The sequence below is a fragment of the Pantoea sp. EEL5 genome, assembly GCF_049892805.1.
Taxonomy (GTDB): Bacteria; Pseudomonadota; Gammaproteobacteria; order Enterobacterales; family Enterobacteriaceae; genus Pantoea; species Pantoea ananatis.
The window spans coordinates 168,518-225,013 of record NZ_JBNDNJ010000001.1 but is presented as its reverse complement, the minus strand read 5'-3'; the positions used below and the strand labels follow the sequence as shown (position 1 = coordinate 225,013).

Below are 56,496 nucleotides of genomic sequence, written 5' to 3'. Positions count from 1 at the left end.
AATCTGTTTGGCGCGTTTATTTACAACGTTATCGGTATTCCGCTGGCGGCAGGCGTGCTCTTTCCTTTTACCGGCCTGTTGCTTAGCCCGGTTTTTGCCGGTGCCGCCATGGCGCTGTCGTCAATAACCGTGGTGAGCAATGCTAACCGCCTGTTGCGCTATAAGCCGCGCGTTTAGCAATAACTGCCCTGCTCTGTCTTTCGCAACGGGATCCCGCTAGCATGGTGGCTTTCAAACAGTGAAGGACAGGGAATGACAGCGCGCCTTTTGCAACGTTTACGTAACTGGATTAATCCGCTTTTTCCAGCCAGCTATCGTTGGCCCGCCGTGGATATTCAGTCGGGCGAATGCCGGTTTCATCTGGTGGGTAGCATTCATATGGGCACCCGTGACATGCAGCCCCTGCCGGTCCGGCTGCTACAGCAGTTGCAAAAAGCCGATGCGCTGGTGGTTGAAGCGGATATTACCCAGGGAGGATCGCCATTTGAAAACACGGAAGAGCGTCCGCCACTGATCGCCAGAATGGATGATGAGGCGCTGGCGAAGCTTGAAACACTGTGCAACGAAACCAGTCTGTCCCTGAGCCGGTTTGATACGTTACCGGCCTGGCAGATTGCGCTGATGCTACAGGCCCAGCAGGCCCAGCGGCTGGGGTTACGTCCTGATTTCGGTATTGATTATCAGCTGCTACAGGCCGCGCGGGCGATGGATAAACCCGTGATTGAACTGGAAGGTGCGCAGGCGCAAATCACCCTGCTGAAATCCTTGCCCGACGATGGCATGGCGCTGCTGGCGGATACGCTGACCCACTGGCACACCAACGCACGCATGTTGCAAACGATGGTGAGCTGGTGGCTGGAAAGCCCGCCGCGCGATCCCCAGATTGCGTTGCCAGCGACATTCAGTCAGACCCTGAACGACACGCTGATTAGCCAGCGTAACAGCCAGTGGTGTGATCATTTACGTCGCCTGCCTTCGGGTCGATACATCGTCGCGGTCGGCGCTCTGCATTTATATGGCGAGAATAACCTGCCGGGAATGATGCGCGTCAGATAACTCACGGCAAAAAAAAGAGAGCCGACAGTCATATCAGCTCTTCAAAGAGGAATGTGTTAATGATTTTAGTTGTCGCCAACAACAGGATTGCTGGCGCGTGGCAATTCTCGCCTAAAGCACATTATTTCGCCACATTTATTGTTCATTAATACGTAATAAGATTTTTCTGAATATGAGGCAACAATGACGCCCGCGGTAAAACTACTGGAAAAACAAAAGGTCAGCTTCACACTGCATCCTTATGAGCATGACAGTAACGAAACCAGTTTTGGCGACGAAGCGGTTCGTAAGCTCAACCTGGACGCCCGGCAGGTGTATAAAACCCTGCTGGTGGCGTTGAACGGCGAGGCGAAACACCTTGCCGTGGCCGTTACGCCCGTCGCCACTCAGCTCGACCTCAAGAAAGTGGCAAAAGCGTTCAATGCCAAAAAAGCCGAGATGGCCGATCCCATGCTGGCCCAGCGCATCACCGGTTATCTGGTGGGCGGTATCAGCCCGCTGGGCCAAAAAAAGCGCCTGCCTACGGTGATCGACAGCTCGGCAAACGCCTTTGCGACGCTGTTTATTTCCGGCGGTAAGCGCGGGCTGGATATCGAGTTAAGCCCACAGGATCTGTCACGGCTGCTGGAGGCACCCTTAGCGGATATTGCCCGACGCGACTAAGCCGGTTGCAGTGCGCAGAGTTCATCAATCATCCAGCGCCCGGCAGGGCCGGGCGGATTGCGGCGCGACCAGACGACGTCAACCGCGATGCGCTGCGGCCATCCTGGTAAGGGCAACTCCTTTAAAACACCATGTCCAAACTGTTTCACCAGCCAACGGGGTAAAATACTCCAGCCAAAGCCCTGTTCCGCCATCTCCAGCAGCACATAATAGGTTTGAGCAGACCAGGCTCTCCCCTGGAAAGTCGGTGCACGACGATCGGTCCAGGTATTGAGGCGCAGGTGACGAAGAGGTTCGAGCTGACTTTCGCTGATCGTGGTTTCCCGCGCCAGGGGATGATCACGATGCAGATAAACCCCTAATTCAGCATCAACCTGCAGGCGCGCGATCGCAATGTCAGCCGGCAGCGTTGGCTGTGCACGAATCACCCCAATATGCGCACGCCCGGTTTGCAACAGCTCAACGACATCATCATCTTCCGCCGCAATGCCTTCCAGCTCGACATCAGGATAATGCTGATCAAATTGCTTAAGCAGTCGCTGATGGTAATGCGTTTGCCAAAAATCTGAGACTGCGACGCTGAGCCGCGGCTCTGTTCCCTCGGACAAGCGCGTCGCCAGCGCATCCAGCCGCTCGCTGGCGGCGAGGATCTGCTGCACCTGAGGCAGCACGCGTCGCCCCTGCTCGGTGAGCTGTGGCTGGCGGCCGCACCGGTCAAACAGGGCGAAACCGAGATCGGCTTCCAGATTAACCACAGCCACGCTGACGGTAGACTGGCTTTTTTTTAACGCCCGCGCGGCGGCTGAGAACGAGCCGCTGGCAACGGTCTGGACAAAGGCTTCCAGAGATTCCGGTGAGTAACGCATGAGAACCATCGCTTTTATCGATAGATGATCATTTTATCTTAGCATTTTGTCGTGGGAGAATGCGCAGCCTGAATAAAGGAGATTGAAATGCAAACCCGTTCGCTCACAGAACGCATCGTCCATGCCACCCTGTTTGAAGGCCTGGCCATCGTGACGATTGCTCCGCTGGCAGCATGGTTTATGAATAAACCCCTGTTTCAGATGGGAGCGCTGGCGATCATGCTGTCTACGGTGGCAATGCTATGGAATATGATTTACAACAGCGTGTTTGATCGGTTTTATCCGCCAGGGCAGAAACGTCGCGCCCTGCTTCGAGCGCTGCACGCATTGGGTTTTGAGGGCGGTTTTATCCTGATAGGCCTGCCGCTGGCGGCCTGGATGCTGGAGATTTCACTGTGGCAGGCATTTTTAATTGAAGTCGCGTTTTTTCTATTCTTTCTGCCCTACACCTTCGTCTACAACCTGGTGTGGGACAAACTGCGTCCACACTGGTTCGGCCGCAAATCCTGCCGCGCCTGAAAAAAAGCAGGGAGGCGTTCTCCCTGCCTGGACTTAATGCAGCGTTGCACTCTCTCCATTCCAGTGCCGGATCCACGTCAGTAACATTTTGGGATAGCGCCGCAACGGCGTCGCGTCTTTCGCCTCATCCTTTGGTGGTGCTGCCTGCTCAGCCTGATAAATAACCGCTTCACGTGGCTGGTAATCGCTGGCGTTCACCGGAGAATGGGCGCTTAGCCAGTCCCGCAGGACCTGCGCATCCACCTTGCCGCTGTTCACATAACCCGGGTGCGTGTCGATGCGCGGATAGCCATCCCCGCCTGCGGCATTAAAACTGTTTGTCGCCATACGATAGGTTTTTTCATCTGCCAGCGGCTGTCCATTGATCCTGACCTGGCTGACGCTGCTGCCGTTGGCGATCAGACTGACGTTGGCCAACTGGGCAAAACCGCCTGAATCAGGTTTGATGTTTGCCACAACCGCCAGATAGCGTTTGATTTCTGCGCCGGTCAGCGTGACGGAAACGACCTGATTACCGAAGGGTTGTACCTGTAACAGATCGCGCCAGGCAACCGGGCCGGATGTCAGCGAGGTACGGATCCCGCCCCCGCTCATCACGGCGAAGTCAGCCTGCGTTGCGGCCATCTGCGCACGCAGTATTAACTGCCCAATGGCGCTTTGTTTAAACCGCACGGTTTCTTTTTCGCCGGGAAAATCCCCTTTAATGCTTCCCACGTTGACCCGTAGCTTCGCGTCTGCGCGCTTTTGAAAAGGCGTCAGTAGTTTCATCATTGCGGTGTTAGCCGGGATGGCTTCCTGCCAGGTCAGTGAGGATTCACTGCCATCAAGATTTTTGATTTTGTGTTTGAGGTTGACCGGTATCAGCTGGTAGGCCTCCAGCGTCACCTCTCCATTGCGGTAGGTAAAATCGCCGCGCCCTACGTATTTACCCCATTTTTCCGCCTGCATGATCCAGACGCCGTTCTGCCGATCGGGCTCACAGGGTTGGCCTGGCTGATAGTCTTTACGGCTGACATTCTCTTTTTCTATACATACCGCATCGTGAGAATGCCCCCCGACGATCATATTGAGGGTTCCCTTTGGCAGACTGCGGGCCAGCGTCACGTCATCAACACCGTTACTGCCGTGTTGACCGTCGTCATAATGGCCAAGATGGGTTAACGCGACGATAACGTCGGGCTTCTCGGTAGCACGCAGCTCGGCGACGGCCTTTTCGGCCTCGGCAATGGGATCGCGGAATTCGATATCGCTTAACTGCGCAGGATTTGTCAGCCGGGCGGTATCGGGGGTAATCAATCCGAGCACGGCGATTTTTAACCCCATGCGCTGAAATACAGCCCAGGGCTTAAACAGGCGCTTACCACTGCTTTTTTGATAGACGTTGGCGGCCAGGAACGGAAATTTGGCCCATTTTTCCTGCTTACGCAGGACGGCGAGCGGTTTATCGAACTCGTGATTGCCCAGCATCATGGCGTCGTAGCCAATCAGGTTCATGCCGCGAATGTCGGGTTCCGCGTCCAGCTCATCCGACTCAGGCACGCCGCTGTTAACATCGCCAGCAGACAAGATTAACGCCCCACCGCCTTTGGCCTGAATATCGTAACGCTGCGTATCCATTAGCGTTTTTTGCGCCGCCAGCCCGTATTCACCCTGATCATTAGTCCAAAAATGCCCATGTTGATCGTTGGTATGCAGAATGCTGAAACGGTAACTGCGGTCAGGCACTGCAGCATGGGTAAACAGCGACGATAACATCACGAGCAGTGCCAGACCTGCTCCTGCCCCTCGAAATATCAACACAGCCCTTCTCCTTTGATTGTTATCCGTTTCACCCGCCGGCCATCGGCGCCCTTCTGTGTCGCACAGAAACGGCCGTAACTCAAGATGAATACGGCTCCGTCTGGCCATTATGGCAGGCCAGGCGACCTGGCAGGAAACGCCAACCGTCTGATTTCTCCGCTCTCTTCTCTCTGACGCGCTGTTAAAAGGCTAAATGTTGACGGGATATGAAGGTGTTGTTCATTAAACCTGCAACATTGTTAACCGCTGCGACATCAACTCGACAAAGTGGGTCTTTGCGCTTTTTCCGGCATGACTGCTGTTTTCAGCTCAACCTGACAGCCAGACTTTTTTCATGAGTGCTGTCAGCTTTGCGCTGTAGCTTCGGCACAATAGTCTGTTTTCACGATGTTTTTACCCGACATCCAGCAAAGCGATGGCACCGCTGCTTCAATCTGAAAAAACCGTTATTACGCTTGTGAGGCTGACTGGCCTCAGCAAATCTCACACTGGTTCCGGTTGGTGACGGTTTATAGCGCATTCGCGCATCATTGGCGTCACGTCTGTGTCATTTAACGAGCGTAAACTTATTCCGTTCTGTTCCTGATGAAGCGCTAAACCAGCCGATGATAGGGATAAGTGATAAAAACAGCCTTCCGATTGCATTTCTCTCGTATTTGCATAATTTTTTCTGTTAATCCCACAAATTATTCAGCGATCCTTTCCGATATGCATTAGACTCATTTGTTACAAGCGGACACATTTATACCCATGGAGACTGGCATGCATCACACCACACCGTTGATTACGACTATCGTCGGGGCTCTGGTCCTGGCTTTTCTCCTTGGAATGCTGGCAAATCGGTTACGCATTTCGCCGCTAGTGGGTTATTTAGTCGCGGGCGTACTGGCTGGCCCTTTTACGCCGGGGTTTGTGGCTGATACCAATCTGGCACCGGAACTCGCAGAGCTGGGCGTTATCCTGCTGATGTTCGGCGTCGGCCTGCACTTCTCACTGAAGGATCTGATGTCGGTAAAGCGGATAGCCATTCCCGGCGCTATCGCACAGATCGCTGTGGCGACCTTACTGGGAATGCTGATGTCGTGGGCGATGGGCTGGTCCTGGATGACGGGCTTAGTGTTCGGTTTGTGTCTTTCTACCGCCAGTACCGTGGTGTTGCTGCGCGCATTAGAAGAGCGTCAGCTTATTGAAAGCCAGCGCGGCCAGATTGCTATTGGCTGGTTGATTGTTGAAGATTTGGTCATGGTGCTTACGCTGGTCCTGCTGCCCGCGATTGCCGGCATGATGGAACAGGGTAACGCCAGCGCCAGCCTGGTGATATGGGACCTGCTCTGGACCATCGGTAAAGTCGCCGCCTTTATGGTGTTAATGATGGTCGTCGGTCGCCGTGCCGTGCCCTGGATCCTCGCGAAAAGTGCCGCAACGGGTTCACGTGAGCTGTTTACGCTGGCCGTATTAGCCCTGGCGCTGGGCATTGCGTTTGGCGCCGTCGAGTTCTTTGACGTCTCTTTTGCCCTCGGGGCCTTCTTTGCCGGTATGGTGCTGAACGAGTCCGAGTTAAGCCAGCGCGCCGCCCGCGACACGCTGCCGCTGCGTGATGCCTTTGCGGTGCTGTTCTTTGTGTCTGTCGGGATGCTGTTCGACCCGATGATCCTGGTGAAAGAACCGCTGGCGGTGCTGGGGGCGCTGGTGATCGTCGTGATAGGAAAATCTGCCGCGGCGTGGCTTCTGGTCTCGCTGCTGGGTCATTCACGCCGCACCGCGATGACTATTTCGGTCAGCCTGGCGCAAATCGGCGAGTTTGCCTTTATTCTTGCCGGGCTGGGGATCTCCCTGGGGCTGCTGGATGAAGAGGGCCGTAATCTGGTGCTGGCTGCCGCCATTCTTTCTATCATGCTCAACCCGGTGCTGTTTACCCTGCTGGGGCGCTATCTGTCTAAGAACGAAACGATGGAGCAGCAGACGCTCGAAGAGGCGCTGGAAGAAGAAGAACAACAGATTCCGGTGGATATCTGCCATCACGCGGTAATCGTTGGCTATGGTCGCGTCGGCAACCTGCTGTGTGAGCAACTGATGGCGCTCAATATTCCGGTGGTGGTGGTCGAGAGTTCGATTCCTCGCGTCAAAGCACTACGCGATCAGGGCATTCGGGCCGTGCTGGCCAATGCTGCCCGCGCAAACACGCTGGAGTTAGCCCGTGTGGACTGTGCAGCCTGGCTGCTCATCACCATTCCCAACGGATATGAGGTGGGGGAAATCGTTACCGCCGCCCGCCAGAAAAAAGCGGACATCAACATCATTGTGCATGCCCATTATGATGATGAGGTGGAGTACATTCTGGAACGTGGCGCAAACCATGTCGTGATGGGCGAACGCGAGATTGCCGCCAGCATCATTCAGAAACTGCAGGAAAACCTTGAGCAGGAGCACACCAGGCTCGCCTGTGAAGGCAACAGCTAATGACCTGCCCTTCAGCAGCGGCAGCGTTGCTGAGGGGCAGTTTGTCTTTCCGGCTTAACGATCCCAGTAGGACTCTTCCAGGCTGTCTTCCCGCTCGGGCAGGCCGCGCGTCAGTCGGGGAGAATGCTGGTTCAGCACCTGATAGCTTACCCGGTTCGCATATTTGCAAACCTGCGCCAGGGACGAATAGGTGAGATAAGCGCGCGCATGCTTACTGGAATTAGGCACGTTGCGGCGATGATAATTGTTTGCCGTAATATCGTGCAGCAATGCGGCCAGTGCGCCGTCCCCTGCCCCGTTGGTATTCATGATCTTTTCCGGGCCGCCCATATAAGGGGCGATGTGAGAAAAAATGCGTAGCGGCTGCTGGCAGTCCTGTTTACGCATCGCCCGGCTAAATTCGTACAGGTTGAACTCCGCAATCGCGCCAGGCAGTAGCGGATGATTCGTTTTGCGCTTGAACGCCTCTTCCGTATAACCCGCCATATACAATCCGGTCGGCCCTGCGGTACACAACACCAGGTCAACCCATTCCAGCGCCCTATCCGATGCCAGCAGAGGATCGGCTTCGCCGGTCAGCGCCAGGGCTTCTTCTTCGTTCATGGCCACAATTGAAACGTGATCGCGCAGAAAATCGCGCCAGAACTGCGGGTTGTCGCCGATGACGTGTTTGGTGCCCAGCGTCAGGACCACGGGCACGTTGTGGCGTTTGGCGTATTCAATGGCCTTTAACGTTGCCTCAGGCATGGGCTCGCCCGCCTCGCAGCGGATTAGATAGGAGGTCAGCACCAGCGCAGAGGCGCCCGCAATAACGTCTTCAGGGACGTTTTCCGCCCTGAGCTGATTCATTTGCCCCGGGCTGATAGCAAAGGTGCGGTCGCCCTGATCGCCAATCAGCGTAAAGCAGCGGCCAATCGCACCGTCAACGCCCTGCAGATAGTTCAGGTCCATTCGGCTGGAGGTATTACACAGATAGCGGTAGGCATAACCGCCAATCTGGATATTGTTGCACATCACCCCCAGCAGTACGGAACGATCGTCCGCCAGCACCGAGAAATTATGCAGCGTATTACCAATTGTGCCGCCCGCAAACTGGTGGGTCACCAGTTCGTCACGCATCAGTTCCGCATACAGCGCTTCCGCCACGGCATCGTCGATAACCAGCGAATGGCCAGCGCTCAGGCCGTAGCGAACAAGAAAGGCGTCATCGACTTTGGCTTCGATATCGACCAGCGTCTGATCGATGCCGACCACCCAACTGCCGTCTTCACTATCAAATTGGGAGGACTGTAACAGCGGATCGCGGGCGCTAACGGGGAAGTAATGTTTGGATTTACGTTTGCCGGGAAATTTCATGGTAACTGCCGTGAGGAAAAACAGGCAGAGAAGCATATCACATTCTGTATCGTGACTTTACTGTCGCAAGTAGACCCACTGCATATTCATCTCAGTATGTTCTGCCATTGTATTTAGCACCAGGCGAACCTCGGCCTTCTGTCCAGCAGCATGCAGTAAGAGGAGAGAAACAGACACAGGGGAAATCAACGCGTTGAGGGCAAAAGGGGCCAGCCTGGCCAGCCCCAATCCGCTTAGCCGAGAATCTTAGCCAGCTCTGCGCTCACGTCGGACACGTTGCGCGTACCGTCGATCTTGTGATACGCGGTGTGCCCCGCTTCCGCTTCTTTGCTGTAGTAAGCAATCAGCGGCGCAGTCAGCTGATGGTATTCCACCAGACGTTTGCGCACCGTTTCTTCCTGATCGTCTTTGCGCGTGGTCAGCTCTTCACCGGTCACGTCATCCTTGCCTTCCACTTTCGGTGGATTGAATTTGACGTGGTAGACGCGGCCTGATGGCGCGTGAACACGGCGGCCTACGATACGCTCAACAATCAGCTCGTCCGGTACGGCGAACTCCAGCACGTAGTCCACTTTAATACCGGCTTCTTTCATTGCGTCAGCCTGAGGAATGGTGCGTGGGAAACCATCAAGCAGGAAACCGTTTTTGCAATCTTCCTGGGTGATGCGCTCTTTAACCAGCGCAATGACCAGCTCATCAGTAACCAACTTACCGGCATCCATAATGGCTTTCGCCTGGTTGCCAAGTTCGGTGCCAGCTTTAACCGCTGCACGCAGCATGTCGCCAGTGGAGATCTGCGGAATACCGTATTTCTCCATGATGAATTGGGCTTGAGTCCCCTTACCTGCGCCCGGAGCTCCGAGCAGAATAATACGCATTGCGTAAATCCCCTTGCGAATCGCATTGATGAATCTGAGAAGCGGAAGAACATACCATTATGACCCGCCCACCACAAGGAAGCGGCGGGTCAGGAAAGTTTAGTGTACTGGCTTTAGCGCGTGATAGCAGTGTGTCAGGTCAGCGAAAGGGCATTTTCGGACTGGCGGCTTAGGCTGAATGCATTTCATGGCGTTTGCGCAACAAAACGGCTCGCTGAAATCAGGCGATGCACTTAAGCAAAAAAAAACCGGTGGACCTTGCCACCGGTTTTGATTGGCTTACGCCGTCAGTAACTGATTCATACGGCGGATAAACTGGTTAGGATCGTCCAGCGTGCCGCGCTCGGCCAGCAGCGCCTGATCCAGTAACAGCTCTATCCACTCACCGAAGCGGGTTTCATCCTGGGTATCCGCCACGCGTTTCACCAGTTGGTGATCGGGGTTGATTTCAAAGATGTATTTCACTTCCGGCACGTCCTGACCTGCCGCAGCAAACAGTTTGGCCATTTGCGTGGTCATCTCGTTCGCATCCGTGGTCACAATCGCCGGCGTATCGGTCAGGCGGTGCGTCAGACGCACTTCTTTCACGCGCTCACCCAGCAGCGTTTTCACGCGTTCAACAAACGGCTCCAGCGCTTTTTCAGCTTCTTTCTGCTCTTCCGTCTCTTCGTCGGCCAGCTTATCCAGTGCGTCATCGGCTTTGCTGACAGACTGGAAGACTTTACCGTCGAACTCGGTCAGGTAGCTCATCATCCATTCGTCGATGCGATCGGACAACAGCAGCACTTCGATGCCTTTCTTACGGAACAGCTCCAGATGCGGGCTGCTGTTGGCGGCGGCATAGCTGTCGGCCGTGATGTAGTAGATCTTCTCCTGACCTTCTACCATGCGGCTGACGTACTCTTCCAGCGAAACGGTTTGCGCCGCGCCTTCGCTTTGGGTACTGGCAAAGCGCAACAGTTTAGCAATCGCTTCTTTATTCGCGTGATCTTCCGCCGGGCCTTCTTTCAGTACCAGACCGAACTCTTTCCAGAAGGTCTGGTATTTTTCGCTGTCGTCTTTTGCCAATTTCTCCAGCATCTGCAGCACACGCTTGGTCAGCGCGCCACGCAGGCTCTGGGTTACCCGGCTGTCCTGCAGGATTTCACGCGATACGTTAAGCGGCAGATCGTTTGAGTCAATCAGACCGCGCACGAAGCGCAGGTAATTCGGCATGAACTGCTCGGCATCATCCATGATAAACACGCGCTGTACGTACAGTTTCAGGCCATGTTTATGATCGCGGTTCCACATGTCGAACGGCGCACGCGCCGGGATATAAAGCAGGCTGGTGTACTCCTGTTTACCTTCAACACGGTTGTGGCTCCAGATTGCCGGATCGCTGAAATCGTGGGCGATGTGTTTGTAAAACTCGTTGTACTCTTCATCGCTGATGTCAGCTTTGTTGCGCGTCCACAGCGCCTGGGCCTTGTTGATTTTCTCCCAGGTGGTGGTGCCGGTCTCTTCGTCTTTGCTTTCGATTTCTACCGGCAGGGCAATGTGATCGGAGTACTTACTGATAATGTTGCGTACGCGCCAGCTATCAAGGAACTCATCTTCGCCCTCGCGCAGGTGCAGGGTAATTTCGGTACCGCGTTCGGCTTTGCTGATATCCGCGATGGTGTAATCCCCTTCACCCGCGGATTCCCAGAAGACAGCTTCGTCTTCTGCCGCGCCCGCTGCACGGGTGCGCACAGAGACCTTGTCGGCCACGATAAACGCCGAATAGAAGCCTACGCCAAACTGACCGATCAGCTGGCTGTCTTTCGCCTGGTCTGAGCCCAGAGACGCCAGGAAGGATTTGGTGCCTGATTTAGCAATGGTGCCCAGGTTTTCAATCACTTCATCACGACGCATGCCGATACCGTTATCGCTCAGCGTAATGGTACGGTTGTCCTTATCCACAGAGAGACGCACGCGCAGGTCGCCATCGCCTTCATACAGGCTGGCATCAGACAGCGCGCGGAAGCGCAGTTTATCTGCCGCATCCGAAGCATTGGAAATCAGCTCACGCAGGAAAATCTCTTTGTTTGAATAGAGAGAATGGATCATCAGGTGCAGAAGTTGTTTTACCTCTGACTGAAAGCCACGAGTCTCTTGTCCTTTCATGGTCATTGCTACCTCAACAGAATCAGATTTAACGAACGTTGAGGAGGATGTGGGGATAAATGAGAGGTTTTCAAGCCGGTGTCTTTCACAACACCGGCAAGCGTTTAAAATTTAATCTTTTGACGACCGGCCAGGGAGTGGGACAGCGTGGTGCCATCGACCATTTCCAGTTCACCGCCCATCGGAACCCCATGCGCAATACGGCTCGCGTCGACGCCATACTGTCCGCACAATTCAGCGATGTAGTTCGCGGTAGCTTCACCTTCAACCGTGGGATTGGTCGCCAGAATCACTTCGTGAAGCGTTTCTTTTTCCAGCCGTTGTTCCAGTCGGTCAAGACCAATATCGGCTGGACCAATGCCGTCCAGCGGCGAAAGATGCCCCATCAACACGAAATAGCGGCCGGCAAATTGCCCGGTTTGCTCAATAGCATGGATGTCTGCCGGGCTTTCAACCACGCAGATTTGACCATTTTGCTGTCGCCGGGGATTGGCGCAAATGGTGCAAATTTCCTGCTCGGTGAAGGTGCGGCAATCGGCACAGTGGCCGATTTCCGACATCGCCCGGGTCAGAGCCTGCGCCAGCCGCATTCCGCCACTCCGATCGCGCTGTAGCAGTTGAAACGCCATACGCTGGGCCGATTTAGGCCCAACGCCCGGCAAACAGCGCAGCGACTCCATTAAAGACTCTAGCAGGGGGCTGGTTTGCATCAGAACGGCATCTTGAAGCCTGGTGGCAGCTGCATGCCTGAAGAGACAGAGGCCATTTTCTCTTTCTGCACTTCGTCAATGCGACGAGCGGCATCGTTGAATGCGGCGGCAATCAGATCTTCCAGCATGTCTTTGTCGTCCTCAAGCAGGCTCGGATCGACTTCTACCCGGCGGCAGTTGTGAGCACCGTTGATCGTGACTTTGACCATGCCAGCACCTGATTCACCCGTGACTTCCAGGGCGGCAATTTCTTCCTGAACCTGGGCCATTTTGTCTTGCATCTGCTGGGCCTGCTTCATCAGGTTGCCCAATCCGCCTTTACCAAACATAGTTTTCTCTCTCTGCTGAGGCTACAACGCGGTTTATTCAGACCGTTGCAGCGTGTTCAAACGGGTCGAATGCTTTCCTCATCCAAATCGGCATCAAAAAAGCGACGAAGGGTTTGAATGTGGGTGTCACTCAAGATTGACTGACGCGCCTGCGCCAGCTTCTCTTCATAAATGGCCTGACGCCACTCCAGTGGCGTCAATACCGAAGAATTATCGTCTTCAATAACCGACAGTTCAACCTGATGGCCTGCTGCCTGACTTAACGCGGCGCTCAGGGCCTGCTGCGCCGACGCGGAATTCAGGTGGCGATGACTGGAACGTAAATGCAGGCAAATGCCGTTATCCGTGGTTTCTTTCCATGCATTCAGGGCCAGTTGCTGAACCAGTTTAGGCAGCGGTAAGCCCGCGACCTCTGCCGCCCATGCATCGCGCTGCTGGGCTTCTTCCGCCAGTCGCGCGGCCAGCTCAGGATTTTTCTCATGCTCCAGCGCAGAACGCAAGGCTTTTGGCGTCGCGACCGGCTCAGCGACCTCTGTCACTGGCGTCTGTGCTTTCCAGCGGTAAGCCTCTTTTTTTACCGGTGCCGCAGGCGCGCTGTCTCGGACTCGCTGCTGGCTGCGTTCGGTAACAGAGGCCAGTCGTTCCAGCGCAGAGTTGGCCGGCCGCGCACCTGGCGCTGCCGGCTCACTCTTTTTTGCTTTGTTTGCTCCCTGGCGCAGCAACTGGGTGCGCGCCTGCAGGAGCTGGCTGGTGGAGCTGGACAGTGACGGATCGGGCGAAGCCGGCGGCACGGCCTGCTGACTGACAGCCGGTTCCGGCGCGGCCATTTGCGGCTGCGCCGCGGGCGCCTTTTGAGCGGGCTGGGCAGCGACATTCTGCACCGGTGCCGGTGCCGACTGCGCCGTCAGCGTTGGCCGCGCGATCGGTTCGGCGATGGCTGCCTTGGGATGGAACGCCAGGGCGCGCAGCAATGTCATTTCAATCCCCATGCGGCGATCGGGCGCAAGCGGTAAATCTTTACGCCCCATGAGCAGGGTTTGGTAGTACAGCTGGAGATCGGCCGGTGGCACCGCGCGCGCCAGCTCACGCAGGCGTAGCGCATTGCTCTCTTCATCGTCATTGAGCGACGTGGGCAGGAGCTGCACCATGGCAATCCGGTGCAGCAGGCGCAGCATCTCAACCAACAGCGCTTCCCACTCAACGCCGCGTGAAGCCGCGTGGGCTAGCAGCGTCATCATCTGTTCGCCATTGCCCTCAACCACGGCTTCGAGCAGGCCAAGCGGCTGTTCATCATCAAGCGTTCCGAGCATCGTGCCCACGGTGGCGCTGGTCACGCTGCCCTCGCCCATTGCAATGGCCTGATCGGTAAGGCTTAACGCGTCACGCATGCTGCCATCGGCGGCTCTGGCGAGCAGTTGCAGGGCGCGTGGCTCACGCGCGATCTGCTCCTGCTCTAAAACATGATCTAACTGCTGGCGGATCTGATCGACCTCAAGCGCTTTTAGATGAAACTGCAGGCAGCGCGACAGAATCGTCACCGGCAGTTTTTGCGGATCGGTCGTGGCCAGCAAGAATTTTACATGCGAAGGCGGTTCTTCCAGCGTTTTCAGCAGGGCGTTGAAGCTGTGACGCGACAGCATGTGCACTTCATCGATCAGGTAGACTTTAAACCGGCCGCGCGCGGGCGCGTACTGCACGTTATCGAGCAGATCGCGTGTGTCTTCCACTTTGGTGCGCGAGGCCGCGTCAATCTCAATAAGATCGACAAAGCGCCCCTGCTCAATCTCACGACAGTTGTCGCACTGACCGCAGGGTGTTGCGGTAATACCGGTTTCGCAGTTAAGCCCTTTTGCCAGCAGACGGGCAATCGTGGTTTTCCCTACGCCCCGCGTGCCGGAGAAGAGATAAGCATGATGGATGCGTCCCAGAGACAATCCATTCGCCAGCGCCGTCAGAACATGTTCCTGACCGACAACATCAGCAAACGCCTGTGGACGCCATTTTCGGGCAAGTACCTGATAGCTCATGTGGTTTCGACGAATTTGGATGGAAATGTGAGCGCAGACGCACTGCAACCCCTGTATATGATTGCAGTAGTCTAACAGCTACGCTTTCACCTATCACTCGTTATCTTGAACAGGGAAAGATGTGCGGCCTGCGGAGCACGAGGCCGCAAGCGAGGGTTAGTGGCCGGGAAAATTGACCAGGCTGTAGCTGTCAACGCCCAGCGCCTTGAGACGCGCTTCACCTGCCAGATCGAACAGGTTGATAATAAATGCCGCATCCTTAACTTCGCCGCCTGCACGACGAATCAGTTTGATGGTCGCTTCGAGCGTGCCCCCCGTTGCCAGCAGGTCGTCGACCACCAGCACCACATCGCCTGGCTGAATAGCATCTTTGTGCAATTCCAGTCGGTCGGTACCGTATTCCAGCTCGTAAGCTTCGCTGAAGGTTTCACGTGGCAGTTTGCCCGGCTTGCGCACCGGAACAAAGCCCAGCCCCAGTCCGAGGGCGACAGGTGCCCCGAACAGGAAACCCCGCGCTTCCGTGCCCACCACTTTGGTGATGCCTTTATTGCGATAACGCTCTACCAGCAGCGAGATGGACGCGGCATAGGCTTTTGGGTCTTCCAACAGGCTGGTGACGTCACGGAAAAGAATACCCGGCTTCGGGTAATCAGGAATACTTTTGATACTGTTTTTAATCAGTTCAAGCTGCTGCGCAGTGTCGGTCATAATCTTAAGCCTGGTAAAAAAAAAATTCTGTTCTGTTTTGCGCAGCTTCAATAGCGCCAACACCGGGTTAAAGGCTCAGCGAAGAGGCATGAATAATGGGAAGCTACACACGAAGAGGCCCAAATCTAAGCAAATGGTCGGCTAATTGCAACTTTATCGCGGCGGTAAACGTTCATCCGCTGTTTCTGCCACCACCGGCATGCGCCCGATAAACAGCAGTAGCACAGCCAGCATAATAAGTAACATGACGCGTACCCACCACAGCGGAACCAGCCAGAGAGACACCGCAAAGGTTATTACAATCACGATCATCGCCCGGCTTTTTGCACCGGGGGGCATGCCACGGTGCTGCTGCCAGTGGCGGATATAACGGCCAAAAGGCGATCTCCAGAGCAGCCAGTAGTGGAATCGGGGAGAAGAGCGGGCAAAACACCAGGCCGCCAGTAGCATAAATGGCGTGGTGGGTAATAAAGGTAATACAATACCCAGTATGCCAAGCACAATCGCCAGCCAGCCAAGGGTCAATAATACAATGCGTTGCATAACGATCGCTCAGCGCGTTTCCAGTCACGTAACCTTAGCATACCTGAGTCTCGGGCGATGAGTTACGTCACTGCACACCAACGCCTGCTTAACTGCATGCTTGATTTACGACAGGATATTGCCAGCCATCCTGATGGATACTGCCGTTCCCCCCGCTTTGACAGCCAGCTTTTTACCACCAAAGGCACCCGGCTGGCGGATTATTTGCAGGAGATTGAACACAATTATCAGCGTTTGTGCCAGCCCAACGGTGACGTGGCCCGCAGCCAGTGGCTGGCCAGCCATCTGGTCGATCAGATTGCTGCTCTGCAACGTGAGGCCCGCACCCAACAGTTGCGTAGCCCACAGGAGCGCGCTCAGCCCTCTTCCCGGCAGCGAAAATATCAGGAATACCGCGAGTATGAACGTCGACTGCAGGCTATGATCGACCAGCGTGAACAGCGAATGGCGCTGGCGGAAACGCTGGCCGTGCAGCAGCAGTTGAAGAAAGACCTGGAGGTGCTCGAAGGTCGTATGGCACGCTGTCGACAGGCCATACGTTCGGTGGAGTGGGCAATGTCGCTGGCAAACAGCGCCTTTAACACTTAATGCGCTATCCGTGCTGGAGGGGATTCACGGATGGCACGCTTATCTGGCCCATGATACAACTGCTCAGGAGGAAAGATGTCCCTGGAAACGGCGCCTGAAGAGGTAAAACTGGCCGTCGATCTCATTCAGCTGCTTGAAGAGAATCAGATCGCGGTAGAAACCGTGCTGTCTGCACTGGCCATCGTTCAGCGCGACTTTGAAAGAAAGCGCGACACGCAGCGTAAAGATTAGGCCTTTTTAGCCAGCGTTGGGCTGAAGCGCAGCATATCAATCAGCGCATCAACCAGCACAGGCGCATCGGTAACCAGATCAAACTTATCGGGTGTAAACAGCCAGCTTTCCATCATGCCGTTCACGTAGCCGCGCATAATCAGCGCGGCCTGACGCGTCTGGAAGGTTTCCGGGAGCTGCCCGGCATCAATGCACTGGCGCAAAACGTCTTCTATTTCATTGTAACGCTCCAGCAACAGGCTTTGCTGAATGCTTTTTACCGCCGCCATTTCCCCCACAAACTCGCATTTGTGGAAGATAATTTCCATTAGCGCGCGGCGCTGAGGATCTCTGGCCGTCGCCTGAAAGATATACACCAGCATCGCTCGCAGAATGGAAAGTGGATCACCGGGGTATTTTGTCTGATACTCAAGTTTCACATCATCCAGCCCTGCATCACTGCGAAGCCATATTTCGTTTAACAAATCGGCTTTGTTTTTGAAATGCCAGTAGATTGCCCCCCGTGTTACGCTGGCTGCGGATGCGACATCCGCCAGGGAAGTGGCTGAAACCCCCTCTTTAGAAAAAAGGGCAAGTGCAGCGTCAAGAATTTGATGCCGGGTTTCAAGAGCTTGCGCTTTGGTTTTTCGTGCCATAGGGGACTTTTTTTACAATCGAGTAAGTTTACATACATTTGTGAATGTATGTACCATAGCACGACCTAAACTCTTACGCAGCAATGGGTTCCTGGCTTTGTGATCCATTGATCATTCGATATCGGACTCTAGAGGTTTATTTATGACTAAATTCAGAGGGTTAACGCCTCTGGCGGCCGTCCTGATGCTATCAGGCAGCTTCGTGTTAACAGGATGTGACGGAAATAAATCCGACCAGGCCGCCCAGCAGCAGCAGCCACCTGAGGTGGGTGTTGTTACGGTTAAAAGTGAACCCCTTAAAATTTCGACTGAATTACCCGGCCGCACTTTGGCTTTTCGTATTGCTGAAGTTCGCCCGCAGGTTTCCGGTATCATCCTGAAGCGTAACTTCATTGAAGGCGGAGAGATCAAAGCAGGGGAATCGCTGTATCAGATCGATCCGGCGACCTATCAGGCGTCCTACGACAGTGCTAAAGCCGATTTAGCGAAGGCGGAAGCTAACGCACGCATTGCGCAGCTTACCGTGAATCGCTATAAGCCGCTGCTCGGCACTAAATACATCAGTCAGCAGGATTATGATACGGCTGTGGCCACCGCCGCGCAAAACAATGCCGCGGTTCAGTCAGCCAAAGCCAATGTGGAAACCGCCCGTATTAATCTTGCCTATACCAAAGTCACCTCGCCCATCAGCGGCCGTATCGGTAAGTCTTCCGTAACGGAAGGTGCTCTGGTGCAGAGCGGGCAAACTACGGCGCTGGCAACCGTGCAGCAGCTTGATCCGATGTATGTCGATGTCACCCAGTCGAGTGAAGATTTCCTGCGTTTACGTTCAGAACTCGAATCGGGTCAGCTGAAACAGAACGATGGCAAAGCGAATGTCACCCTGCTGATGCAAAACGGCAAAGACTATGCTCAGCCGGGTACGCTGGAATTTTCCGACGTGACCGTTGACCAGACCACCGGATCCATCACCCTGCGTGCGATCTTCCCGAACCCTGACAAAGCGTTGCTGCCTGGCATGTTTGTCCGTGCTCGCCTGGAGGAAGGCACCAACCCGAACGCCCTTTTAGTGCCACAGCAGGCGGTGAGCCGTACGCCAACCGGCGATGCCTCTGTCATGGTGGTGGGCGCGGATAACAAGGTTGAAGCACGTAAGATTAAAGCGGCCCAGGCTATTGGCGACAAATGGCTGGTGACTGATGGGCTTAAAGCGGGTGAGCGCGTGATCTTTACCGGTCTGCAACGCGCAAAACCGGGTGCGCAGGTTACGCCTAAAGAAGTCACCGATGATGCCAAAGCCGCCAGCGGCGATCCGTCCAAAGCGCAGTCTGCTAAAACATCGTCATAACAGGAGCCGTTGATACATGGCTAAGTTCTTTATCGATCGCCCCATCTTTGCGTGGGTTCTTGCTATTATCGTGATGCTAGCGGGCGCGTTATCGATTCTTAAATTACCGATCGAGCAATATCCCAATGTTGCGCCGCCGGCAATTGAGATTCAGGCCAACTACCCAGGTGCTGACGCCAAAACGCTGCAAGACTCGGTGACTCAGGTCATCGAACAGAACATGAATGGTATTGATGGCCTGATGTATATGTCATCAAGCAGTGACTCATCGGGCGCACTGACGCTGACGATTTCGTTTGAGTCAGGCACCGATGCCGATATCGCCCAGGTTCAGGTGCAGAACAAACTGCAACTGGCCATGCCTTTGCTGCCTCAGGAAGTGCAACAACAGGGGATTCAGGTTAAAAAATCCTCCAGTAGCTTCCTGATGGTCGCCGGTTTTATCAGCGATGACGGCAGTATGAATCAGAACGATATTTCTGACTACGTTGCCTCAAACATCAAAGATCCGATCAGCCGTACGCCTGGCGTCGGTGATACCCAGGTATTCGGGGCGCAGTATGCCATGCGTATCTGGATGGATCCCAGCAAGCTTAATAACTATCAGTTAACCCCTGTTGACGTTATCAACGCGCTGAAAACCCAGAACGCCCAGGTCGCTGCCGGTCAGTTAGGCGGCACGCCACCGGTGCCGGGACAGCAGTTGAACGCCTCTATCATTGCACAAACCCGTCTGACCTCGACCAAAGAGTTCGGCAACATTCTGCTTAAGGTGAATGCTGACGGTTCTCAGGTTCGTCTGCGCGATGTGGCTCAGATTGAACTGGGTGGGGAAAACTACGAAATCATCGCACGTTATAACGGTAAACCCGCTTCCGGTATTGGTATCAAACTGGCGACCGGCGCTAACGCCCTGAACACGGCGGAGGCGGTGAAGGCAGAGCTGGCTAAACTGCAGCCCACTTTCCCGGCGGGTATGAAGGTCGTTTACCCTTATGACACGACACCTTTCGTAAAAATCTCGATTTTCGAAGTAGTGAAGACACTGATGGAAGCCATTCTGTTGGTGTTCCTGGTGATGTATCTGTTCCTGCAAAACTTCCGTGCCACGCTGATTCCGACCATCGCCGTGCCTGTTGTTCTGCTGGGTACCTTTGCCATTATCAGCGCCTTTGGCTACTCGATAAACACCCTGACGATGTTTGGGATGGTGCTGGCCATCGGCTTGCTGGTCGATGACGCCATCGTAGTGGTCGAGAACGTCGAACGCGTAATGGCGGAAGAAGGGCTGCCGCCCAAAGAGGCCACCAAGCGATCGATGGAACAGATTCAGGGCGCGCTGGTCGGTATTGCCCTGGTGCTGTCGGCAGTATTCATTCCTATGGCCTTCTTCGGCGGATCTACCGGGGTCATTTACCGTCAGTTCTCTATCACTATTGTTTCAGCGATGGCGCTGTCGGTACTGGTTGCGTTAATTCTGACGCCGGCGCTCTGCGCCACCATGCTCAAGCCGGTGAAAAAAGGCGATCATGGCAAAACCACCGGTTTCTTTGGCTGGTTTAACCGCCTGTTCGACAAGAGCACGCATCACTATGTCGACAGCGTGGGCCATATCGTTCGCGGTACCGGTCGCTATCTGCTGCTTTACCTGCTGATTGTGCTGGGCATGGCGTTTCTGTTCCTGCGCCTCCCCTCTTCCTTCCTGCCGGAAGAAGATCAGGGCCTGTTACTGGCTCAGGCACAGTTGCCTGCGGGTGCAACCCAGGAACGCACGCAGAAGGTGCTGGATCAGGTTTCTGACTACTTCCTGACAAAAGAGAAGGACTCGGTTAAGTCGGTCTTTACCGTTGCCGGTTTTGGTTTTGCCGGACGGGGCCAGAACACCGGTATCGCCTTCGTCAGCCTTAAACCCTGGGATGAGCGTACCAGCAGCGACATGAAAGTCCCGGCTATCCAGGGACGTGCCATGCAGGCATTAGGGCAAATCAAAGACGGTATGGTCTTTGCGTTTAACCTGCCGGCCATTATTGAATTAGGTAACGCGACAGGCTTTGACTTTGAGCTGATCGATCAGGCAAACCTGGGCCATGACAAGCTAACGCAGGCGCGTAACCAGCTGTTTGGCATGATTGCCCAGCATCCGGATACGCTGGTCGGTGTTCGCCCTAATGGCCTGGAAGATACGCCGCAGTTCAAGCTGGATATCGACCAGGAAAAAGCGCAGGCGTTGGGCGTGTCACTCAGTGACATTAACACCACGCTCGCAGCCTCGTGGGGCGGCTCTTACGTCAATGACTTTATTGACCGTGGTCGCGTGAAGAAAGTGTACGTGATGGGTAAAGCCGACGCGCGTATGCTGCCGGACGACATCAATAAGTGGTTTGTCCGTAACAGCAACGGCGAGATGGTGCCCTTCTCTGCCTTCTCTTCGGCACACTGGCAGTATGGTTCGCCGCGTCTGGAACGCTATAACGGTCTGCCTGCCATGGAGATCCTGGGTCAGGCCGGACCGGGCAAGAGTTCCGGTGAAGCCATGAATCTGATGGAAGAACTGGCCTCTAAACTGCCAACCGGCATCGGTTTTGACTGGACGGGAATGTCCTATCAGGAACGTCTGTCAGGCAACCAGGCACCGGCTCTTTATGCCATTTCACTGATTGTGGTGTTCCTGTGTCTTGCTGCCCTGTATGAAAGCTGGTCCATCCCGTTCTCTGTCATGCTGGTCGTTCCGCTCGGTGTGGTCGGTGCATTACTCTTCACCACCTTACGTGGCCTGAGTAACGACGTTTACTTTGTCGTGGGGTTATTGACAACCGTTGGCCTCTCGGCGAAGAACGCCATCCTGATCGTGGAATTTGCGAAGGATCTGATGGAGAAAGAAGGTAAAGGCCTGGTGGAAGCGACGCTTGAAGCCTGTCGTATGCGTCTGCGTCCGATCCTGATGACCTCGCTGGCCTTTATTCTTGGCGTACTGCCTCTGGCCATCAGCACCGGCGCAGGCTCAGGTGCCCAGAATGCGGTCGGTACGGGCGTAATGGGCGGTATGGTAACCGCCACCGCGCTGGCAATCTTCTTTGTACCGGTATTCTTTGTGGTGGTGCGCCGTCGCTTCGGTAAGAAAGCGGACATCGAAAAGGATCATCCTGTCGATAACCACTCGCATTAATCCGTAAACATAAAGGCCGCGTCAGCGGCCTTTTTTTGTCCTCATCGTGCCTTCTCATACCTGACTGCTCACATTCTCTGTCTGCCACGCCGATGGGCCCGATGCCCGCTCAACTCTGACTGCACCTCGCCCTCTCCGCTATGGATTTCTTTTCCGCCTGTCTCACGCGCATCGCCACCGGGCTGTATTGTTACTGCCCCTGTTTTTCCCTGCTTTTTGGAGGGTTGCAATCGAATCGGCTGCGGCGCATAATATTGTTATAGTATAACATTACATTAGTGAGAATCATGAAAGCGAATATTCATCCTACCTATCGTGCAGTGGTGTTCCACGACACTTCTGCTGACGTGTATTTCAAAATCGGTTCCACCATCAAAACCGATCGTACCGTTGAGTTTGAAGGCGAAACCCTGCCTTACGTTACGCTCGACGTCTCGTCGGCATCTCATGTGTTTTATACCGGTAAGCAGAAAGACTTTGCTAAAGAAGGCAGCACTGCCCGCTTCAACCAGCGCTTTGGCCGCTTTCTGGGTCGCCGATAAGAGAGGACATGATGCAGGTATTAAGTTCGCTGCGCTCGGCGAAGAATCGCCATCGGGATTGCAAGGTTGTGCGCCGTAAAGGCCGCATCTATATCATCTGTAAAACGAATCCGCGCTTTAAAGCCGTACAGGGAAGAAAGAAAAAACGTTGATGTGTGTCGTGAACCTTAGCCGGAATGTCGCTCACCCGCCATTCCGGCTTTTTTTATGCTCAGCGCATGCTGTTCAGCATCGCCTCTACGTTATGTTTAAAAGCGGCCTCGTAGGTGGGTGCAGGGCCGGAAGCCGTTGACAGCGCTTCAGGATAAAGCTCTCCCCCCGGCTTCGCGCCCGTGGCGCTGGCAATCTGCTTCACCAGACGAGGATCGGTCTGGTTTTCCATAAAGTACGTTTTAATATGCTGCTGCTTAAGCTGCGTGATCAGGCTGGCGACATCGCTGGCGCTGGCTTCCGCTTCCGTTGAGAAACCGACAGGTGCCAGGAACGAGACGCCATAACGTTGCCCAAAATAGCCAAAGGCATCGTGGCTGGTCAGCACTTTGCGTTTTTGCTGCGGGATAGCCGCAAAAGACGTTTTGGCCCAGCTGTCCAGCTTCTGGAGCTGCTGAATATACTTTTCTCCGCGCTTACGGATATCATCGGCATCCTGCGGATCGGCCTTGATTAGCGCATCCATCACGTTTTTGGCATAAATCGTGCCGTTATACATGCTGTTCCACGCATGAGGATCGGTGATGGTTTTGCCATCTTCTTCCATCGTCCGCGTTTCGATGCCCGTTGACGCCACTACGGGTTGACCTTTATAGCCCGAGGCACTCACCAGACGATTCATCCAGCCTTCCAGCCCCAGCCCGCTGACGAAGACCACATCCGCTTTCGCCAGCGCTTCGCTGTCTTGTGGTGTCGGTTCAAAGGTGTGCGGATCGCCATTTGGCCCGACAAGACTCTTCACGTGGACGTGATCGCCACCAATTTGCTTCACAATATCGGCCAGGACGGTAAAACTCGCTACCGCATCGACCGTTTTTGCCATAGAGAATGGACTGATGACTAACGCACCGACTGCCAGACTAATGGGTAATATCTTCATAGCTACCTCTGATTAATGGCGGCGCAAAATCCCACCGCACGGCCCTGTTAAGATGGAGAGAAAGAACAGCATTGCGGCACTCAACACCACCGCCGGTCCTGCCGGCAGTGAAAAGTGCCAGGAAAGCACCAGCCCGGCAAACGCCGACAGCACGGCCATTAGCATGGCCGAGCCCAGCATGATGACGAGGTGACGACTCCAGAAACGGGCGCTGGCGGCGGGCAACATCATCAGCCCCACCGACATCAAGGTTCCCAGTACCTGAAAACCTGCGACCAGGTTGAGCACCACCAGCGTCAGAAAAATACCGTGCACCAGCGGCGCGCTCCATTTGCCCTGTGCGCGCAGAAAGTCGGAATCGAATGCATCAATGACCAGAGGACGGTAAATGACGGCCAGCATCAGCAGCGTAAACGCGGCGATACCACCGACCACCGCCAGCGCAGGATTATCCACCGCCAGCAGGGAGCCAAACAGAACGTGCAGCAGATCAACGCTGGATCCGCGAAGTGAGACGAGCGTGACGCCCAGCGCCAGCGAGCCCAGGTAAAAGCCAGCAAAACTGGCATCTTCTTTGAGCGGCGTGTAACGACTCACGGCACCCGACAGCAGTGCCACCGCCAGGCCGGCAATCAGCCCGCCCACGCCCATCGCAACCAGGGACAAGCCGGAGAGTAAATAGCCGATAGCGGCACCGGGCAGTACGGCATGGGATAAGGCATCCCCAATCAGACTCATGCGGCGCAAAGAGAGAAAAACGCCTAGCGGGGTGGCGCTAAATGCAAGCGCGACACAGGCCACCAGCGCCCGTCGCATAAAGCTGAACTCAATAAACGGTTGAATAATTGTCACGGCGCCACGCTCCGTAAGGGCGCGGCATCGATCACACTGCGGCGGTGAGCACCATCATCCATAGACAAGACATCGCTAAAATAACGCTCAACCAGCGGGCGATCGTGGAGCACCACCATGAGCGTGGTGCCAGCCTGCTGCTGCTGCTGCAAGATGGACATCAGTAGCGTTACCGTCTTGCTGTCAATGCCGTTAAAAGGCTCATCAAGCAACCACAGGCGACTACGTTGCAGCATCAGCCGGGCAAACAGCACACGCTGCAGCTGTCCGCCGGATAAGGTGGCAGGTTGAGCATCGGCATAGTCGCTCATCTGCACCGCCTCCAGGGCCTCGCTAATTTCTTTACGCAAGCGCCGGTTGATTCCGCCAAACCAGCCACAGCGCGGCCAGCAACCTATTGAAACCAGCTCGTACACGGTTAAAGGAAAACGTGTTTCCAGCTCGCTTCGCTGAGGCAGCCAGCCAACTTCCCGGCGCGGAAGATGCAGTTCACACTGCCCCTGCACTGGCGGCAATAAGCCAGCGATGGTTTTAATCAGTGTGGATTTTCCGCTTCCGTTCGCACCAATCAGCGCGGTCATGCTGCCCTGGGGCAACTGGGTGGTCAGAACGGGTGAGACAGATTGCCCTTGATAACCCACCTGTAGATTTCTCAACGCTATCACGGCTGCATTCCCCACCACATCGCTGTTGCCAGAACAGCGATTAACAGGAGAGCCACCACTAACCGTCCTCCGAGTGACATTAACAGTCCACTTTGATTCATCACCGCACCAAAAAAAATGTTATAACATAACAACTATGATATCCGATGTTGTCGCGTTATCACCACGGCAATGTGTTTCAAAAAATAAACCAGCGCACGATTTGCCATAAAAAGGGCTATAGAGAAGCAGCAACGAATCAACCACTTGCTTAAATTTGTCCTCAACGAGGCCTTATTATGTGTGGCGGACTACTTGCAAACCGCCAGAAGAACATCAATGATGGGTTTATAAGTTGTTATTCATGAGCAGACTATGTCAGTAAGAATTGAATGCGATGTCGCGCAGGATGAAACGGATTGCGCAAAATTAGCCACAATTATAGAGCGGAATATTCTCAAAATAACAGATTCACTTGTTGGCGATTTACAATGGTATTCAGCCAATGCCATCTTAGTGCCAGGCAGTTTACGCGTTATTGCTGTTGAGATGACAGAGACGAATAGATTTAAGTTACTTTACGATTTTCAGTGGAATTTATTTAATCCGTGTCTGGATTTAAATGAAATCGTTACGCAAGATGAACAAGTCAGCTTCCGTATCTGCCCTGCCGCGCTTGTATTTGAGCCGATTGAGAATCAGCGCCCCTCACCTGGCGATGAATTGTAATATTTAGTAATGGAGGTGAGCAGAACTAATGATTCTACACTATTCTTAACTCAGTCCGTTATTTACAAACCCGATAACCACTTCCTGGCCGCTTCACCTAATCGCGCCGCTTTGCGGTAACTTTGCTCGCTACGGAGGGGAAAAAGATGGACGAATACTCACCGAAACGGCATGATATTGCCCAGCTTAAATACTTGTGTGAGAATCTGTTTGACGACAGCATGGCGACATTAACTGACAGTCATCACGGCTGGGTTAATGACCCCACTGCCGAAAGCAATTTACAGCTAAACGATTTGATTGAGCACATCGCCTCTTTCACCATGAATTACAAAATTAAGCACGTTGAAGACGAAGCACTGATTACCCAAATCGATGAATATCTTGATGATACCTTTATGCTGTTTAGCAACTACAGTGTAAATACTCAGGATCTTCAGCGCTGGCAACGCTCAGCGAAACGTTTATTTAATGTGTTTACTGAAGAGTGCGCTTTTCTTCAACAGCCAAGCCATTCATTATAGTACTGACGTGAGAACGGTTTATTTATGAACAAAACCCTAACTAAAACTGATTATTTGATGCGACTGAGGCGCTGTCGTTCTATTGACACGCTGGAACGCGTGATTGAAAAAAATAAGTACGAATTACCCGATGAAGAATTAGCAGTATTTTACTCAGCAGCCGATCACCGCCTGGCTGAACTGACGATGAACAAGCTCTATGACAAAGTCCCGGTGTCAGTCTGGAAATTTGTACGCTAACCTATTTTGTATTACGTTTGATCTGATTTCACCAGCCCGTTTTTGCACAACTCGCCTGCCGGCAATGGAACGGCCCAGGCGAGATTCGCCTGTTTATCATCTGGGAAGAGGGATGTTTACGAGATGAAATGGTGGAGGCCCCGCCAGCTACATCCCGGCACACACGTCACCTGCTGCGGCTGCTTCCTTCCGGACCTGACCGAGTTCACAAGCTAGCATTGCGGGAGAACCAACAGGGCCCCCATTGACTAGCCCTCATTTCGAGAGCGCAGGCATTATCGGGGATGCCCCCGGCAATTGCAAGCCTGGTCGGGATGACCGTTGGTTTCTTGTACGATCGCCGATAATTAACCCTCAATGTGATAAAATTATCGCCTTTTCTCGGGCAGGTAAGTTTATGGACAGCTCTGACAGCTTCAAACAGCGAATCTGGCAAATCGTTGCCGCAATTCCTCCCGGCCGCGTCACGACCTATGGTGACGTCGCCCTGCTGGCGGGCTCGCCAAGAGCAGCGCGCCAGGTCGGTGGCGTCTTGAGTCGCTTACCTGAGGGCAGTACGCTTCCCTGGCACCGGGTGATTAATCGCCACGGTACTATTTCGCTGCAGGGCGATCGGTTATTTCGTCAGCGAGATGCGCTGGAGGCGGAAGGCGTTGAGGTGAGTGACGCCGGTGAGATTGATTTAGACCAATATCGCTGGCGATTTTAAGGCGTCAGGGCGGCGGCAATGCCGCCCTGGTAAGGTTGCCCTGAGACCTTACATGGTCGTCGGTGCCGGGACAGCGGCTGACGGTGTAACCTGCGTCGGTGACGTTGCCGGTACGCTCGTGGCTGCGCCAGGCTGCGTTGGCATCGCCATAGAGGGGACCGGTACTAACACCAGATCGGTTTTTGTTCCGCCCTGATTGATCACCGGTTTAACCTCTTCGGTAATGAAGGCCATCTTGCCATCAACCGTAATGGCAGCGCTTAACAGGATGCGCGCATTGGGCTGAATGTCGGCCGGGTTGAAAGGCAGCACAAAATGGAATGGCGCCTGCTTCCCTTCCGTGCGCACGACGCGCTGGGACAGCACTTTCGACGGAGCATCCGCAACCGATGCATCTGACAGCGTCACGGTCAGTGCAGCATTCGGCGGCAGCGCAATGCGCTGACGAATATAGACGGATCCACTGACGTTAGGCTGAGCAATCGTTGCTGTTTGTCCTGCAACCGCTGACCCTAAAGTCGGGGTTGGAACCGGTTTGCCTTTGTGTGCACAACCCGCGAGAGCCATCGCCATCGCTACGCCACTTAACACATGCCAGAATTTCATTGATGTCGTCTCCTTTTGATCAAAATGATTTTTAGCAGTGAATCTTCATTACAGCGTTTCACTCGCCGTATGTCTTTAATGTTGGCACAAAATCAAAAGTTTGCCTGGTCGGATGAAAGACCGAAAGTCTGATTGACGGAAACTGGTCGGATCTTTCACACTTAGGCAAATACTTATTATCAGGAAAGCGTCATGAGTCAGGCACTCGAAAATCTGCTTAATTTAATCCATCTGGAAAAAATCGAAGAAGGCCTGTTTCGCGGCCAGAGCGAAGATCTTGGCCTTCGTCAGGTCTTTGGCGGTCAGGTAGTGGGACAGGCACTTTTTGCGGCCAAACAGACCGTGCCGGAAGATCGCGTCATTCACTCATTCCACAGCTATTTTCTCCGGCCCGGCGACAGCCAGAAACCGATTATTTACGACGTGGAAAGCCTGCGTGACGGTAAAAGTTTTAGCGCCCGCCGGGTCAGCGCCATTCAAAATGGTCAGCCTATTTTTTATATGACGGCCTCTTTCCAGTCGCCGGAAAGCGGCTTTGAACATCAGAAACCCATGCCGCAGGTGAAAGGGCCTGATAATCTCCCCAACGAGCAGCAGATGGCGCAAAAAATGGCCCATATGCTGCCAGAAAAGCTGCGCGAGAAATTTATCGCCGAGCGTCCGCTGGAAATCCGCCCGGTGCAGATCCACAACCCGTTACGAGGCCACGTTGATAAACCGCAGCGTCAGGTGTGGATTCGGGCTAACGGCACCCTGCCCGACGATTTACGCATCCATCAGTATCTACTGGGCTACGCTTCCGACCTTAACTTTTTGCCCGTGGCGCTGCAGCCCCATGGCAAAGGCTTTCTGGAATCCGATATGCAGGTGGCAACGATTGACCACTCTATGTGGTTTCACCGTGAGCTGAATTTTAACGACTGGCTGCTCTACAGCGTGGAGAGCACCTCTGCATCGGGCGCGCGGGGCTTTGTACGCGGTGAGTTTTACAACCAGCAAGGGGAACTGGTGGCGTCAACGGTTCAGGAAGGTGTGATGCGCCAGCGCAGCGAATAGCAAAAAGGGGCGAAATCGCCCCTTTTCTCTTATCGTTACAGATGAATTAATGGTTGTATGCGTTCTCGCCATGGCTGTTGACGTCCAGGCCTTCGCGCTCCTGCTCTTCCGGCACGCGCAGCCCTACAATCATATCCGCCAGTTTAAAGCCAATGAAGGCCACCACGGCAGACCAGACGATAGTCACCCCTACGCTGAACAGCTGAACGGCAACCTGATGCCCCATAGTGACGCCTGGTGCATAGCCTACGCCGCCCAGAGAAGAGGACGCGAACACGCCCGTCAGGATACAGCCGATGATGCCACAGACGCCGTGAACGCCGAATACGTCACAAGGATCGTCAACCCGCAGCCATCTTTTCAGCGTTGTTACGCCCCAGATGCCCGCCAGACCACCGGCTAAACCGATAATTAACGCGCCACCGACGCCGACATAACCACAGGCTGGCGTAATGGCAACCAGACCCGCAATAAAACCAGAACAGGCACCTAACAGAGAAGGTTTACCGCGCAGCGCCCACTCGCCGAAGGTCCATGCCAGCACAGCAGCGGCAGTCGCCACAACGGTATTCAGGAAAGCCAGTGCGGCAATTTCGTTAGCTGCCGACGCCGAACCTGCGTTGAAGCCAAACCAGCCGACATACAGAATCGCGGTACCGGTAAAGACCATTGGCAGGTTGTGAGGTTTAAATGCCTCTTTGCCGAAGCCTGCACGTTTGCCCACCAGGTAAGCACCGACCAGTCCGGCAACCGCCGCGTTAATGTGCACAACCGTGCCGCCAGCAAAGTCCAGCGCGCCATCCTGAGCCAGTAAGCCGCCTGCCCAGACCATATGCGCGATAGGCAGATAAGCCAGCGTCAGCCATACCGCCACGAAAATCAGCACGGCTGAGAAACGAATACGTTCCGCAATGGCACCGACGATCAGCCCCACGGTAATACAGGCAAAGGACGCCTGGAAAGCCACATGGATGTATTGATAAAAGCTGCCCATAACCGCTGTCAGCGCAATGTTTTTCAGCATCACCCAGTTGAAGCTGCCAAAGAAAGCATTGCCTTCGCTAAAGGCCAGTGAGTAGCCATAAATCACCCACAGCACACATACCAGCGAAAAGGTGACCGCCACCTGAGTGAGCATAGAGAGCACGTTTTTACCGCGGATCAAGCCGCCGTAAAACAGCGCAATCCCGGGAATTGACATAAACAGCACCAGTGCAGTGCAAATCATCATAAAGGCGTTATCGGCTTTGTCTGCAACGGCAGGCGCAGCAGCCATTGCCAGCGACGGTAACAGTGCCAGGCTGGTGAGGCCCAACTTGGTCAGCATTTTATTCATTTTTTTTCCATCCCATCACATTACTGAGTCTTGTTTACAGTGCGGCTTCGTCGGTTTCGCCGGTACGTATGCGAATCACGCGCTGCAGTTCAGCAACGAAAATCTTGCCGTCGCCAATTTTTCCGGTGTAAGCCGATTTACTGATTACGTCCACCACTTCGTCCAGTTGGTCGTCTGCAATGGCGATATCAATTTTGACCTTGGGCAGAAAGTTCACGCTGTATTCCGCACCACGGTACAGTTCGGCGTGCCCTTTCTGACGTCCAAAACCTTTCACTTCGGAGACGGTCAGTCCCTGAATACCAATGGAGGATAATGCCTCTCGCACATCTTCCAGCTTGAACGGCTTAATTACGACGGTAACCAGCTTCATAGCCTCTCCTTAAGGAATTGAAATAAGTAAGTCTCATGGACACGCAGAGACTTAAGCAAAGGCTGTGCCAGATGTAAGTATTGTGCGAAATCCGTTATCAGGCCGCGACGGAATAAGGCTCAGGAAATGCTGAATATCGGTCTGGGAAAAACTGGGGGATTAATAAACGAAGCGGATGCACTCCTTTGGTGCTGTTACGCTCAAAGGCGTGCATCCTGACGGAACAATGGAGAAAAAGATGCGCAAAAAAGGTGCAATCACCCTGCACTGACTAACGGTGCTGCCGATTCCAGTTCATCGCCAACCTGTTGCAACTGATACATTTGCCAGTAGCGCCCTTCCTCTGCCAGCAGCTGCTGGTGCGTGCCCTGCTCGACAACATGACCACGGTGCAGCACCAGTATGTTGTCTGCTTCGGTAATGGTGGAAAGACGGTGGGCGATAACCACCAGCGTCGTATGCTGACGCAGGGTGCGCAGCGTGTGCTGAATGGCCTGCTCTGTACCGGAATCGATATTTGCGGTGGCTTCATCAAGGATGAGAATCTGCGGCAGTTGTACCAGTACGCGTGCCAGCGCCAGTAATTGCTTTTGCCCCACCGACAGGTTATTCCCCTGTTCGCCCAGTCGGGTATGAATACCTGCAGGCAATGCCCGGGCCAGCGGCGCCAGCTGTACCTGCTCCAGCGCCGTCCACACGGCTTCTTCACTGATATCCCGACCCAGCCGCACGTTGGCCAGCAGCGTGTCGGCCAGCACGACCGGATCCTGCTGTACCATCGCGATGCTGCGTCGTAGCGACTGGTGGGAATATTGCCCCAACGGACGATCGTCCAGACGGACTTCACCGCGCGTCACCGGATAGTAGCCCATTAACAGGTTTGCCAGCGTGCTCTTGCCGCTGCCGGTATGACCGACCAGAGCGACAAAGCCGCGTGAAGGCACATCCAGCGAGATGTTGCTTAGCACGTCCCGATCATCGCGATAGGCAAAGCTCAGGTTATCCAGCGTAATGCGTCCGGACGCCATGGGTCGATCGCTGTCACCATAGTGCTGCTGGGGCGCATCCATCAGTTCAAAAATACGCTCGCCCGCGACAACCGCCTGCTGCAACATCGACTGCTGCGTAGTGAGTTCGATTAAGGGCTCGTTAAGCCGGCCCAGATAGGTGATAAACGCGTACAGCACCCCGACTTCGAAAACGCCGGGCATTGAGAAACTGAATAACAGCAGCAGCCCGCACAGCACCAGCGCCGAAAACAGGCTTAAAAGCGGCCGTAACAGGAAGCCATCGAGCCGCAGGGTTTCCATGCGCGCCAGATAGTGAGAGCGGCTGGCTTCCCCCATGCGTTCGCCAAAACGTGCCTGCTGGCGGAACTGCTGAATCACGCTCATCCCGCTAATCACTTCGTTAAAACCGTTGTTGATATCGGCCAGATAGCTGCGAACACGACGCGCTATCGGTGTACTGAAGCGCTGATAAATCAGCATGACGATGAGCACCATAGGGAAAATCAACATCGCCACCAGCGCCATGCGCCAGTCCAGGCTGAACATGGCCACCATCATTGCGCCCACCAGCGCGGCGCTGCGCAGGACCGTCGCGACAACGGTCACATACAGATCCCGGACGACTTCCGTGTCGTTGGTGACCCGGGAAATCAACTGCCCCACCGGCTGGGTATCAAACGCAGCGAGTGGCTGACGCAGCGCCGCGTTCATGGCATCGGTGCGTAAACGCTGCACCACGCCAATCGCAGCCTGGTTAAACAGTAACGCCTGCCCGTAATGCAGGGCGGCGGCGAGCAGCTGCAGCAGAATAAAACTCACGACCAGTCCTGCCACGATGCCCCAGGGCATTTGATGCTTCGCCACCAGATTATCGATGAAATAACTCACCAGAACCGGGCCGGTGACTTCGGCGGCGGCGGCAATCCAGAGCATCAACACGGCCAGCGACAGCGATTTGCGCCACGGTTTACCGTAGCTCAGCAGGCGTTTAAGTGTTGGCCACATACGTTGTGACTTAGCCATGCGGCACTCCTTTTTCCGTTTCATCATCATCCAGCGCGGCTTCCAGTTGCTGATAGCGATACATATCCCGATACCAGCCCGCCGCGTTGGTCAGGGCAGCGTGGTCGCCTCGCTGCGCCACGGTGCCCTGATGCAGCACCAGAATCTCGCTGGCTTCCGTGAGTGCCGACAGGCGGTGGGCGCTGATGATCAACGTGCGCCCTTTGCCCCACAGGCGCAGATTATGCAAAATTTCGTGTTCTGTGCGTCCGTCCACGGCCGACAGCGCATCGTCCAGAACCAGGATCTCCGCATCAAGCAGCAGGGCACGGGCGATTGAAATACGCTGTTTCTGCCCGCCGGACAGCATGACTCCGCGCTCCCCGACTTCGGTTTCGTAGCCTTGCGGCAGGCGTAAGATATCGTCATGGACGCAGGCCATTTTTGCCGCCTGCTCAATATCCTCCTGACTGGCATCCGGCCTGCCCAGCGCAATGTTATTGGCCACGCTGTCGGAAAACAGAAACGGCGTCTGACTGACGACGGCGAGACGGCTGCGCCAGCTGTCCAGCCGCAGCTGTGGCAGCGGGATGGAATGGTAGCGGATATCCCCTTGCTGAATATCGAAGTGACGCTGAATCAAACTCAGCAAGGTCGTTTTACCACTGCCGGTCGGGCCGCACAGGCCCAGCATATCGCCCGGCTTGAGTTGAAATTCAACCTGGCTCAGTATCGCACCTGAACTGGCGGGATAGCTGAATTCGCGAATCGAGACCTGTAACGTTCCGGCCCTGTCAGGCAAGGTTTTATCACCGTCCTCAACGACCGGTGCCTCAGAAAGCAGCGCGCGAATTCGGCTCCAGGCAGCACTGCCACGCTCAACAATGTTAAACATCCATGCCAGCGCCAGCATCGGCCAGATCATCAATCCCAGGTACATGACAAAGCTGGTGAGCTGCCCCAGCGTCATTTGATCATGCCACACCAGCCAGCTTCCGCCGCCAATCGCCAGCAGGTTGGCAAAGCCAATCGCGATATAAATGGTGGGATCAAAACGCGCATCCACTCGCGCAACGCGCAGGTTTTTCTCTCCGGTATCACGTGCAATATCGGCGAACTGCGCCGACTGATGTTGCTCCAGCCCAAATGCCTTAATCATTCGGATGCTGGTAAGGCTCTCTTGCGTCTGATCGTTCAGGCTGGAAAAGGCCGCCTGCGCCAGTTTGAAACGGTTATGCAGCTGCTCGCCATAGCGGTGAATGACCAACGCCATGAATGGCATCGGTATTAGCGATATCAGCGTCAGCTGCCAGCTGATTTGTGTACTCATGGCAATTAACACAACGCATCCCATGACCAGAGAATCCACCAGCGTCAGCACGCCTTCACCGGCAGCAAAAACCACCCGATCGACGTCGTTGGTGGCGCGGGCAATGAGATCGCCGGTTCGGTGACGCAGGTAAAACGCCGGCTGCTGACGACTGAGCTGACGATAAAAATCCTCTCGCAGCTCAACGGCCAGTTGGTAGGATGCGCCAAACAGCAGCACGCGCCAGACATAGCGCAGCAGATAAACCACCACGGCGGTCAGCAGCATAATGCCAATCCACATCAGGATGCGCCGGGCATCCATGTTTTGGTGGGTCACGCCGTCCACAATCACCCCGACAATCCACGGCGGCAGCAACTGCAGAACGGCAATAACGATCAGTAAGGTGACGGCGCCCAGATAACGCCGCCACTCACGGATAAAATACCAACTTAACTGGCTGAATAATCGCACAAGGCTGCTCTCAATCTCAGATACTCAGGGGCCAACAGGCAGGGCTGTCGTGTATTTAATCTCTTCCATCGCGAAGCTGGAGGTCACATCGATCAGGCCTGTTACACCATTAACTAAACGCTTATAAAAGGCATCATAACTTTTCATGTCGGCAACCTGAATACGCAGTAAATAATCGTACTCACCGGCCATACGGTAAAAGCCCATCACTTCCGGCATGCTCTGCACCACCGAGACGAACTCCTGATACCAGGCTTTGCTGTGCTGGGTGGTTTTGACAAACATAAAGGCCGTGAGAGAGAGGCCAAGCTTTTCATTATCCAGCAGAGCGACCCGTCCGCGAATAATGCCGTCTTCTTCCAGCTTTTTAAGGCGCTTCCAACAGGGCGTCGTGGTGAGATTAACCGCATCTGCCAGTACCTGGAGTGAAGTGGTGCAGTCCTGCTGCAGCATAGCCAACAGTTTAAGGTCAATTTTATCTGGCATACGGCCCTCCGGTAGAAATATTTTCTCCATTACCGCCATTTTAACGCAAAACCAGCAAGCTCTTTTTCCTACACGTGCCTTAAAATAATGACTTTCATCCGACCGGAAATGAACGCCATGTCAACATGCTGGGTACGCCACGCGATTAACGAAATTAACGCTGATTTTCAACGCTCAGCGGACACACACTTAATTCGCTTCAGTTTGCCGGATTTTCCGGGCATCAGGTTCTATCTCAAAGATGAAAGCACGCATCCCAGCGGAAGTCTGAAACATCGTCTGGCGCGCTCTCTGTTTCTGTACGCGTTGGCCAACGGTTGGATTAAACAAGATACGCCGGTTATTGAGGCATCTTCGGGCAGTACGGCCGTGTCTGAAGCCTATTTTGCCCGCCTGCTGGGCTTGCCTTTTATTGCCGTCATGCCCGCCAGCACCGCGAAGCGTAAAATTGAGCAGATCACCTTTTACGGCGGTCAGTGTCACTTTGTCAGCGATCCCTGTCAGCTCTATGCAGAATCCGAGCGCCTCGCTCGGGAACTGAACGGCCATTTTATGGATCAGTTTACCTACGCGGAACGGGCCACCGACTGGCGCGGCAACAACAACATTGCTGAAAGCATCTTCCGTCAGATGGCAAACGAACCCTTTCCCGTTCCTCACACCCTGATTATGAGTGCCGGCACTGGCGGTACCTCGGCCACGCTGGGACGCTATATTCGCTATCAGGGATGCGATACGCGATTACTGGTCGTTGATCCGCAGGATTCCGTTTTTTATGACTACTGGCACAACCGTGACGCCACCCTGACCAGCAATCGTGGCAGCATGATTGAAGGCATTGGTCGTCCACGCGTCGAGCCTTCCTTTATGCCCGATGTGATTGACGAAATGCTTCGCGTACCGGATGGCGCATCAATTGCCGCCATGCTGAAGCTGGAAACGCTGCTGGGACGCAAACCGGGCCCGTCTACCGGCACCAACTTCTGGGGCATGATGCAGGTGGCAAAACGCTTACGCGATAACCACGATCAGGGCTCGCTGGTGACACTGCTGTGCGACAGCGGAGAACGTTATCCTGATACTTACTATCAACCTGAGTGGGTTACCGAGCACATTGGCGATATTACGCCCTGGCAGCGCGAACTGGGCTAGTGCGCTATCAGACCTTGACTAACGGGTTTAAGAAGCGCCAGATCGGGCCAGTTATTGCCCCTGCAGCTGTTCAGCCGCGCGTTCAGGTATTACCATAAGCACCAATTTTTATTATTGGGACGTGCCATGAAACGCGCCGTTGTCGTATTTAGCGGTGGACAAGACTCCACCACCTGCCTGGTTCAGGCCCTACAGCATTACGATGAAGTGCACTGTGTGACCTTCGACTATGGTCAACGTCATCGTGAAGAGATTGACGTGGCCCGGGACCTTTCCTTAAAACTAGGCGCCCGAGCGCACAAGGTACTCGATGTGACCATGCTGAATGAACTGGCCGTCAGCAGCCTGACGCGCGACAGCATTCCGGTTCCCGCTTATGATCCCGAGGCTAGCGGCCTGCCGAGCACTTTTGTACCGGGCCGCAATATTCTGTTTCTGACCCTGGCCTCGGTTTACGCGTATCAGGTTGAAGCGGAAGCCGTCATCACCGGCGTTTGCGAAACCGACTTCTCCGGTTATCCCGACTGTCGCGACGAGTTCGTCAAAGCGCTTAACCACGCGATCGGCCTTGGCATGGCGCGCGATGTTCGTTTTGAAACCCCGTTGATGTGGCTTAATAAAGCCGAAACCTGGGCGCTGGCCGATTACTGGCAGCAGCTTACGTTGATCCGCGAAGAGACGCTCACCTGTTATAACGGCATCAAAGGTGACGGCTGTGGCGAATGTGCCGCCTGTCATCTGCGCTCAAACGGCCTGAATGCTTATCTGCAGGATCGCCCCGGTATTATGGCAGCCATGAAGGCAAAAACCGGTTTGCCGTAACCTCGGGCGCGGCGGCGACAGATAGCCGCCGCCTTGATGACATGAGTTAAGACATCAGTTAAGACATCAGTTAAGACATCAGTCTTTCCAGTCGCTGCCGCAGTTCGCCTTCCAGCGGGACGGCTTTCTGGGAACGCAGGTCGATGCACACGAAGGTCAGTGCCGCATCTGCAACAACGGTCTCATCACCCGCTAAAAGAACCCGCTGAGAAATGATGCCGCTTTTTCCATTAAGCTGCGTGATGTCGCTGCTGATCTCCAGTACATCGCCCAGCACCGCCGGGCGACGATAATTGATGTTGATGTTTACCACCACAAAGGCCAGTTTCTGCTCAAGCAACCAATTAAAGGCGTCCACTTCTTCCAGCCATTGCCAGCGCGCTTCTTCTAAAAACTCCAGATAACGAGCATTGTTAACATGCTGATAGACATCCAGATGATAGCCGCGCACTTTTATCGTGGTCTGCATTCCTGTTCTCCTGCTGCTATAGATTAACTGGTTGGACCTGTTCACTTTAGCAGAGTCCGCCCGCAGCAGCAGGTTAAGCATCAGAGTTGCGCATCACTTCACAATTTCAGACGCGACAGGTTTCTTTCAACCAGGGCATTGCCAAAGCCGGGCACCTCTTTCAGCTGATCGATAGCCGTAAACGGCCCGTACTCTTCACGATAGCTGACGATAGACTGCGCCTTCTTGAGGCCCACCCCGTTCATCGCCTTTGATAGCTGCTCTGCCGTCGCGTCGTTGATGCTGACCAGCTCCTGCTGCGGCATGGAAACCTGCGCGGCCTGGGTTTCACTTGGGGTTTCTGCCGCTGAAAGAGGCATTTGATACAGCGCGCCACACAGGGCGAGGGAAAGATAAAAGGCGTGTAAGTTGGGTTTAGCCATGCTGTGTTTCTCCTTGTGTTAAACAGCAGGCTCAGGTTGTCATGACAATAACCTGCCCTCAAACGGCAAAGGTTAAAAATGGAAAAGGCCGCATAAGCGGCCTTGGGTTGTTTCAGTCATTATCTGAAATTTGCGAGGATCACTGCATCTGCTGGGCAGCGGCACCGTATTTGATTTTGGCCTCTTTACGCAGATTTTGCAGCAATGCTTCAAAGGCAAGCTGCGCGTTGTTCTGCGTGACGCCTTTGACCATTTCATTAATCTGCGCCTGTGGCATCGTACCGGTGCTGACCTTATCCACCGCCACCAGAACCACATTGCCCTGCATATCTTCGCTGACGCCCCAGGAGGGTTTGTTATCCTCAGGCTGTGGCAGGTTAAAGGCAGCCTGTGCCACCGGATCCTGCGTATTTCGATCAACCGTTTTACTGGCGCTCAGGGTCAGGCCTGCCGCTTTAAGCACATCTTGTTTTCCGGCTTTGAGGTCGGCTAACAGTTTATCGGCCTGGGCTTTAGCCTGCTGCGTCGCTTTGTCGTGTTTCAACGTGTCGATAATCTGTGCTTTAACCTTCTCCAGCGGTTCAACCGCTTCAGGTTTGTGCTCACTGATACGCAACACGAAGGCACGATCGCCATCCACACTGATGATGTCAGAGTTATTACCTGGCGCGCCATTTTGTCCAACAAGCCCGCCGTTGAAAATTGCCTGCTTCACCGCGTCAAAATCGAGATCTTTCGGTACGTCGTCACGGCTAAACCAGCCCGTTTCTGTGGCTTTCATGCCCGACGCCTGCTCCGCACCCGCAAGAGACTCATTATCATTGCTGGCCGCTTCACTCACCTTCTGCTGCAGCTTATAGAAGGCATCCACTGCTTTTTCCTGCTTGACCTCATCCGCCACCTCACTGCGCACGTCAGCCAGCGGCTTGACCTGCTCAGGGATGATATCGTCGAGGCGCGCGATCAGGAAGCCAACGGAAGACTTGATCACGCCTGACAGCTGGCCTTTCTCTTTCAGTCCGGCATTTTTCAGCTCATCCGGCGTGGTAGAAGGTTCCAGCCAGCCCATATCGCCGCCTTTGCGGGCAGAAATCGGGTCAATGGATTTGGTTTTCGCCAGTTCGGCAAAATCAGCACCGCTTTTCAGCTGAGCCAGAATGGCGTTGGCATCGGCTTCCGTTTTGGTCTGAATGACGCTGTAGCGATCGCGCTGTGGCTGGGTGTAATCCGCTTTATGCTGATCGTACCAGGCCTGAATATCCGCATCGCTGGCGTTTTCCTGCATGCCTGCAGCATCCAGTTTGATATAGCTGACCCGGAACTGTTCAGGCGCCATAAAGCTGTTTTTATGCTGCTGATAATACTGGTTGATCTCGTCATCGTTGACGGTCTGCTTCGCCGCAAGTGCATTCACGTCCAGGGTTGCGGTCTGAATATCGCGCTTCTGCGCCACCAAATCCACCAGCTTGCTGGTTTCATTTTTCAGCATAAAGTCGGTGTTGGCGATGGCGTTGATGAGCTGCTGTGTCGCCAGCTGCTTGCGCAGCGCTTCCGCATACTGGTCGGCAGTAAAGCCCATGTTGCCGATCATCGCGTTATATTTGGCGTTATCAAACTTACCGTTCGTCTGGAAAGCAGCCTGATTGAAAATCGCCTGCTTAACCTGATCGTCACTGATGGCAATGTGCAGATCTTTGATGTAGCTGTCCAGTAAGGCCTGATCGATCAGCTGCGACAGCGCCTGCTGGCGCATCTGCTGCATGTAACCATCGTTACCTGCAAGCTGCGAGAACTGGTCGCCCAGCATCTGCTGCTGGCGGTTACGTTCGCTGTTAAATGCCTGATCTAACTGCGCCCGGCTGATCTCCTGACCGTTCACTTTGGCCGCATAATCATTGTTGCCGCCAATCAGATAGTTGCCAACGCCGGTCAGCACAAAGGAGAGAATGATCAACCCCAAAATAATCTTGAGCACGACATGGTTCGACGCCGCGCGTAAATTGTCCATCATGGTATGACAACACTCCGCTGTAGTGTGAATGTAAAGCCCTGTCGCAATAACGCCCTCTTCCCGGCGCATTACTCAGCTGCAAATCTTGCTGGCAGCAATAATCCTGTTGAGACAAGCCTTGCGACCTTTACTGCCTCTCTGGATATAAAAAAAGGCACATCTTATCGATGTGCCCGTATGTTACATGAGAACGCGTTAACCGTCCTCTAATCCACTCAAGAAAATGTGTTAATGAGTGGTGGCGTTGTCATTAGTTGACAGCGTCTTTCAGTGCTTTACCTGCACGGAAACCCGGTACTTTACCTGCCGGGATAGTGATCTCTTTACCGGTTTGTGGGTTACGGCCTGTGCGCGCTGCGCGCTCACGTACTGAGAAAGTGCCGAATCCCACCAGCGCCACTTCATCTCCGCCTTTCAGCGCATCAGAAACAGAGCCCATAAATGCATCTAACACACGTCCTGCTGCTGCTTTAGAAATGTCGGCATCGGCAGCAATTTTATCGATCAGTTGTGACTTATTCACTCTATTCATCCCCTCTTTATTATTTCACATCGTACCCACGCTTCCTGTCGGGTACGAACGCGCAGCAAGTTATATCAAGCCTTATAAGCTGAAACAACGGTAATCCTCTTATAACGATGGTTCAGCAGCCACCTAAATTAGCGGCACAAAAAAAAGCTGGCAAGCACCAATTGGTGTTGCCAGCTCTGCTTTTTAACGGTTTATGCCATTAATCACTATTTTGCGGTAGCGACCTGCATGCCGTAAGGCGCGTTTTCCAGTGCAAGGTTCAATACTTCTTCGATGCGCTTAACCGGATGGATTTCCAAATCGGCAATCACGTTCTGTGGAATTTCTTCCAGATCGCGCTTGTTCTCGTCCGGAATCAGGACCACTTTAATGCCACCACGGTGCGCTGCCAGCAGCTTCTCTTTCAGTCCACCAATCGGCAGCACCTGACCACGCAGCGTGATCTCGCCGGTCATCGCCACATTTGACCGCACCGGGTTACCCGTCAGACAGGACACCAGCGCCGTACACATCGCAATACCGGCACTCGGGCCATCCTTCGGAGTTGCCCCTTCTGGTACGTGCACGTGGATATCACGTTTTTCGTAAAAATCACCGTTGATACCCAGTTTCTCTGCACGTGCGCGCACGACGGTCAGGGCGGCCTGAATCGACTCCTGCATCACTTCACCCAGTGAACCGGTATAGGTCAGTTTCCCTTTACCCGGTACACAGGCGGTTTCGATTGTCAGCAAATCCCCGCCCACTTCTGTCCAGGCAAGACCGGTTACCTGGCCTACACGGTTTTCGCTGTCCGCACGACCATAGTCAAAACGCTGAACGCCAAGGAAATCCTTGAGGTTCTCACCATTGATGGTGATGTGCTTTTTGGTTTTATCCATCAGCAGCGTCTTCACGGCTTTACGGCACAGTTTGGACAGTTCACGTTCCAGGCTACGTACGCCGGCTTCACGCGTGTAATAACGAATGATGCCCACAATCGCGCTGTCTTCAACGCTGATCTCAGAGGCTTTCAAGGCATTGCGCTCAATCTGCTTAGGCAGCAAATGCTGTTTCGCGATGTTGAGCTTTTCGTCTTCGGTATAACCCGACAGGCGAATCACCTCCATACGATCCAGCAGCGGTGCCGGAATATTCATGGAGTTTGACGTTGCCACGAACATCACATCGGAGAGATCGTAATCCACTTCCAGATAGTGATCGTTAAACGCGATATTCTGTTCCGGATCCAGCACTTCCAGCAGTGCGGATGCCGGATCGCCGCGCATATCCGAGGACATTTTGTCGATTTCATCCAACAGGAACAGCGGGTTTTTCACCCCCACTTTCGCCATTTTCTGGATCAACTTGCCCGGCATTGAGCCAATATAGGTGCGGCGGTGACCACGGATTTCCGCTTCATCGCGCACGCCGCCCAAGGCCATACGAACGTATTTACGGCCAGTCGCTTTTGCGATGGACTGCCCCAGCGAGGTTTTACCCACGCCCGGCGGTCCGACCAGGCAAAGAATCGGCCCTTTGATTTTGCTGACGCGACTTTGCACCGCAAGGTACTCAAGGATACGGTCTTTCACGCGTTCCAGACCATAGTGGTCCGTGTCCAGCGTTTCCTGGGCTTTGCGCAGGTCTTTCTTCACTTTGCTGCGCGCGTTCCACGGAACCTGCACCATCCAGTCGATGTAGCCGCGCACCACTGTTGCCTCTGCAGACATAGGCGACATCATTTTCAGCTTCTGCAGTTCGGCTTCGGCTTTTTCACGCGCTTCCTGCGGCATTTTAGCCGCATCGATTTTGCGTTTTAACGCTTCGTACTCGTCAGGCGTATCATCCATCTCGCCTAACTCTTTCTGAATGGCCTTCATCTGCTCATTCAAGTAGTACTCACGCTGGCTCTTTTCCATCTGCTTTTTCACGCGGTTGCGTATGCGTTTTTCAACCTGAAGCAGATCGATCTCAGACTCCATCATCGCCATTAGATATTCCAGACGCTCGTTAACGTCTGACATCTCCAGCACGGACTGTTTGTCTGCGAGTTTCAGTGGCATATGCGCCGCAACCGTATCCGCCAGGCGCGCCGCATCATCAATATTGTTCAGGGAGGTTAAGACCTCAGGCGGGATCTTTTTATTCAGCTTGATGTAACCTTCAAACTGATTGATCGCCGTGCGCACCAGCACTTCCTGCTCACGCTCTTCGATCTCTGGTGAAACCAGATATTCAGCCTGGGCTACAAAGTGATCGCCGTTGTCGGCAAGCGTCGTGATGTTGGCACGCTGCAAGCCTTCAACCAGCACTTTCACCGTACCGTCTGGCAGTTTTAGCATCTGCAAAACGGAGGCGATGGTACCCACTGAAAAAAGATCGTTTATGCCAGGTTCATCCGTTGAAGCTTCTTTCTGTGCGACCAGCATGATCTTTTTATCATGATCCATTGCGGCTTCGAGGCACCGAATTGATTTTTCCCGGCCAACAAACAACGGAATTACCATGTGCGGATAAACTACCACGTCGCGCAAAGGCAAGACGGGGATTTCAATGCGTTCAGAACGCTCAGGATTCATAGAGCTCTCTCTTAGTTTCGTGTCCGCCAGGTGATGGGTACCGCACAGGCAGGTATGCGGTTAAACCCACAGGTGTCTGAGTATATGGGGATGATTGTCAGACATTCAATGTCACAACGGTGAGAAATGCAAAAGGGGAAAGATTTTCCCCTTTATAGATGGCACAATGTGGACGATTTGTTTACTTATTCGCCAGAAGCCTGAGCTTCATGCTTGCCATAAATCAGCATGGGTTCGGACTGCCCCTCAATGACTGACTCATCAATCACGACTTTCTCGACGTCGTCCATAGAAGGCAGATCGTACATCGTTTCCAGCAGTGCACCTTCCACGATAGAACGCAGACCGCGCGCGCCGGTTTTACGTGACATCGCCTTTTTCGCAATCGCCGTCAGGGCTTCATCACGGAATTCCAGATCAACGCCTTCCAGGTTAAACAACGCCTGGTACTGCTTGGTAAGCGCATTTTTTGGCTCGCGCAGAATCTGAATCAGCGCCTCTTCACTCAGCTCATTAAGCGTCGCGACGACAGGAAGACGGCCAATGAATTCCGGGATCAGACCAAACTTGATCAAATCTTCCGGCTCACACTGTGACAGCAGCTCGCCTTCCGTTGCTTTCTGCGATTTGCCTTTCACGGTGGCGCCAAAGCCAATGCCTGACCCGGTTTCAACGCGTTGTGAGATAACCTTATCCAGCCCGGCAAACGCACCGCCACAGATAAACAGAATTTTCGAGGTATCAACCTGCAAAAATTCCTGCTGCGGGTGCTTACGGCCGCCCTGCGGAGGAACCGCAGCCACCGTACCTTCAATCAGTTTCAACAACGCCTGCTGCACACCCTCACCTGAGACGTCACGGGTGATTGATGGGTTGTCTGACTTACGTGAAATTTTGTCAATTTCATCGATGTAGACAATACCACGCTGCGCTTTTTGCACATCGTAGTCACATTTTTGCAGCAGTTTCTGAATGATGTTTTCAACGTCTTCCCCCACATAACCGGCTTCGGTCAGGGTGGTGGCGTCCGCCATGGTGAAAGGCACATCCAGTAAACGGGCAAGGGTTTCTGCCAGCAGCGTTTTACCGCTTCCGGTAGGACCAATGAGCAGGATATTACTTTTACCCAGCTCGATACCGTTGCTGGTATCACCGTTGCGTAAACGTTTGTAGTGGTTGTACACCGCCACGGCCAGCACTTTCTTGGCCCTTTCCTGACCAATAACGTAATCGTCGAGGTGATGGCGGATCTCATGCGGCGTAGGCAGGGCGCTACGTTCGCGATGCGGGGCAACCTCTTTTATCTCTTCGCGAATAATGTCGTTACACAGATCAACGCACTCATCGCAGATATACACTGACGGCCCGGCAATCAGCTTACGCACTTCATGCTGGCTTTTGCCGCAAAAAGAGCAGTACAGCAACTTTCCTGAACCGTCTTTGCGCTTATCTGTCATCAGTTAACCTCTTCTTATTCTCAGGCCGTACCAGAAGTACAGCACTGGCCGTGGGTACACGGCCGATGTTCATTCAACCCATTATCACCTTGTCCTGTTAACTATAGACCAGAGACAAGGCGAAGTTAGGGCTTATTGGCGATGCGTCAGGATGGAATCGACCAATCCATACTCTACCGCTTCGCTGGCGGAGAGGAAACGGTCACGCTCGGTGTCACGCTCAATTTCTTCCAGTGACTTGCCGGTGTGCTCCGCCATCAGTTCGTTCATGCGCTGCTTCACCTTCAGGATTTCGCGCGCGTGGATCTCAATGTCAGTTGCCTGTCCCTGATAGCCACCCAGCGGTTGGTGAATCATCACGCGTGAGTTTGGCAGGCAGAAACGCTTGCCCTTCGTCCCGGCAGTCAACAGGAAAGCCCCCATTGAACAGGCCTGGCCCATACAAATGGTACTGACGTCCGGCTTGATAAACTTCATGGTGTCATAAATTGACATCCCAGCAGTAATCACGCCACCCGGTGAGTTGATATAAAGGTAAATATCTTTTTCCGGATTCTCTGCTTCCAGAAACAGCATCTGGGCCACAATCAGGTTAGCCATGTGATCTTCCACCTGACCGGTAAGGAAGATTACGCGTTCTTTAAGCAGACGGGAATAGATGTCGTATGAACGCTCGCCGCGCGAGGTTTGCTCGACCACCATTGGCACCAACGCATTGTGCGGTGCAGTAAACTCACGATCGCCACTGTATGACATTACCGTCTCCTGGATAAATTTCGTTGGCAACATTCTGTACCGATTTTACGTAAGACGAGCGACAAAAACTATGCTCTGCCTCTTACCGACAACTTCAGGACGGTTAATCAGTCAGCCGAACTGTTTTTGCATACTCCCTGTATCTTGGGATGCTGCTCAGTTGTTTCAAGCATAACAACCTTTTCATCAATCGCTAACCAGGAAAAAGCGATGCGTGAACAATTTGCCTAAAAATTAGCCAAATAGCGACAAACCAACTGGCAGCAAGCGTAATACAGAAAAAAGCCCGCGACTTTTCAGGCGCGGGCTTTAGCACAACCGGTTAAAAAGATGATTAGGCCTGAGCGGTCTGATTCATCAGTTCCTGGAAGTTAGTTTCTTTCTCAGAAACCTTCGCTTTCGCCAGCACGGCTTCAACAGCCTGCTCTTCCAGCGCAACGTTGCGCATATTGTTCATCAGCTCGTTATTCTTGCTGTAGAACTCGATCACTTCCTGCGGATCTTCGTAGGCAGAAGCCATCTCTTCGATCAGCACTTTCACGCGGTCTTCGTCAGCTTTCAGCTCATGGGTGCGGATCACTTCGCCCAGCAGCAGACCGACAACAACGCGACGTTTTGCCTGCTCTTCGAACAGCTCACGTGGCAGTTCCAGCGCCTGCTTCTCGTCACCACCAAAGCGCTGTGCAGCCTGACGACGCAGAACGTCGATTTCGCTGTCGATCAGCGCAGCTGGCACGTCAATTGGGTTTGCGTCAACCAGACCGTCGATAGCCTGGGTTTTTACGCGGTTACGAATAGCGCCTTTCAGCTCACGTTCCATGTTCTTACGCACTTCGGCACGCAGACCGTCAACTGAACCCTCTTCCACGCCGAAACGTTTAATGAATTCTTCAGTCAGTTCTGGCAGTTCACGCGTTTCAACTTTCTTCAACACGATCTCGAACTTCGCGTCTTTCCCTTTCAGGTTTTCCGCATGGTAGTCATCAGGGAATTTCACGTCGATAGTGAAGGTTTCGCCTGCTTTATGACCGACAACGCCCTCTTCAAAACCTGGGATCATGCGGCCCTGGCCCATCGCCAGAACGAAATCAGAGGCTTTGCCGCCTTCGAATTCTTCACCGTCAACAGAACCGGTGAAATCGATAGTCGCGCGGTCTTCTGCGCCGGCTGCTGCATCGGTTTCAATCCAGTTAGCCTGCTGCTTACGCAGGGTTTCCAGCATGGTATCCACATCCGCGTCAGTCACCTGAACCTGTGGCTTCTCGACTTCGATGTTTTCCAGGCCTTTCAGCTCAACTTCTGGATACACTTCGAATTCTACCGCATAGGTAAAGTCCTGACCTTCGGTGTATTCGCCTGGCACGTAGTTCGGTGCGCCAGCCGGATTAATTTTCTCTTTAATGATGGCGTCAACAAAGTTACGCGTCATCAGATCGCCCAGCACGTCCTGGCGCACAGAAGCACCATAGCGCTGTGCCACGATGTTCATTGGCACTTTGCCTTTACGGAAACCATCGATACGGACTTTCTTCGCCACATCCACCAGTTCTTTTTTAACGGCGCTCTCGATGCTGTCAGAAGCGACAGTAATCGTAATGCGACGGCCCAGGCCCTGAGTGGTTTCTACAGAAACTTGCATCTTGTTACCTCAAAAAATCACGTGCTCGGTCAACTTCAGACACCACACATTGGTTAATGCGCCGTATCCAACAACCGGGACGGCTTCCGTGAAGAGAACCTGATCCCTGTTACCAGAAGCGTCCCGAAGACATTCCGGAAAAATAGACGCAGCATTATAGCGGCATCGCTGAGATGAGTCGAGGATGCTAAGTCACCACTTTTCAGGGAGTTTGCTGTTTTTTTGAGCCACAGATCGCGTTTAGCCACCCTTAAACGCAAAAAACGGCCCAAAGGCCGTTTAAAACGCGGGCAATCAGGCTAGCGTTCCGGCGCCCCGACAATGAGGTGAGGCCAGTACCGTATCCTGCAATCCTTCCCACTCTTTCAAGGTGTAAGTGTGCAACGCAAGGGCATGGACGCTTCCCGCCAGCTCCGCGCTGAGTTCGCTGTAAATTGCGCGATGGCGCGCCAGGAAACGCTGGCCGGTAAAACGGTCACTGACGATCACGACTTTAAAGTGACTTTCCGAACCGGCAGGCACGTTGTGTCGGTAGCTTTCATCGTGGACCTCCAGATGAGCCGGCTCAAAAGCCAGGCGCAGCTTCTCTTCTATCTGTTCTCGAATCATGGTTTTACCCTCAATGGCGAGCGCTGTGCCCCATCTGTTTAAATATTAGTTGGTTTTCGGCCACTCTACGCGGTGACGGGCGGAATATTATCATTCCGCTGGCCGTATCGCGCGCCTTATCAGCCTGCTGTTTATGCCAGAAAGCGGGGGCGGAAAGCCGCAGCGCTCACTTTACCTCTAGCAGGGGGCTTTATTCACTGCACCGCTTTGCTATGATGGCCGCAGTTTTTGCACACCAACCCATGACACTAACGAGAAAGCGTATGTTGAAAAAACTGTTATTCCCACTGCTGGCTGCCTTTATTCTGGCCGGCTGTGCTTCCAGCAACAACACACTGACAATCCAACCCAAGATTCAGCTGCCGCAGCGCGATCCCAGCCTGATGGGCATCACCGTCAGCATTAACGGCGCAGACCAGCGCCGCGATCAGGCGCTGGCAAAAGTGAACCGTGATGGCCAACTGGTCAGTCTGACCCCTTCACGCGACCTGCGTTTCTTACTGCAGGAAGTGCTGGAAAAACAGATGACCGCACGCGGCTATATGGTAGGGCCTAATGGCGCAGTGGATCTGCAAATCATTGTTAATAATCTGTATGCCGACGTCACCCAGGGCGACGTGCGTTACAGCATTACGACCAAGGCGGACATTTCTATTATTGCTACCGCGAAAAACGGCAATAAGCAGATCAAAAACTACCGTCAGACCTACAGCGTAGAAGGTGCATTCAGCGCAAGTAACCAGAAAATCACCAATGCGGTTAACTCAACGCTGAGCGACGTGATTGCGGATATGGCGCAGGACACCAGCGTCAACGAATTTATCAAGCAGAACGCCCGCTAATTTTGTCCCCTGCCCGGCATGACGCCGGGCCCTTCTCAAGGTCAGTATGAATCACTACTTCCGCGTCTTCCGTCAAAAAAATGCCGCTGTTTTACTCCTGCTGGGATTTGCATCCGGGTTGCCACTGGCATTAACGGGTGGAACGTTACAGGCGTGGATGACCGTTGATAATATCGATCTGAAAACCATTGGTTTCTTTTCGCTGGTTGGCCAGGCCTACGTATTTAAGTTTCTCTGGTCACCCATGATGGATCGCTACACGCCACCTTTTCTTGGTCGCCGCAAAGGATGGTTGCTGCTCACCCAACTGGCGCTAGTGGCCAGCATCATCACGATGGGGTTCATGCAGCCCAGCCGGGATTTGACCCTGATGGCGGCGCTGGCGGTGTTAATCGCGTTCTGTTCTGCGTCACAGGATATTGTATTTGATGCGTGGAAAACGGACGTGTTGCCGCCGGAAGAGCGCGGAAGCGGTGCGGCCATTACGGTTCTCGGTTATCGGCTGGCCATGCTGATATCGGGAGGTCTGGCGTTATGGCTGGCCGATCGCTACCTCGGCTGGCGAGCCACTTACTGGCTGATGGCGCTGCTACTGGTGCCCTGTATCGTAGCAACGTTTATGGCTGACGAGCCGGATGACCGCCAGTCCGCGCCCCGCTCATTACGTCAGGCGGTGGTTGATCCGCTGCGGGACTTTTTTAACCGCAACAACGCCTGGCTGCTGATTACCCTGATCATTCTTTACAAGCTGGGCGATGCGTTTGCCGCCTCGCTCACCACCACGTTTTTAATCCGTGGCGTGGGCTTCAATCCGGGCGATGTTGGCCTGGTGAATAAGACGCTTGGCCTGCTGGCCACCATTATCGGGGCGCTCTATGGTGGCGTGCTGATGCAGCGCCTGAGCCTGTTTCGCGCCCTGATGATTTTTGGCCTGTTGCAGGCGGTGTCCAATTTTGGCTACTGGCTGCTGGCCGTCACCGACAAACATCTGTGGAGCATGGCGAGCGCGGTGTTTATCGAAAACCTGTGTGGCGGGATGGGCACGGCGGCTTTCGTCGCGCTACTGATGACGCTGTGTAATAAATCCTTTTCCGCCACGCAGTTCGCGCTGCTGTCCGCGTTGTCAGCGGTCGGCCGCGTTTACGTCGGCCCTGTGGCGGGTTTTTTAGTGGAATGGTGGGGCTGGCCAACCTTTTATGCCTTTACCGTACTGGCTGGCCTACCCGGCCTGGCGCTGTTAGCATTTTGTCGCAGCACGCTGGATTTCACACAAAAAACCGGGCAGTTTTTGCCGCGTACCCGCTTTGCATCGGGCTACCGCTGGACAAACCGCCTGTTTGCCGGCGGCTGTGGATTGCTGGCTTTATGGCTGCTGGCGCTGGCGCTGGACGCCGCGGGCCTGACTCGCCTGTCGGCCGTGCTGATTCCCTTGTTTGAGGCTGGTATGACGCTGGCGCTTTGTGGTGTACTATTCGGTGTGGTGCTGGATTATCGTGCGCTGCAGAAAGCAGAGGACTCCGCCGTTATCCGATAACGGCTCGTGATTTCGCCGCAATTTCGTACAGTCGATTAAGCGCGCCTAATTTGTCTTTGCGTGTCAATTTACAAAAAATTATTTCACTCACCGGGGGGATTACCCCCTGATATTTAAAACCGGTGCGCAATTAATTTGGTTAAAAATAATCGAATAAATGATGCAACATTGTTAAATAATTGGGTGATTAAAGTCAGGGTTATTCCTTTACCACTTTTGTTTAACCCTGTATCCATCTCTTTTTGTTATATTGCCGCCAACTGCTTGTCCACGTTAATAATTTGTCACCGAGAACAACATCTGTGACACCCTTAGCAAAAGGTGTCAACATGGTTCTGACACATCCTTAAGCTGGTTTACACTGCATAAACCTTCCCGTAAAATGCGCGCACACTTAAACGACAATAGAGCCCTTTGTCATTGAGGTCGTTAAATGAGACTCAGTAAATACAATAAAAGTTTGGGGATTTTGTCATTAATCGCAGGCACTTTATTAATGAGTGGCTGCGATAATGCATTGTTAAATCCCAAAGGACAGATTGCGCTGGAGCAACGTTCGCTGATCCTGACCGCTTTTGGTCTGATGATGATCGTCGTGATACCTGCAGTCTTGATGGCCATCGTGTTTGCCTGGAAATATCGGGCTTCAAACACGAATGCCAAATACAGCCCTAACTGGTCACACTCTAACAAAGTGGAAGCCGTGGTCTGGACCATTCCGATCCTGATCATTGTTTTCCTTGGTGTGCTGACCTGGAAATCAACCCACGCCCTGGAGCCGAGCAAACCGCTGGTGTCAGACGTGAAACCGGTTGAAATTGATGTGATTGCCCTGGACTGGAAATGGCTGTTTATTTATCCAGAACAAGGTATTGCGACCGTTAACCAGATCGCTTTCCCGGCGAATACACCGGTTAACTTCAAAATCACCTCTAATTCCGTTATGAACTCCTTCTTTATTCCTACGCTCGGTAGCCAGATCTACGCGATGGCAGGCATGCAGACTAAACTGCATCTGATTGCCAACGAGCCAGGAACTTTCGACGGTATTTCCGCCAACTTCAGTGGTCGCGGTTTCTCTGGTATGAAGTTTAAAGCCATTGCCACCAAAGACGACGCGGAGTTCCAGCAGTGGGTTGCCAAGGTTAAAGCGGCACCTAACACGCTGACAACGATGGATGATTTCGAAAAAGTAGCGGTACCAAGCGAAAATCACCCGGTGGAATATTTCTCTTCTGCTAATCCTGAACTGTTCTTGCAGGTCATCAACAAGTTCATGCATAGCCACGGGAAGATGGACATGCCTGAGCATAAAGGCATGGACATGAGTCACACCGCTACCGCGGGAGCCGAGGAATAATACGATGTTCGGAAAATTAACACTGGATGCTATACCGTTCCATGAGCCGATTGTCATGGTCACGGTCGCCGGTATCATCATCGCAGGTCTGGCGCTTGTCGCCGCCATCACTTATTTCGGTAAGTGGAAATATCTGTGGTCAGAATGGTTCACCTCCATCGACCACAAAAAACTGGGTATCATGTATATCATCATGGCCTTCGTCATGCTGCTGCGCGGCTTTGCCGATGCGGTAATGATGCGTACCCAGCAGGTTCTGGCTTCGGCCGGGGAAGCAGGCATACTGCCGCCGCATCACTACGACCAGATCTTCACCGCGCACGGCGTGATCATGATCTTCTTCGTGGCGATGCCGTTCGTTGTGGGCCTGATGAACATCGCGGTACCTTTGCAAATTGGTGCACGTGACGTTGCCTTCCCGTTCCTGAACAACCTGAGCTTCTGGTTTACCGCGATTGGTGTAATCCTGGTTAACCTGTCTCTGGGTGTCGGTGAATTCGCACAAACAGGCTGGCTGGCCTATCCACCGCTGTCGGGGGCAGAGTACAGTCCTGGCGTGGGGGTTGATTACTGGATCTGGAGTCTCCAGCTTTCCGGTATTGGTACCACGCTGACCGGTATTAACTTCTTCGTTACCATTCTGAAGATGCGTGCACCGGGCATGGACCTGTTCAAAATGCCAGTATTTACCTGGGCATCACTGTGCACCAACGTCCTGATCATCGCTGCGTTCCCGGTTCTGACCGTTACGCTGGCACTGTTGACACTTGATCGTTACCTCGGCTTCCATTTCTTTACCAATGATATGGGCGGTAACATGATGATGTACGTCAACCTGATCTGGGTTTGGGGTCATCCAGAGGTGTACATTCTTGTTCTGCCGGTCTTTGGTGTCTTCTCTGAAGTCACTGCGACCTTCTCGAAAAAGCGTCTGTTCGGTTACACCTCGCTGGTATGGGCAACCATCGCCATCACCGTGTTGTCGTTCATCGTTTGGCTGCACCACTTCTTCACCATGGGTGCGGGCGCGAACGTCAACGCCTTCTTCGGTATCATGACGATGATTATCGCCATTCCTACCGGGGTTAAAATCTTTAACTGGCTGTTTACCATGTACCAGGGCCGCATTCAGATGCACTCTGCGATGCTGTGGACCGTAGGCTTCCTGGTCACCTTCTCTGTCGGTGGTATGACCGGTGTTCTGCTGGCGGTGCCAGGTGCGGACTTCGTCCTGCACAACAGTCTGTTCCTGATTGCTCACTTCCATAACGTGATTATCGGTGGTGTGGTGTTCGGTTGTATGGCCGGTGTGACTTACTGGTTCCCGAAAGCGTTCGGCTTTACGCTGAACGAAACCTGGGGCAAGCGCGCCTTCTGGTTCTGGATTATCGGTTTCTTCGTTGCCTTTATGCCGCTGTACGTACTGGGCTTTATGGGCATGACCCGTCGTCTGAGCCAGGACATCGACCCGCAGTTCCACTCGCTGTTAGTGGTAGCGGCAGGCGGTGCGGCACTGATTGCCTGCGGTATCCTTTGCCAGATCATTATGTTCTACGTTTCTGTGCGTGACCGCGACCAGAACCGCGATCTGACCGGTGACCCATGGGGCGCGCGTACGCTGGAGTGGGCAACCTCTTCACCACCGCCGTTCTATAACTTTGCTGTTATCCCGCATGTGCATGAGCGTGACGCTTTCTGGGAAATGAAAGAGAAAGGCGAAGCGTACAAGCAACCGGCTAAATATGAAGAAATTCATATGCCGAAAAACAGCGGTGCTGCGATTGTTATTGCCGCGTTTGCGACCATCTTCGGTTTTGCGATGATCTGGCATATCTGGTGGCTGGCTGGTCTTTCTTTCCTCGGCATGATCGTAAGCTGGATCGTGAAGAGCTTCGACGAAGACGTGGATTACTACGTTCCGGTTGCCGAAGTAGAGAAGATTGAAAAGCAGCACTTTGACGAAATCAGCAAAGCAGGTCTGAAATAATGTCAACTGAAACCGTAAAACACCACCACGACGCCCATGCGGAGCATGGGCATCACGATGCAGGAGCCAATAAAGTCTTTGGCTTCTGGATCTACCTGATGAGTGACTGCATTATCTTCGCAACCCTGTTTGCGACCTATGCAGTTATGGTTAACAGCACCGCCGGTGGTCCGGCAGGCAAAGATATCTTTGAACTGCCGTTCGTGCTGGTTGAAACCGCGCTGCTGTTATTGAGCTCTATCACCTACGGCATGGCCGTTATCGCCATGAACAAGGAAAACAAAGGCGCCGTTATCGGCTGGCTGGCGTTGACCTTCCTGTTTGGTGCTGGATTCATCGGGATGGAAATCTATGAATTCCATCATCTGATTGTTGAGGGCTTCGGTCCTGACCGCAGCGGCTTCCTGTCTGGCTTCTTCACGCTGGTCGGTACTCACGGTCTGCACGTTACCTCTGGTTTAATCTGGATGGCCGTGCTGATGTTCCAGATCGCTAAACGCGGTCTGAACGCCACCAACCGTACGCGTATCATGTGTCTGAGCCTGTTCTGGCACTTCCTGGACGTGGTCTGGATTTGCGTGTTTACCGTAGTTTATCTGATGGGAGCCATGTAATGAGTCATTCTGTTAACGAACATGGTGCATCACACGGTAGCGTGAAGTCTTACATGATCGGCTTCATCCTTTCTATCATCCTGACGGGAATCCCGTTCTGGATGGTAATGGATGGTAGCGCTTCTCATGGAACCATCCTCGGCGTTGTGCTGGTCTGTGCAGTGGTTCAGGTGCTGGTTCACCTGGTTTACTTCCTGCACCTGGACAGCAAGTCCGAAGGTGGCTGGAACATGGTGGCCATTGTCTTCTCAGCAATCATTATCCTGATTGTTGTCGTTGGCTCACTGTGGATCATGTGGAACCTCAACTACAACATGATGCCCCACTAAAGAGTCTGTGTAATGTTTAAGCAATACCTGCAAGTTACAAAGCCAGGAATTATTTTCGGGAATTTAATTTCTGTGATTGGCGGATTTTTGCTGGCCTCTAAGGGCAGCATTGATTACGCCCTGTTTCTCACCTCGCTGGTTGGCGTGTCACTGGTGGTTGCCTCAGGTTGTGTTTTCAACAACGTGATCGACCGCGACATCGATATCAAGATGGAGAGAACCAGGAATCGGGTGCTGGTTAAAGGCCTTATCTCCGCGAAAGTTAGCCTGGTTTACGCCACTGTGCTGGGTATTGCTGGCTTTGCACTGCTGTATTTTGGTGCTAATCCGCTGGCCATGTGGCTGGCGGTGATGGGCTTCGTGGTATACGTTGGCGTTTACAGCCTGTATATGAAGCGTCACTCTGTTTACGGTACGCTGATTGGCAGCCTGTCCGGTGCTGCGCCGCCGGTCATTGGCTACTGCGCCGTGACCAACGAGTTTGATGCCGGTGCCTTAATCCTGCTGGCTATCTTTAGCCTGTGGCAGATGCCGCACTCCTATGCGATTGCCATCTTCCGCTTTAAAGATTACCAGGCAGCCAACATCCCGGTGTTACCGGTGGTGAAAGGTATCTCGGTGGCGAAGAATCATATTACGCTCTATATCCTGGCGTTTATGATTGCCACGCTGATGCTGACGCTGGGTGGCTACGCAGGCTACAAATATCTGGTCGTTGCGTCTGCCGTTAGCGTGTGGTGGCTGGGAATGGCGCTGTCAGGCTACAAAACCTCAAACGATCGGGTTTGGGCGCGTAAGCTGTTCGTTTTCTCGATTGTGGCTATCACGGCCCTGAGCGTCATGATGTCGGTTGACTTTATGACGCCAGCATCGAAAGACCTGCTGACCTACGTGCGCTAATGTGTACTGCAACAGCATGAAACGGGCGCGATTTTCGCGCCCTTTCTTTTTGTTACGACTGCTTAAGAACTATTGTTTTACCCGCCCGCTCTCCCTACCTAAAATAAATGCAGCACATCAACAGAGGTTGGAATGAACGATAACAAAATGACTCCGGTGGAGCTGCGCGCCACATGGGGCCTTGGCACGGTCTTTTCCCTGCGCATGCTGGGAATGTTTATGGTCCTGCCGGTGTTGACCACCTATGGCATGGCACTTCAGGGAGCGAGTGAAACCTTAATCGGCGTGGCAATCGGCATCTACGGTCTGGCTCAGGCTATTTTCCAGATCCCCTTTGGCCTGCTGTCCGATCGCATCGGACGCAAGCCGCTGATCGTCGGCGGCCTGCTGGTCTTCGTCCTTGGCAGCGTCATTGCGGCCAGCACCGATTCAATCTGGGGCATTATTCTGGGGCGTGCGCTGCAGGGCTCCGGTGCAATTGCTGCCGCGGTCATGGCGCTGCTGTCCGATTTAACCCGTGAACAAAACCGCACTAAAGCGATGGCGTTTATCGGTATCAGCTTTGGCGTGACCTTTGCTATCGCAATGGTCTTAGGCCCGATCATCACCCACAAGCTGGGCCTGAACGCGCTGTTCTGGATGATCGCGATGCTTGCTTCACTGGGCATAGCGATTACTTTATGGGTTGTCCCCTCCTCTTCTCATCACGTGCTAAATCGTGAATCAGGGATGGTACGCGGCAGCTTCAGTAAAGTGCTGGCCAATCCCCGATTGATCAAACTGAACCTGGGCATCTTCTTTTTACATATCTTGCTGATGTCGAGCTTTATCGCCCTGCCCGACCAGTTTGAACAGGCTGGCCTGCCGCCGTCAGAACACTGGAAGGTCTATCTGATCACCATGCTGATTGCGTTTGCCGGTGTGGTGCCCTTTATCATCTACGCCGAAGTGAAGCGAAAGATGAAGCGGGTCTTTGTTGGCTGCGTAGGCATGATGGTCATCGCCGAAATCGTCTTATGGGGCGCCCAGGGGCATTTCTGGACGCTGGTTGTTGGCGTACAGCTGTTCTTCCTGGCCTTTAACCTGATGGAAGCGATTCTGCCATCGCTGGTAAGTAAGGAGTCACCCGCTGGCTATAAAGGCACCGCTATGGGACTTTATTCCACCAGTCAGTTTCTGGGCGTCGCCATTGGGGGGAGCCTGGGCGGCTGGCTGTTTGGTCATTTCGATGCACAAACCGTGTTTATGGTCGGGGCGATTGTGGCCGCAGCCTGGCTGTTTGTCAGCATGACCATGCAGGAACCGCCTTATGTAAGCAGCCTGCGTCTGGTGCTGAGCGATGCCGCGCTGGCCGTGCCCACTCTGGAAAAACGCCTGAAAGCACAGCCCGGCGTTTCATCGGTGCTGATTGTGCCGGAAGAGAAAAGCGCCTACATCAAGATAGACAGTAAGGTCACCAGCCGACCTGAGCTGGAAGCGCTGATCGG

Annotated in this window: 55 protein-coding genes, 1 other RNA gene and 1 other annotated feature (2 of these 57 only partly in view); of the genes, 26 read left to right on the top strand and 30 right to left on the bottom strand. The window is 53.8% G+C overall.

Annotated features, from left to right (window positions below):
• The 3 genes from copA to ybaK form a co-directional block, all read left to right on the top strand.
• Positions 1-177: the 3' portion of a copper-exporting P-type ATPase CopA gene (gene copA, locus ACPXSQ_RS01075; RefSeq protein ID WP_029568502.1), read on the top strand. It extends 2,334 nt beyond the left edge of the window; the window shows 177 of its 2,511 coding nt (coding positions 2,335-2,511); the start codon falls outside the window, past its left edge; the stop codon is at positions 175-177.
• Between the two features lie 75 nt (positions 178-252).
• A complete protein-coding gene (locus ACPXSQ_RS01070) occupies positions 253-1,056 on the top strand; it encodes a TraB/GumN family protein (protein WP_029568501.1) in 804 nt (267 codons plus the stop codon).
• Between the two features lie 183 nt (positions 1,057-1,239).
• The gene (gene ybaK / locus ACPXSQ_RS01065; protein WP_013024930.1) at positions 1,240-1,719 is read left to right on the top strand and encodes a Cys-tRNA(Pro)/Cys-tRNA(Cys) deacylase YbaK; all 480 of its coding nucleotides are present in this window, start codon (positions 1,240-1,242) and stop codon (positions 1,717-1,719) included.
• On the opposite strand, the gene ACPXSQ_RS01060 is transcribed toward ybaK, so the two are convergent.
• Positions 1,716-2,585 (bottom strand): LysR family transcriptional regulator, encoded by an 870-nt coding sequence (locus tag ACPXSQ_RS01060; protein WP_029568500.1) that lies wholly within the window; start codon positions 2,583-2,585, stop codon positions 1,716-1,718. The two genes, ybaK and ACPXSQ_RS01060, sit on opposite strands and share 4 nt — an antisense overlap.
• An 87-nt stretch (positions 2,586-2,672) precedes the next feature.
• Here ACPXSQ_RS01060 and ACPXSQ_RS01055 point away from each other — a divergent pair, with 87 nt between their 5' ends.
• Positions 2,673-3,104, top strand: coding sequence for a multidrug/biocide efflux PACE transporter (locus ACPXSQ_RS01055; RefSeq protein WP_029568499.1), 432 nt, complete (start codon positions 2,673-2,675; stop codon positions 3,102-3,104).
• 33 nt (positions 3,105-3,137) lie between these two features.
• Here the strand turns inward: ACPXSQ_RS01055 and ushA are convergent, their stop codons facing one another.
• On the bottom strand, positions 3,138-4,904 hold the full coding sequence (ushA, locus tag ACPXSQ_RS01050; RefSeq protein ID WP_426142521.1) for a bifunctional UDP-sugar hydrolase/5'-nucleotidase UshA: 1,767 nt from the start codon (positions 4,902-4,904) through the stop codon (positions 3,138-3,140).
• Between the two features lie 762 nt (positions 4,905-5,666).
• Between ushA and ybaL the strand changes: the two genes are divergently transcribed.
• Positions 5,667-7,364 (top strand): YbaL family putative K(+) efflux transporter, encoded by a 1,698-nt coding sequence (gene ybaL / locus ACPXSQ_RS01045; RefSeq protein ID WP_014606421.1) that lies wholly within the window; start codon positions 5,667-5,669, stop codon positions 7,362-7,364.
• Between the two features lie 54 nt (positions 7,365-7,418).
• Here ybaL and ACPXSQ_RS01040 read toward each other — a convergent pair whose 3' ends face one another.
• The 8 genes from ACPXSQ_RS01040 to ACPXSQ_RS01005 all read right to left on the bottom strand — a co-directional run bounded on the left by ACPXSQ_RS01040 (position 7,419) and on the right by ACPXSQ_RS01005 (position 16,063).
• Positions 7,419-8,720 carry an inosine/guanosine kinase gene (locus ACPXSQ_RS01040; protein WP_145032242.1) on the bottom strand — a complete coding sequence of 434 codons (1,302 nt, stop codon included), beginning with the start codon at positions 8,718-8,720 and terminating at the stop codon, positions 7,419-7,421.
• A gap of 233 nt (positions 8,721-8,953) precedes the next feature.
• Positions 8,954-9,598: an adenylate kinase gene (gene adk / locus ACPXSQ_RS01035; RefSeq protein ID WP_014606422.1), complete on the bottom strand. Its 645-nt coding sequence runs from the start codon at positions 9,596-9,598 to the stop codon at positions 8,954-8,956.
• 279 nt (positions 9,599-9,877) lie between these two features.
• Positions 9,878-11,746 (bottom strand): molecular chaperone HtpG, encoded by a 1,869-nt coding sequence (gene htpG, locus ACPXSQ_RS01030; protein ID WP_170934917.1) that lies wholly within the window; start codon positions 11,744-11,746, stop codon positions 9,878-9,880.
• Positions 11,747-11,850: 104 nt separating this feature from the next.
• Complete coding sequence (gene recR / locus ACPXSQ_RS01025; protein WP_014606423.1) at positions 11,851-12,456, bottom strand: recombination mediator RecR; 606 nt, start codon at positions 12,454-12,456, stop codon at positions 11,851-11,853.
• Positions 12,456-12,785 carry a YbaB/EbfC family nucleoid-associated protein gene (locus ACPXSQ_RS01020; RefSeq protein ID WP_013024920.1) on the bottom strand — a complete coding sequence of 110 codons (330 nt, stop codon included), beginning with the start codon at positions 12,783-12,785 and terminating at the stop codon, positions 12,456-12,458. Before ACPXSQ_RS01020 ends, recR begins: the two co-directional genes overlap by 1 nt.
• 56 nt (positions 12,786-12,841) lie before the next feature.
• The gene (dnaX, locus tag ACPXSQ_RS01015; protein ID WP_426142516.1) at positions 12,842-14,812 is read right to left on the bottom strand and encodes a DNA polymerase III subunit gamma/tau; all 1,971 of its coding nucleotides are present in this window, start codon (positions 14,810-14,812) and stop codon (positions 12,842-12,844) included.
• Positions 13,439-13,500, bottom strand: a sequence feature (DnaX frameshifting element). It overlaps the preceding gene by 62 nt.
• Positions 14,813-14,968: 156 nt before the next feature.
• Complete coding sequence (gene apt, locus ACPXSQ_RS01010) at positions 14,969-15,520, bottom strand: adenine phosphoribosyltransferase (protein WP_014606425.1); 552 nt, start codon at positions 15,518-15,520, stop codon at positions 14,969-14,971.
• 153 nt (positions 15,521-15,673) lie between these two features.
• Entirely contained in the window at positions 15,674-16,063 is a 390-nt protein-coding gene (locus ACPXSQ_RS01005) for a DUF454 family protein (protein ID WP_013024916.1), read from the bottom strand.
• A gap of 57 nt (positions 16,064-16,120) precedes the next feature.
• On the opposite strand from ACPXSQ_RS01005, the gene priC reads away from it, so the two are divergent.
• Both priC and rsmS read left to right on the top strand, forming a co-directional pair.
• Entirely contained in the window at positions 16,121-16,651 is a 531-nt protein-coding gene (gene priC / locus ACPXSQ_RS01000) for a primosomal replication protein PriC (RefSeq protein WP_014593092.1), read from the top strand.
• 75 nt (positions 16,652-16,726) lie between these two features.
• The gene (gene rsmS, locus ACPXSQ_RS00995; RefSeq protein ID WP_013024914.1) at positions 16,727-16,882 is read left to right on the top strand and encodes a pleiotropic regulatory protein RsmS; all 156 of its coding nucleotides are present in this window, start codon (positions 16,727-16,729) and stop codon (positions 16,880-16,882) included.
• Here the strand turns inward: rsmS and acrR are convergent.
• A complete protein-coding gene (gene acrR, locus ACPXSQ_RS00990; protein WP_014593091.1) occupies positions 16,879-17,517 on the bottom strand; it encodes a multidrug efflux transporter transcriptional repressor AcrR in 639 nt (212 codons plus the stop codon). The genes rsmS and acrR overlap by 4 nt on opposite strands.
• Positions 17,518-17,659: 142 nt before the next feature.
• Between acrR and ACPXSQ_RS00985 the strand changes: the two genes are divergently transcribed.
• The 4 genes from ACPXSQ_RS00985 to ykgO all read left to right on the top strand — a co-directional run bounded on the left by ACPXSQ_RS00985 (position 17,660) and on the right by ykgO (position 22,725).
• A complete protein-coding gene (locus ACPXSQ_RS00985) occupies positions 17,660-18,865 on the top strand; it encodes an efflux RND transporter periplasmic adaptor subunit (RefSeq protein WP_013024912.1) in 1,206 nt (401 codons plus the stop codon).
• 16 nt (positions 18,866-18,881) lie between these two features.
• A complete protein-coding gene (locus ACPXSQ_RS00980) occupies positions 18,882-22,031 on the top strand; it encodes a multidrug efflux RND transporter permease subunit AcrB (protein WP_029568496.1) in 3,150 nt (1,049 codons plus the stop codon).
• A gap of 287 nt (positions 22,032-22,318) precedes the next feature.
• Complete coding sequence (locus ACPXSQ_RS00975; protein WP_014606427.1) at positions 22,319-22,573, top strand: type B 50S ribosomal protein L31; 255 nt, start codon at positions 22,319-22,321, stop codon at positions 22,571-22,573.
• A gap of 11 nt (positions 22,574-22,584) precedes the next feature.
• Positions 22,585-22,725 carry a type B 50S ribosomal protein L36 gene (gene ykgO / locus ACPXSQ_RS00970; RefSeq protein WP_014606428.1) on the top strand — a complete coding sequence of 47 codons (141 nt, stop codon included), beginning with the start codon at positions 22,585-22,587 and terminating at the stop codon, positions 22,723-22,725.
• A 59-nt stretch (positions 22,726-22,784) separates the two neighbouring features.
• On the opposite strand, the gene ACPXSQ_RS00965 is transcribed toward ykgO, so the two are convergent.
• Genes ACPXSQ_RS00965 through ACPXSQ_RS00955 form a run of 3 tightly spaced genes read right to left on the bottom strand, consistent with a single transcriptional unit; the run spans position 22,785 to position 25,180 of the window.
• A complete protein-coding gene (locus ACPXSQ_RS00965) occupies positions 22,785-23,663 on the bottom strand; it encodes a metal ABC transporter substrate-binding protein (protein WP_013024908.1) in 879 nt (292 codons plus the stop codon).
• A 12-nt stretch (positions 23,664-23,675) separates the two neighbouring features.
• Entirely contained in the window at positions 23,676-24,515 is an 840-nt protein-coding gene (locus ACPXSQ_RS00960) for a metal ABC transporter permease (protein WP_013024907.1), read from the bottom strand.
• Complete coding sequence (locus ACPXSQ_RS00955) at positions 24,512-25,180, bottom strand: metal ABC transporter ATP-binding protein (protein ID WP_014606429.1); 669 nt, start codon at positions 25,178-25,180, stop codon at positions 24,512-24,514. Before ACPXSQ_RS00955 ends, ACPXSQ_RS00960 begins: the two co-directional genes overlap by 4 nt.
• Positions 25,181-25,534: 354 nt before the next feature.
• On the opposite strand from ACPXSQ_RS00955, the gene ACPXSQ_RS00950 reads away from it, so the two are divergent.
• The 3 genes from ACPXSQ_RS00950 (at position 25,535) to ACPXSQ_RS00940 (ending at position 26,652) form a co-directional block, all read left to right on the top strand.
• A complete protein-coding gene (locus tag ACPXSQ_RS00950) occupies positions 25,535-25,888 on the top strand; it encodes a hypothetical protein (RefSeq protein ID WP_013024905.1) in 354 nt (117 codons plus the stop codon).
• Positions 25,889-26,034: 146 nt separating this feature from the next.
• The gene (tomB, locus tag ACPXSQ_RS00945) at positions 26,035-26,412 is read left to right on the top strand and encodes an Hha toxicity modulator TomB (protein ID WP_015700827.1); all 378 of its coding nucleotides are present in this window, start codon (positions 26,035-26,037) and stop codon (positions 26,410-26,412) included.
• 24 nt (positions 26,413-26,436) lie between these two features.
• Positions 26,437-26,652: an HHA domain-containing protein gene (locus tag ACPXSQ_RS00940; RefSeq protein ID WP_013024903.1), complete on the top strand. Its 216-nt coding sequence runs from the start codon at positions 26,437-26,439 to the stop codon at positions 26,650-26,652.
• A 138-nt stretch (positions 26,653-26,790) separates the two neighbouring features.
• Here the strand turns inward: ACPXSQ_RS00940 and ffs are convergent.
• An RNA gene (gene ffs, locus ACPXSQ_RS00935) (signal recognition particle sRNA small type) lies at positions 26,791-26,887 on the bottom strand.
• Positions 26,888-27,049: 162 nt separating this feature from the next.
• Here ffs and ACPXSQ_RS00930 point away from each other — a divergent pair.
• A complete protein-coding gene (locus tag ACPXSQ_RS00930) occupies positions 27,050-27,361 on the top strand; it encodes an MGMT family protein (protein WP_014606432.1) in 312 nt (103 codons plus the stop codon).
• 48 nt (positions 27,362-27,409) lie between these two features.
• Here the strand turns inward: ACPXSQ_RS00930 and ACPXSQ_RS00925 are convergent, their stop codons facing one another.
• Complete coding sequence (locus tag ACPXSQ_RS00925) at positions 27,410-27,967, bottom strand: YbaY family lipoprotein (protein WP_019106636.1); 558 nt, start codon at positions 27,965-27,967, stop codon at positions 27,410-27,412.
• A 192-nt stretch (positions 27,968-28,159) separates the two neighbouring features.
• Between ACPXSQ_RS00925 and tesB the strand changes: the two genes are divergently transcribed.
• Positions 28,160-29,023, top strand: coding sequence for an acyl-CoA thioesterase II (tesB, locus tag ACPXSQ_RS00920; protein WP_014606434.1), 864 nt, complete (start codon positions 28,160-28,162; stop codon positions 29,021-29,023).
• A gap of 46 nt (positions 29,024-29,069) precedes the next feature.
• Here the strand turns inward: tesB and amtB are convergent, their stop codons facing one another.
• The 5 genes from amtB to ACPXSQ_RS00895 all read right to left on the bottom strand — a co-directional run bounded on the left by amtB (position 29,070) and on the right by ACPXSQ_RS00895 (position 35,013).
• Positions 29,070-30,359: an ammonium transporter AmtB gene (gene amtB, locus ACPXSQ_RS00915; protein WP_014606435.1), complete on the bottom strand. Its 1,290-nt coding sequence runs from the start codon at positions 30,357-30,359 to the stop codon at positions 29,070-29,072.
• 34 nt (positions 30,360-30,393) lie between these two features.
• Entirely contained in the window at positions 30,394-30,732 is a 339-nt protein-coding gene (gene glnK / locus ACPXSQ_RS00910; RefSeq protein WP_013024898.1) for a P-II family nitrogen regulator, read from the bottom strand.
• Positions 30,733-30,989: 257 nt separating this feature from the next.
• Positions 30,990-32,765, bottom strand: a complete 1,776-nt coding sequence (locus tag ACPXSQ_RS00905; RefSeq protein ID WP_041457519.1) for a SmdB family multidrug efflux ABC transporter permease/ATP-binding protein — start codon at positions 32,763-32,765, stop codon at positions 30,990-30,992.
• Positions 32,758-34,527: a SmdA family multidrug ABC transporter permease/ATP-binding protein gene (locus ACPXSQ_RS00900; RefSeq protein WP_013024896.1), complete on the bottom strand. Its 1,770-nt coding sequence runs from the start codon at positions 34,525-34,527 to the stop codon at positions 32,758-32,760. The genes ACPXSQ_RS00905 and ACPXSQ_RS00900 overlap by 8 nt, the downstream gene beginning before the upstream one ends.
• 24 nt (positions 34,528-34,551) lie before the next feature.
• Positions 34,552-35,013: an Lrp/AsnC family transcriptional regulator gene (locus tag ACPXSQ_RS00895; protein ID WP_015700832.1), complete on the bottom strand. Its 462-nt coding sequence runs from the start codon at positions 35,011-35,013 to the stop codon at positions 34,552-34,554.
• Positions 35,014-35,130: 117 nt separating this feature from the next.
• On the opposite strand from ACPXSQ_RS00895, the gene ACPXSQ_RS00890 reads away from it, so the two are divergent.
• Both ACPXSQ_RS00890 and queC read left to right on the top strand, forming a co-directional pair.
• Positions 35,131-36,165, top strand: coding sequence for a PLP-dependent cysteine synthase family protein (locus tag ACPXSQ_RS00890; RefSeq protein ID WP_426142505.1), 1,035 nt, complete (start codon positions 35,131-35,133; stop codon positions 36,163-36,165).
• Between the two features lie 126 nt (positions 36,166-36,291).
• A complete protein-coding gene (gene queC / locus ACPXSQ_RS00885) occupies positions 36,292-36,987 on the top strand; it encodes a 7-cyano-7-deazaguanine synthase QueC (RefSeq protein ID WP_014593081.1) in 696 nt (231 codons plus the stop codon).
• A gap of 70 nt (positions 36,988-37,057) precedes the next feature.
• On the opposite strand, the gene ACPXSQ_RS00880 is transcribed toward queC, so the two are convergent.
• The 9 genes from ACPXSQ_RS00880 to bolA form a co-directional block, all read right to left on the bottom strand.
• Positions 37,058-37,456, bottom strand: coding sequence for an acyl-CoA thioesterase (locus ACPXSQ_RS00880; protein WP_022622658.1), 399 nt, complete (start codon positions 37,454-37,456; stop codon positions 37,058-37,060).
• A 98-nt stretch (positions 37,457-37,554) separates the two neighbouring features.
• On the bottom strand, positions 37,555-37,878 hold the full coding sequence (locus tag ACPXSQ_RS00875; RefSeq protein WP_013024891.1) for a helix-hairpin-helix domain-containing protein: 324 nt from the start codon (positions 37,876-37,878) through the stop codon (positions 37,555-37,557).
• A gap of 139 nt (positions 37,879-38,017) precedes the next feature.
• Entirely contained in the window at positions 38,018-39,889 is a 1,872-nt protein-coding gene (ppiD, locus tag ACPXSQ_RS00870) for a peptidylprolyl isomerase (RefSeq protein ID WP_015700835.1), read from the bottom strand.
• Between the two features lie 250 nt (positions 39,890-40,139).
• Positions 40,140-40,412, bottom strand: coding sequence for a nucleoid-associated protein HU-beta (gene hupB, locus ACPXSQ_RS00865; RefSeq protein ID WP_014606441.1), 273 nt, complete (start codon positions 40,410-40,412; stop codon positions 40,140-40,142).
• Positions 40,413-40,627: 215 nt separating this feature from the next.
• Positions 40,628-42,982, bottom strand: coding sequence for an endopeptidase La (gene lon / locus ACPXSQ_RS00860; protein WP_064373321.1), 2,355 nt, complete (start codon positions 42,980-42,982; stop codon positions 40,628-40,630).
• Between the two features lie 185 nt (positions 42,983-43,167).
• A complete protein-coding gene (clpX, locus tag ACPXSQ_RS00855) occupies positions 43,168-44,439 on the bottom strand; it encodes an ATP-dependent protease ATP-binding subunit ClpX (protein WP_013024887.1) in 1,272 nt (423 codons plus the stop codon).
• A 132-nt stretch (positions 44,440-44,571) separates the two neighbouring features.
• Positions 44,572-45,195: an ATP-dependent Clp endopeptidase proteolytic subunit ClpP gene (gene clpP, locus ACPXSQ_RS00850; RefSeq protein WP_006117959.1), complete on the bottom strand. Its 624-nt coding sequence runs from the start codon at positions 45,193-45,195 to the stop codon at positions 44,572-44,574.
• 334 nt (positions 45,196-45,529) lie between these two features.
• Complete coding sequence (tig, locus tag ACPXSQ_RS00845; protein WP_014593078.1) at positions 45,530-46,834, bottom strand: trigger factor; 1,305 nt, start codon at positions 46,832-46,834, stop codon at positions 45,530-45,532.
• A 294-nt stretch (positions 46,835-47,128) separates the two neighbouring features.
• Positions 47,129-47,443, bottom strand: a complete 315-nt coding sequence (gene bolA, locus ACPXSQ_RS00840) for a transcriptional regulator BolA (protein ID WP_013024884.1) — start codon at positions 47,441-47,443, stop codon at positions 47,129-47,131.
• Between the two features lie 263 nt (positions 47,444-47,706).
• Between bolA and ACPXSQ_RS00835 the strand changes: the two genes are divergently transcribed.
• The 8 genes from ACPXSQ_RS00835 to ACPXSQ_RS00800 form a co-directional block, all read left to right on the top strand.
• The gene (locus tag ACPXSQ_RS00835) at positions 47,707-48,285 is read left to right on the top strand and encodes a lipoprotein (RefSeq protein WP_014606442.1); all 579 of its coding nucleotides are present in this window, start codon (positions 47,707-47,709) and stop codon (positions 48,283-48,285) included.
• Between the two features lie 46 nt (positions 48,286-48,331).
• A complete protein-coding gene (ampG, locus tag ACPXSQ_RS00830) occupies positions 48,332-49,819 on the top strand; it encodes a muropeptide MFS transporter AmpG (RefSeq protein ID WP_116219506.1) in 1,488 nt (495 codons plus the stop codon).
• 433 nt (positions 49,820-50,252) lie between these two features.
• A complete protein-coding gene (gene cyoA / locus ACPXSQ_RS00825; RefSeq protein WP_014606444.1) occupies positions 50,253-51,179 on the top strand; it encodes a cytochrome o ubiquinol oxidase subunit II in 927 nt (308 codons plus the stop codon).
• A 4-nt stretch (positions 51,180-51,183) separates the two neighbouring features.
• Complete coding sequence (gene cyoB, locus ACPXSQ_RS00820) at positions 51,184-53,166, top strand: cytochrome o ubiquinol oxidase subunit I (RefSeq protein ID WP_013024880.1); 1,983 nt, start codon at positions 51,184-51,186, stop codon at positions 53,164-53,166.
• A complete protein-coding gene (locus ACPXSQ_RS00815) occupies positions 53,166-53,780 on the top strand; it encodes a cytochrome o ubiquinol oxidase subunit III (protein WP_013024879.1) in 615 nt (204 codons plus the stop codon). The genes cyoB and ACPXSQ_RS00815 overlap by 1 nt, the downstream gene beginning before the upstream one ends.
• Positions 53,780-54,109 (top strand): cytochrome o ubiquinol oxidase subunit IV, encoded by a 330-nt coding sequence (locus tag ACPXSQ_RS00810; RefSeq protein WP_013024878.1) that lies wholly within the window; start codon positions 53,780-53,782, stop codon positions 54,107-54,109. Before ACPXSQ_RS00815 ends, ACPXSQ_RS00810 begins: the two co-directional genes overlap by 1 nt.
• 12 nt (positions 54,110-54,121) lie before the next feature.
• The gene (gene cyoE, locus ACPXSQ_RS00805; RefSeq protein ID WP_013024877.1) at positions 54,122-55,009 is read left to right on the top strand and encodes a heme o synthase; all 888 of its coding nucleotides are present in this window, start codon (positions 54,122-54,124) and stop codon (positions 55,007-55,009) included.
• A gap of 132 nt (positions 55,010-55,141) precedes the next feature.
• Positions 55,142-56,496, top strand: partial view of an MFS transporter gene (locus ACPXSQ_RS00800; RefSeq protein WP_015700837.1) — the 5' portion only. It continues 10 nt past the right edge of the window; the window shows 1,355 of its 1,365 coding nt (coding positions 1-1,355); the start codon lies at positions 55,142-55,144; the stop codon falls past the right edge of the window.

Excerpts from the sequence above, each read along its gene's own strand:
- ACPXSQ_RS01070 (WP_029568501.1), top strand. The coding sequence starts at position 253 with ATGACAGCGCGCCTTTTGCAACGTTTACGTAACTGGATTAATCCGCTT.
- ybaK (WP_013024930.1), top strand. The coding sequence starts at position 1,240 with ATGACGCCCGCGGTAAAACTACTGGAAAAACAAAAGGTCAGCTTCACA.
- ACPXSQ_RS01060 (WP_029568500.1), bottom strand. The coding sequence starts at position 2,585 with ATGCGTTACTCACCGGAATCTCTGGAAGCCTTTGTCCAGACCGTTGCC.
- ACPXSQ_RS01055 (WP_029568499.1), top strand. The coding sequence starts at position 2,673 with ATGCAAACCCGTTCGCTCACAGAACGCATCGTCCATGCCACCCTGTTT.
- ybaL (WP_014606421.1), top strand. The coding sequence starts at position 5,667 with ATGCATCACACCACACCGTTGATTACGACTATCGTCGGGGCTCTGGTC.
- ACPXSQ_RS01040 (WP_145032242.1), bottom strand. The coding sequence starts at position 8,720 with ATGAAATTTCCCGGCAAACGTAAATCCAAACATTACTTCCCCGTTAGC.
- adk (WP_014606422.1), bottom strand. The coding sequence starts at position 9,598 with ATGCGTATTATTCTGCTCGGAGCTCCGGGCGCAGGTAAGGGGACTCAA.
- htpG (WP_170934917.1), bottom strand. The coding sequence starts at position 11,746 with ATGAAAGGACAAGAGACTCGTGGCTTTCAGTCAGAGGTAAAACAACTT.
- recR (WP_014606423.1), bottom strand. The coding sequence starts at position 12,456 with ATGCAAACCAGCCCCCTGCTAGAGTCTTTAATGGAGTCGCTGCGCTGT.
- ACPXSQ_RS01020 (WP_013024920.1), bottom strand. The coding sequence starts at position 12,785 with ATGTTTGGTAAAGGCGGATTGGGCAACCTGATGAAGCAGGCCCAGCAG.
- dnaX (WP_426142516.1), bottom strand. The coding sequence starts at position 14,812 with ATGAGCTATCAGGTACTTGCCCGAAAATGGCGTCCACAGGCGTTTGCT.
- apt (WP_014606425.1), bottom strand. The coding sequence starts at position 15,520 with ATGACCGACACTGCGCAGCAGCTTGAACTGATTAAAAACAGTATCAAA.
- ACPXSQ_RS01005 (WP_013024916.1), bottom strand. The coding sequence starts at position 16,063 with ATGCAACGCATTGTATTATTGACCCTTGGCTGGCTGGCGATTGTGCTT.
- priC (WP_014593092.1), top strand. The coding sequence starts at position 16,121 with ATGAGTTACGTCACTGCACACCAACGCCTGCTTAACTGCATGCTTGAT.
- rsmS (WP_013024914.1), top strand. The coding sequence starts at position 16,727 with ATGTCCCTGGAAACGGCGCCTGAAGAGGTAAAACTGGCCGTCGATCTC.
- acrR (WP_014593091.1), bottom strand. The coding sequence starts at position 17,517 with ATGGCACGAAAAACCAAAGCGCAAGCTCTTGAAACCCGGCATCAAATT.
- ACPXSQ_RS00985 (WP_013024912.1), top strand. The coding sequence starts at position 17,660 with ATGACTAAATTCAGAGGGTTAACGCCTCTGGCGGCCGTCCTGATGCTA.
- ACPXSQ_RS00980 (WP_029568496.1), top strand. The coding sequence starts at position 18,882 with ATGGCTAAGTTCTTTATCGATCGCCCCATCTTTGCGTGGGTTCTTGCT.
- ACPXSQ_RS00975 (WP_014606427.1), top strand. The coding sequence starts at position 22,319 with ATGAAAGCGAATATTCATCCTACCTATCGTGCAGTGGTGTTCCACGAC.
- ykgO (WP_014606428.1), top strand. The coding sequence starts at position 22,585 with ATGCAGGTATTAAGTTCGCTGCGCTCGGCGAAGAATCGCCATCGGGAT.
- ACPXSQ_RS00965 (WP_013024908.1), bottom strand. The coding sequence starts at position 23,663 with ATGAAGATATTACCCATTAGTCTGGCAGTCGGTGCGTTAGTCATCAGT.
- ACPXSQ_RS00950 (WP_013024905.1), top strand. The coding sequence starts at position 25,535 with ATGTCAGTAAGAATTGAATGCGATGTCGCGCAGGATGAAACGGATTGC.
- tomB (WP_015700827.1), top strand. The coding sequence starts at position 26,035 with ATGGACGAATACTCACCGAAACGGCATGATATTGCCCAGCTTAAATAC.
- ACPXSQ_RS00940 (WP_013024903.1), top strand. The coding sequence starts at position 26,437 with ATGAACAAAACCCTAACTAAAACTGATTATTTGATGCGACTGAGGCGC.
- ACPXSQ_RS00930 (WP_014606432.1), top strand. The coding sequence starts at position 27,050 with ATGGACAGCTCTGACAGCTTCAAACAGCGAATCTGGCAAATCGTTGCC.
- ACPXSQ_RS00925 (WP_019106636.1), bottom strand. The coding sequence starts at position 27,967 with ATGAAATTCTGGCATGTGTTAAGTGGCGTAGCGATGGCGATGGCTCTC.
- tesB (WP_014606434.1), top strand. The coding sequence starts at position 28,160 with ATGAGTCAGGCACTCGAAAATCTGCTTAATTTAATCCATCTGGAAAAA.
- amtB (WP_014606435.1), bottom strand. The coding sequence starts at position 30,359 with ATGAATAAAATGCTGACCAAGTTGGGCCTCACCAGCCTGGCACTGTTA.
- glnK (WP_013024898.1), bottom strand. The coding sequence starts at position 30,732 with ATGAAGCTGGTTACCGTCGTAATTAAGCCGTTCAAGCTGGAAGATGTG.
- ACPXSQ_RS00905 (WP_041457519.1), bottom strand. The coding sequence starts at position 32,765 with ATGGCTAAGTCACAACGTATGTGGCCAACACTTAAACGCCTGCTGAGC.
- ACPXSQ_RS00895 (WP_015700832.1), bottom strand. The coding sequence starts at position 35,013 with ATGCCAGATAAAATTGACCTTAAACTGTTGGCTATGCTGCAGCAGGAC.
- ACPXSQ_RS00890 (WP_426142505.1), top strand. The coding sequence starts at position 35,131 with ATGTCAACATGCTGGGTACGCCACGCGATTAACGAAATTAACGCTGAT.
- queC (WP_014593081.1), top strand. The coding sequence starts at position 36,292 with ATGAAACGCGCCGTTGTCGTATTTAGCGGTGGACAAGACTCCACCACC.
- ACPXSQ_RS00880 (WP_022622658.1), bottom strand. The coding sequence starts at position 37,456 with ATGCAGACCACGATAAAAGTGCGCGGCTATCATCTGGATGTCTATCAG.
- ACPXSQ_RS00875 (WP_013024891.1), bottom strand. The coding sequence starts at position 37,878 with ATGGCTAAACCCAACTTACACGCCTTTTATCTTTCCCTCGCCCTGTGT.
- ppiD (WP_015700835.1), bottom strand. The coding sequence starts at position 39,889 with ATGATGGACAATTTACGCGCGGCGTCGAACCATGTCGTGCTCAAGATT.
- lon (WP_064373321.1), bottom strand. The coding sequence starts at position 42,982 with ATGAATCCTGAGCGTTCTGAACGCATTGAAATCCCCGTCTTGCCTTTG.
- clpX (WP_013024887.1), bottom strand. The coding sequence starts at position 44,439 with ATGACAGATAAGCGCAAAGACGGTTCAGGAAAGTTGCTGTACTGCTCT.
- clpP (WP_006117959.1), bottom strand. The coding sequence starts at position 45,195 with ATGTCATACAGTGGCGATCGTGAGTTTACTGCACCGCACAATGCGTTG.
- tig (WP_014593078.1), bottom strand. The coding sequence starts at position 46,834 with ATGCAAGTTTCTGTAGAAACCACTCAGGGCCTGGGCCGTCGCATTACG.
- bolA (WP_013024884.1), bottom strand. The coding sequence starts at position 47,443 with ATGATTCGAGAACAGATAGAAGAGAAGCTGCGCCTGGCTTTTGAGCCG.
- ACPXSQ_RS00835 (WP_014606442.1), top strand. The coding sequence starts at position 47,707 with ATGTTGAAAAAACTGTTATTCCCACTGCTGGCTGCCTTTATTCTGGCC.
- ampG (WP_116219506.1), top strand. The coding sequence starts at position 48,332 with ATGAATCACTACTTCCGCGTCTTCCGTCAAAAAAATGCCGCTGTTTTA.
- cyoA (WP_014606444.1), top strand. The coding sequence starts at position 50,253 with ATGAGACTCAGTAAATACAATAAAAGTTTGGGGATTTTGTCATTAATC.
- cyoB (WP_013024880.1), top strand. The coding sequence starts at position 51,184 with ATGTTCGGAAAATTAACACTGGATGCTATACCGTTCCATGAGCCGATT.
- ACPXSQ_RS00815 (WP_013024879.1), top strand. The coding sequence starts at position 53,166 with ATGTCAACTGAAACCGTAAAACACCACCACGACGCCCATGCGGAGCAT.
- ACPXSQ_RS00810 (WP_013024878.1), top strand. The coding sequence starts at position 53,780 with ATGAGTCATTCTGTTAACGAACATGGTGCATCACACGGTAGCGTGAAG.
- cyoE (WP_013024877.1), top strand. The coding sequence starts at position 54,122 with ATGTTTAAGCAATACCTGCAAGTTACAAAGCCAGGAATTATTTTCGGG.